We start from the raw sequence: 57,671 nt of genomic DNA on the forward strand, positions 1-57,671 counted from the left end.
TGCAGCAAGACTGAAGCTAATTGCTATACCAGCTAATCTCTTCACTAATTTCATCGGTTTATTACCTCCTCGTTCTTTCTATATCATTCGTATTATAAAGGAAGGTGTCCTCCAGAGTTCTCTTCACCGTCTGCACCTTTATTACGGAAGATTTCCGATAGCACCATTAATCCTACAATTACAACAATTAATATTGTAGAAAGAGCATTAATTTCAGGCGATACTCCACGCTTAACCATACTATAAATGTATAATGGCAATGTTGTTGATCCTGGTCCTGATACGAAGAAACTAATTACAAAATCATCAATCGATAATGTGAATGTTAATAATGCGGCTGAAATAACTCCTGGTGCAATTGCTGGAAACGTTACATAACGAAACGTTTGCCACGGCGTTGCTCCTAAATCGTTTGCAGCCTCTTCTAAATCACGTCCCATACCAGAAAGACGTGCCGCTAAAATAACAACAACAAATGAAATACTGAATGTAATGTGTGCAATAATAATTGTTGTTTTTCCAAGTTCCATACCTAATTGACTAAATAGGATAAGTAAAGATAATCCCATTAAAATATCAGGAATTAAAATTGGTAAATATACAAGACCGTTAATGGCCCCTTCAAAACGATATTTGTAACGGTGTAATGCAATAGCAAAAATCACACCAAGAACTGTCGTCACAATTGTCGTTATAAGAGCAATCGTAATACTATTTACAAACGCATCAATAACATCTTGTTTTTGAAATAAATCTGTATACCAATGGAGTGTAAAACCCTCCCATTCCGCATTAATGCGAGAATCGTTGAAGGAATATACCATTAAAACCATCATTGGAAAATACAAAAACAATAAGATTAACCAAGAATAAGAAACTAAAAACTTCTTCATTTTTGCCTATTCCCCTCCGTTTCCATCATATTTATATACTTTCGTTGCACGATAATATAAGTAAATTAACAGAACAGAGAATAGAACAACAATCATAGATAACGCGGAACCAAACGGCCAGTCACGTGAACCTAAGAATTGGTTTTGAATTACGTTTCCGATTAATGCTACTTTCGATCCACCCATAACGTCTGATACAACAAACATTCCGATAGAAGAAACGAATACTAAAATAGAACCAGTAGTAATCCCTGACATCGTCATCGGTACTGTTACATTCCAAAATGCCTTTACTGGTGTTGCGCCTAAATCATAAGCTGCCTCTAGCTTACGCTTATCAAGCTGCTCAATTGCTGCATACACTGGTAAAATCATAAATGGTAATAAAGAATATACCATTCCGAGTATTACAGAAGGTGTATTATATAACAGATTTAAAGGTTCACTAATAATACCTAATTTCAATAGCAATGTGTTTACAAGACCTTGTGAACGTAAAATAACAATCCATGCGTATGAACGAACAAGAAAGTTAATCCAGAACGGAATCGTTGCCAATAATAGAAGGATAGAACGATATTTACGATCAACAATTGTAATTGTATAGGCGAATGGATAACCGATTAATAAACATAGTACTGTCGTAATAACCGCTATTTTCACTGTTTCCCATAACGTCCCCATATATAATGGATCAAACACACGCGCTATGTTATCTAATGTAAATTTCATTTCCACTGTCCCGTATGCTCCGCGCTGCATGAAGGCAAATGCTAATACGAACAGAAGTGGAATTAGGAAGAAGAGTAACAGCCATACGACTGTAGGTAATGCGAGTAATTTCCCTTTCTTCAATTTAAGGTCACCTCGTCCTCTTGCTCCCAGCCTACATATACATTATCTCCAATGCTCCACTGCGTTGCTTCTTCAGCAGTTTGGTATGCCATTAGTAATTCCGCTGTTTTCTCCTCACGTACATATAGCTTTTCCATATTTCCAACAAATTCAATATCTTCAATATGCCCAAGGTGGTATTCTTTTAAAATTGGCTCTTCAACCGAACGAACTTTTACATTTTCAGGGCGAACTGCTACGTAGTTTTCCCCATTTTTCACGATATTATTTTCACCGATGAACGTCGCAACAAACAATGTTTTCGGTTGATTGTAAATTTCTTTAGGCGTGCCGACTTGTTCGATATGCCCTTTATTCATAACGACAATGCGATCACTCATACTCATTGCTTCTTCTTGATCGTGCGTTACATATATGAACGTAATTCCTAAATTACGTTGTAAGTTTTTCAATTCACGTTGCAAATCTTTTCTTAACTTAAAGTCAAGCGCTCCAAGTGGCTCATCTAATAGTAATACACGTGGGTTGTTTACAATTGCTCTTGCAATTGCTACACGCTGCTGCTGTCCACCAGAAAGCTTTGAAGGTTTACGATTACGAAACTCAAGTAACTGCGTTAAACGCATTGCCTCTTCAGCACGTTCTTTCTGCTCTGCTGCTGGTACTTTTTGCATTTTCATACCGAAACAAATATTTTTTTCCACATTCATATGCGGGAATAGTGCATAATGTTGGAATACTAAGTTCATATGACGCTTATATGGCGGCAAATCGTTAATTCTTTCATCATCTAATAAAAGATTCCCTTTAGTTGGTGTTTCAAAACCTGCGATCATACGCAGTAACGTCGTTTTCCCGCAACCACTCGGTCCTAAAATTGTTAAAAATTCCCCTTCTTTAATATCTAAAGAAAGAGGTGGGATAATCACTTGATTTCCAAAATGTTTTTCTACTGCTTCAACTTTAATAATCTTTTTCATTTTCCCGTCCTATCTACCTTAAATTTTAATTTTTATATTCATGAATAAATATTTATGTTCTATAGACTATTTTTTGTTTCGATCCAAACAAAAATGGTTGTTTAGCAGCGTTCTCTTCTATTCTTTATGTAGTATGTTTGATTCATTTTCGCATGATACATATGTCGAACAGAAAAACCCCTTCAGTTGCGAAGGGGTTTTTATCATACGGCTACGCCTACTGATAAACACCATCATCATTTTAACAACTTTCGTATGAATTTTAAAGCACTTTTTGTAGAAGAGTAACGAATTTTCATGTCGAATGCTGTAGATTGGGACAAAATGCTTTTATAATGGGAAAAAGTCCGAAAACTTTGTTCACCATGATAGCTGCCCAACCCACTACTTCCAACGCCTCCAAAAGGTAAATATGGCGTTGCAAGGTGATATACGACATCATTTATACATCCTCCGCCATATGAAATATTACTCGTTACTTTCTCTTGCACTTTTCTATCTTCAGAAAATACATATAGAGCTAATGGCTTTGGATGTTGCTGAATCGTTTCAATTACCTCTTCTATTTTGTCATATTCTATAATTGGTAAAATCGGTCCAAAAATTTCATCTTCCATAACAGCACTTTCCCATGTAACACTCGTTAACACTGTCGGCTCAATTTGCAATGTTTCTTTCTTATAATTCCCGCCAATCACAGGTTTACCATCTTGCAAAAATGTACATAAACGTTCAAAATGACGCTCACTCACAATTCGCACATAATTGTCATTTTGCAAAGCATCTTTTCCATATTGCTCTGCGATTTCATGTCGCAATGCCTCGATTAACTGCTCTTTCACTGAAGAATGAACGTACATATAATCAGGCGCTACACACGTCTGCCCAGCATTCAAAAACTTGCCCCAAACGATTCGTCTTGCGGTTACATCTATTTTTGCATCTTTATGTACAATACATGGACTTTTCCCGCCAAGTTCTAACGTAAGAGGCGTTAATTTTTTCGCTGCTGCTTCCATCACAACTTTTCCAACACCAACACTACCTGTAAAGAAAATATAGTCAAACGGTTCCTTTAAAAGTGCAGTGCTTTCCTCAACACCGCCTTCTACTACCGATACAAGCTCTTCTGGAAATAATTCACCTAACATTCTCGTAAGTACTTTTGAAACGTTTGGCGTTAACTCTGACGGCTTTAAAACGACTGTATTGCCAGCTGCCAATGCTCCTACGAGTGGTGCAATTGCTAATTGAAACGGATAGTTCCACGGTGCAATAATAAGCGTCACACCATACGGTTCTGGCACTACTTTCCCCTTCGATCCAAAATGAGTAAGAGCTGTGCGAACACGCTTTGGTTTACTCCAAGATGAAATATGCTTCATTTGAAAAGAAATCTCTTTTAGTACATATCCAATTTCTGTTGTAAATGATTCGTGAACTGATTTATTCAAATCTAATTTCAACGCTTGAAAAATCTCATCCTCAAAACGCTGAATTCCTTCATAAAGCTTCTTCAAATTATTCTTTCTCATTTCTACACTTCTCGTATGCCCTTTATAAAAATATTCCTTTTGTTTATTTACAATAGAGGAAATACTCATTCACTCACCTTCTCCCACTATGTTTATCCAATTCTTTCATTATTTATATAGACTTCATATGTAACAAATTTCTATTCTTAAAGTTACATTATATATAACTTTTCCCTTTATATAAAATTCATTGCTCACAAAAAACTACCGAAAGAAAATCTCTCGGTAGTTTTACTGTATTAACGGTATAAACGAACAGCACCTGCAGAGTTATCATCAGCTTGTCCTACTACTTCAAACTTCAGACCAAGCTTCGGTAAAATACGTCCTGCATCTGGAATTTGCTCATTAATATACTTTTTAGAGTCATCAAACTTCGGTACTCCTGGTAATCCATCGTATACGAATGTTCCACGCGTTGGAGATACAACTTTCCAAGCTGGCGTTTTGTCGAATGAGAACGCCGAATCAGCAATTTGGAATCGCGTACTGCTTTTAAATGTTGGTTTGCCATTTAAAGTTCCTGCAATTGCTTCTGGATGAGAGTCAACTACACCAAGGAAACCATGTCCTGGATGTATGCCAACCCAGTTATCTGTGTAAGCTGAATCCGCATACCATACAACCATACCAGTGTTATATACTGGACCGCGAGCAAATTTCAATGCGTTATCTGAACCCGCATAGTTTCTCCACTCTACATAGTAGTTATGCTTTTTCTTATCCATTCCGTTAGATGCAACGAAACCGTCCAATTTGAATTGTGGTGTACCTTCTGCATCATCAGAGAATGCAACATTTCCATCTACAGTTAGTGACGCATTATCAAGTGTAAATCCATTTAACGCCAATCCACCGTCTGTAATATATTCAAATACTAGTTTCACTTTCTTACCTTTGAACTGACTTAAATCATATGATTTATCAACCCATTTTCCATTTGTCGTAGCTGCATTTCCACTATTTGCTTTCTCACCAATTCTTTCAATCAACGTTTTTTGTCCATCTTCTGTTACAGCGTGTACTTCAAGGAAATCGTACTCTGCTTCGATTTCATACAATGACTTATAATCGAATTTTGCAGTCGTTGCTTTCGTTAAATCGAATAGTGGCGTTTCCATCGTTGTATGAAGGTCATCACCTTTTGTGCTGTAGTAATACTGTTTACCAAATGCAGGCTGAATTCCTTTTACCTCTTTATCTGGTAAGTTAACACGAATCAGACCTGGACGATCTGACTTCGTAACACTTTGGTCTAAGTATGTTGCTAGACCGATACCTTTATTTAATTTCTCGTAATCTACCTCTACGATATTTGCCCAGTTACCACCTATTGTTTTTTGGAAAAATTCTTTATTTTGTGGTGATAAACTCGTTGGCGTTGTTCCTGCGATTTTACCAGCCCAACTTCCGCCACTCATAATAGACCAAGCTTCAACCGGCTCACCATTACCGCTATATTGTGTATCATACTCATCTGGAAGACCTAAATCATGGCCGTATTCATGTGCAAATACACCAACTGCGCCATCTTCTGGTTCAATTGTGTAGTCGAATGCTGCCATCTTTCCGCCCCAATATGGAACTTTCGCTTGTGTACCTTCGATTGGGAATGGATTTGGTCCAACTGTCCAGCGATGTGACCAAATTGCATCATCACCTAATTTACCGCCGCCAGCTTCTTGTCCAACGCCCGCATGAATAATCATTAAGTGATCAATTAAACCGTCCGGTTGATTTTTATTTCCATCAGCATTTACATCGTATTGATCAAACTGATCAAACTGTGATAAATCAAGTCCGCTATCTACAGCTGCTTTTAATGCATCTTTTACTAGATCACGTGGTCCTTTTGGTCCTTTATTATCATGACCTGTACCAGCATCAGCACCGTAATCAGCTGCTTTACCAGGAACCGTTAACCATTTTGTAACTGTTCCATCCACTGTGTAACTACCACCTGATTGCTCTTCATAATATTGTTTAAACGTTTCAATTTTACTTCCATCATCTAGTGTAAACGGCTCGTTACCGAATAACATTTTTTCATAGTGTTCTTTATTAAAGTCGTTGGAATACATGTAACCAGGCTCTTTATCAATATTGTTATGTTTGAAATCAGCGTACTCTACAAGCAAAACAAGTACTTTATCTTTACGAACTTCACCGTTATATTCTTTTTGTTTAGCAGGTGAAGTTGGCACTTTCCCATTTAAGCCGCCTCTAACTGGACTTGTTCCTGCTGCAGTCCCGTTTGCTGGTTGCTCTGATTTTTCTTTCGTATCTGTTTTTGCATCTTTCACTTTCTTTAAAAAGTCAGATGCTTCTTTCGTAAGTGGGTCCCCATTTGTCTCTTCTTTTCCAGGATTTTCTCCCTTTTTCTTCTCTACATACTTCTCAACAGCTTTCTTTGTTTCTGTCTCTGAAGCAGATGAATCAATTACCCCACGTTTTTTTAGCGCATTTGCTAATCTCTCTTCTGGGATTAAGTGATCATCAACTGGACTTGTGGCTGTCTTGTTCTCCGGCGTTTCAGCATATGTAGGCTGACTTCCAGCACCAAGTGACAAGCCTAGAACAGCTGTCAAAGCAATTGATGATAACACTTTAAACGGTTTCTTTTTCATCCCTTATTTCCTCCCCTAATATAAAATATGTATTACATATTTTATATTATTAAAAATTCAATATATTTTCAATATTTAGTTATATTATGTAATTTTTTTAATATATTTGTAAAAATTTCATAGTTAGTATACGAATATATCACAATTCAACAATGTTTTCAGAAAATATTGAAAATATTTGTCAGAAACTTTATAATCGCCATAGAGGGAATTTAATGGGGATTTTATCTTTGTTTCATCTACAAAATATTTGATAATTCAATATATAAAATACAAAATTCGATTGTATTATCATATATTCTGTAGCAGCAATTATGACCAATAATTAGGGAGGAATTACATTTGTACAAAGATAAGGCTGACTCACTAGATCAAGAATGGATTGATTTAATACTTGAAGCTCTAGATGCTGGCATTGCCCTGCAAGATATTGAACACTTTTTTCAACGTATGAAGCATACGAGCCAGGCTCAATAGCCTCGTTCTTTTTAACGAAGTTTATGTTATAATAATCACATCATAAGACGACTACATATTGATAGAAAGGTGCGCAAATATGATAGGAGAACGTATAAAACGCCTTCGTTTACAAAAAGGCATTTCATTAACAGAACTCGCCGAAAAAGCTGGTGTCGCTAAATCTTACATTAGTTCTATAGAACGAAATTTACAAAAAAACCCTTCTATTCAGTTTCTTGAAAAAATTGCAGCTGTTCTACAAATTCCAGTTGATACTTTACTTCACGATGAAACAACAACGGAAAGTCATCTAGACTCCGAATGGACCCAACTTGTTAAAGATGCGATGAGCTCTGGTGTCTCAAAAGAACAGTTTCGTGAATTTCTCGAATTTACACAATGGAAGAAAAATCAACAATAATACATATAAAAGAGTGCTTAAAACGGGCACTTCTTTTTTTTCTTTATAAAAAAAAGCGGGGAATCCCCGCTTTTTTTATTTATTATTTTTCTTCGCCATCTGTTTGGTTAGCATTGAATGTCCATTCTAAGTTCAATGAATCGCCTTGGAATTTGTTTTGATCTTTACCATCATCTTCGAATACAAATTGTACCCATAGATAGTCTTCTGTTCCAGCTTCTAATCCACCTTTTTCTCCCCACTCAGGAGCAAAGATATCTTTAGCTACAAGATCAGGATCAGCATTTTGTAAATCTGCTAAAGTTGTTTCATATACAGGCTCACTTTGCTTATCCCAGTTCCAAAGGAATTTCACTTTAATGTGCTTACCAAAATCTTCACCAGCATTATCGTTTTTTGCATCTGTAATACTATACTTTGTCGCTAATTTAACGTCTTTAATTGCTAAAGTACCGCTGTTCTTTAATAAGAACTCTTTCTTAACAGAATCCCCTGGTTTTAAATCTTTAATATCTACAAGCGTTTTAGGGTTTAATGTAAGATCTAACGTCCCAGCTGCAAATGTATTATTTGACACTTCTTTATCACTAAAGAATGCAAATGTTCCTCCACCAATTAAAGATAACCCCAATGCTGCTGATGCAACTCCCATACCTAATTTCTTTTTCAGACTCACAATCAATTCCCCCTAGCTGTTTTTTGTATTTTCATCTCTTATTTCAAAATAAGAGGTGTAACTAAAACTATATTAGCTTAGCTAATATTTGTTCTTTTTTTAAAACCTTAAGTTCATTATAACGAACAAAACTATATAAGTACAATATATTTTTTGATTATTTTTATTTCTCAACATTTTTCCCTTTTTTTCAGAAAAGTATTGAGAAATACAGTGAAACTTTAATCAGTGTTTTTCTGTCCATCACCACTGATTATTAACCTTCACCAAATGGTGGGGTGCCAACTAACTTCCTCACATTCGTTAAATTTTTAGGTGAAGACCTTATACCCACGAATAGTGAAATAAGAATAACAAAGCAAATAGGTGAGTCGTAGGACTCACCTATTTGTCTTATAATTGTATTTATTCCTTCCGAAATGCTGCTGTATTTTACTTACTATTCCTATTTCTTCTATTCTTCATGTTTCTTACTTTCTTCTTGCTTTTTTGCTTCTTCCTGTTTCTTACTCTCTTCTAGCTTTTTTGCTTCTTCTTGTTTCTTACTCTCTTCTTGCTTTTTTGCTTCTTCTTGTTTCTTACTCTCTTCTTGCTTTTTCGCCTCTTCTTGCTTCTTACTCTCTTCTAGCTTTTTCGCTTCTTCTTGTTTCTTACTCTCTTCTAACTTTTTCGCCTCTTCTTGTTTCTTGCTCTCTTCTAATTTCTTTTGCTTCTCATCCTCACTCACTTGCTTTGCTGTTTCATCCACTAATAATTTCTCAAAAGCTTGAATTTGTTTATCAATCACCTGTAATTTAACCTCTTTATCAACATACTCACAGTTTTCTTTAACTATATGAAAACCAGCATTCACATACGAGAATACTTGCTTATTAGATTCACTTTCATTTTCCTTTAACTCTTCTTTCGCTTTGTTATAAGGATTTTCTATTGATTCATATACTTTTTGTAACAATTCTCTCTCAGCAGCTATTTTCTCACGCCCTTGCTTCCATGTAACAAGCGCCTGCTCTAACTCTTGAGTAGAAGTAAAAGTTAATTTCGATTTCATCTCTTCATACTCATGCAAAATAACTTCCTTATGTTGCTTAGCCTGCTTTGTTAACTGATCAACTGTTTTTGGAAAAATACTTGCTGTAGAAATAGTAGCCTGCACTTTCGTCTCATGAATGAAAGCTGCCTCTGTATAAGTCATCATCTGAGAACCTAAATAAAAAGTAATAGAGCACAAACATGGCAATATAAGCATCTTTTTGAATTTGCGAGGTGTCTTCAGCATTTTAATCTCTCCTATCGAACAACTTGTTCTTTATCAAGAACTATAACTTTATTATAATAAAGTGAATTACAAAATGATATAAAAATTATGTTTCTTTTTACATTTCTCTTTTAACACAAAAAGAGACTACCACTTTTGATAGTCTCTTTTTGTTGTCATTATTATTTCGTTTCACCATCGCCTTGCTGTGCATCAAACGTCCAAGTTAATTGTAACTTATCGCCTTGGAATTCATTTTGATCTTTTTTATTATCAACAAATTCAAATTTCACTTTGAATTTATCAGATTTACCTGCAGAAATACCTTTTTCATCCCAGAACCAAGCAGCTAAATCATTATTTACTGCTGTAAGTGTATCGCCCTTCAATTTATCTAATGTAGTTTCTTTCACAATCGTCTCATGCTTATCTACATTTTTTAAGAATGTTACTTTAATATGTTGACCAAAATCTTCTTTATTATCTTTCTTCGTATCTTCTACACTATAGTCTGTTTTTAATAGAACCTTTTTAATATCTAAAGAGCCTTTATTTTCTAGTTTAAATTCTTTTTCAATTGTATCACCAGGTTTTAAATTCGATACATTAACAACTGTTGATGGATTTAATGATAAATCAAGCGTACCAGCCGCAAATGTATTATTTGACACTTCTTTATCGCTAAAGAATGCAAATGTTCCTCCACCAACTAATGCTGCGCCTAGTACTGCTGATGCGATACCCATCCCTAATTTTTTCTTTAAAGTCATGTCCAAATCCCCCATAATATATATATTTGTTAATTTCCTAGTAGGAAATTATAACTAAGATAACTAGACGGATTGTTCTACTTTTTTATCTTTCTTTTCTCCGTCGATACTACGAATAGCGCCAAAAATAGAAATCGCGGAATATCCAAGTAAAAAGACTCCTGGAATAATAAGAAGTAATGCTGCTCCCGCTTTTGAACTCGCATAATTCAGTCCATAACCAACGTATGGAACTGTAATATCTGCATACTTTCCGATTACATTTTCTGCAAGTACTGGTGCTAAATCTGGTCCGTTGTTGTTATCCCCTTTTGTTTCATACATTACTTTTCCATTTGTATCTTTCACACCGATAATACGGTGAGTGACAATTTTGTCATCTTTCTCTTTAAACGTAATAACATCACCTTTTTTATATTTAGAACCATCTTTCGTTGGCTCTATCGCAATGATTGACCCTGTTAAAAATGTTGGTTCCATCGATCCTGAAAGAACGCTCTTAAATTGATATCCCATCACTGTTGGATCCCCGCCACTCGCTTTTGAAGAAATAACTACAAAAGCTAAACAAACCATTACCGCAAATAAAACAAATGAGATAACGTTGCTAATCACCTTCCAAATTAATTTCATCGTCTCTCTCCCTCTCCATTGTTTTATATTATTTGAAGTATGAAATATCCACTTTAGTTCTTTAACAAGAACACAACTAAATGATATAACGAACGATAGAGGAATGCAATAAGAAAATTTACAATTATTAGTTATTTGTAATGGGTATATGAACACAAAAAAGACCGTGACAAAATCTCATCACAGTCTCCTTACTAGCCATTTATTTTTCTTCTGATTTCATTCCCTTGTTATTTCGGCGCAGCACTACATATAAAATCGCTCCAAATAATACAATCGCACCTATTCCAACACTTATCACTTTCACATTGGATTCCTTTACTTCAGGTGCAACTGTATCTTTTTTAGGCATCGCAAACGTAACATCTTCTTTTGAAAGAACATTTATAGTCGCAATCGTTTGATTATTTTTTATAATATCTACCGCACCAACTACTTCACCGCGATGAATTCCTTTTTGGTACAAAGCTTCTTTATCCACTGAATTAACCCGAAAAGCCGTTTTTACATTTTTTCCCTCATCTTTCTTTAGCATAAGCTCGGCACTTTTTTCTAATTCAGAATCAACATCTTTATTTAAATACGTTGTCTTTTGGTGCCAACTATGTTTATCGAGTACCATTTGCTTCGTAAATTGCCCAAAAGAATATTCCGCCATCTGCTTCAAATCTTCATAAATTTCAGGTCTTTGAGAAGCCATTACTACATTTATAATACGATTCCCATCCTTCTCATTTAATAAAACGAGCGTATTGCGCGCTTCATTCGTAAATCCAGTCTTACCACCAACGCTATATGGATTTTCAAAATAAGTAGACTTATTAAAAATAGACACTGTTTGCGTAGATGTCGTAACCGTCGTTCTTTTCGTATTCATCGCTTGTAAAATTTCAGGATACTTTTGCACACCTCTCGTAATCATGGCCATATCATATGGCGTCGTATAATGATTGGGATCATGCAATCCATTCGGCGTTACAAAATGGCTATCTTTAGCCCCTAATTGCTTCGCCTTTTCATTCATCATATTAGCGAAATTTTCAACATTTCCTCCAATACGCTCCGCAATCGCATACGACACATCATTCGCACTCAGCACCATTAAAATCATAAGTGCGGTATTTCTATTAATAGTCTCACCAGGTTGAAACTCAATTTGATAATTACTCTTCTCTTGATCTAATGCTAATTGTGAAAACGTGAATTGATCCTCTGGCTTCGTATGCTCCATCAGTAAAATCGCCGTTAACACTTTCGTCATACTAGCAGGAAACGCACGATGATGTGCATTTTTGTCGTACAACACATCTCCGGTTTTCGCATCAATCGTAGTCGCAAACTGACTAAAAACATTCGGCCCTTCCGCAGGTGGCGGTGCCGCTTGCTCCGGATTTACTCCAATATTTGTCTCAGCATATAACGTCATAGGCGTCAAAAAAAATAAACAAATAACCATAACAAAAACCGAAATTTTCTTAAAATTTACCATATGACTCTCCCTTTTCACTTTACTTTCGCATTCTATACAATAACTCTACCAATCTATATGTAATTTGTATTAAATTGGAAGAATATTCACTATTTTTTACTATATCACACTTCTACGATAAGGAACATAAATATACAACAAAAAATAAGAAGGAATTACTCTTTCTTATCCTTCTCATCAATCAACGAATCTATTAACTTTTGCCCAGCTTCCTCGGCTGTAATCTCATCCGTCATACCCATAAACGACCAACCTTTAGAATCGACCCACTCAACAAACTCTTGCAAAAACTCATCATGCGTCACATCCACATCAAGAATCGAACCATCAATTGAAATCGTTCTATTTTTAGATACACGTATCTTGAACGTTTTTCTTACCATTACAATTATTCTCCCTCTACTCCTGAATATTTATAAATATCTTGTACTTCTTTTATACATGATTTCTTGAAAATTGTAAAAAGGATATATTGGCCAATTCGAATACTGGAAACGAAAATCTCTTATTATATAACATTCATTTGGTCATAAATTACCGAATACATCCATATAAAAAAACAAACCAACTTACATTCTATCACACCAAACACACTTGACTTTAGTACAATTAAGTGGAATATATTAGAAAACACCTTAAAATGAGGAGGAACTCCATGGCGCGTTGTACGTATTGTAAAACGAAGTGGAAAGTAAAAGATATATGGTCAATACTCATGACATTTGAAAAAGATTGTCCGTATTGCTTCGGACGGCAATATCTATCAAAGAAAACATTGAGCGCTATGCCAGAATTTATAAGCTTACCTTTACACTTCTTATTCCCTTTTCTTGTTGATTTAAGTGATAAAAGTCCTTTGGATTGGTATCGGAAATTATAATATAACCGGTTTATTCAAAATCCACTTTCAATTCAATGATCTTCTTATATATGCCTTAATACACTACTAGCGTGATTCCAAATACTTTACCTTTAAAAGATTGCTATAAAAATATTGTAAAATTTCAGTTAATTATATATAATTGCTTTAGCATAATGATTAAAGATGCTGTTACATAAGCATTTATTGAAGATCCCGTAGCTCAGCAGGGAGAGCGCCACCTTGACAGGGTGGAGGTCGTGAGTTCGAACCTCTCCGGGGTCATAAAAAAGAGATACCACATCAACCTATTAGGTGATATGGTATCTCTTTTTATCCAAGTCACTTCTTATAAAAACTAAAAATCTTTCCAGTTAATCACTTCCCGCCAAACATCTTCTCCAAAGACTTCGCATTAGCAAATAACAATTCTTGTAGGTTGTCATCAGCAACGATTTTGTAGTCTCCATCTTTGTCTTTCTTTAAGTTCAATGTAACTTCGCGAGTTGCCATTATTGCGTCTTTATCTGATAAGTGTTTGATGATCGCTGATGTCATCGTTTTTTCTATTGCCTTTTCAGATTGCTCTTTGTCTTCACTAAAGGCACTAGCAAAAGCCATTGGCATAACTTCTCCCATTGCTTTTGTTACGGCAACGGATAGATCAACAGATGTAACTTTTACTTTAACTTCTGCTTTGTCATCCTTTTTTGATACTTCTTCTAGCTTTTCAAATTTAAAGCTTTTCGTAATTGCGCTCAGCATTGCTTTTCCGTCTGCATCATCTGTTTTTTCATTTAGTTTACTAAACTCTTTGTCACTTTCAACAAATGTGCGAGCTTTTTCTAAATCACCTTTTTGTATCGCTGTTAAAAATTCTTCAGTAGTATCTTTCGGATTTGCGCATCCCGCTAAAACACCAACTGTTAATCCTACTACCATCATTAACAGCAATAATTTCTTTATCTTTTTCACGTTCATTCTCCTCTTATCTTTTCTAGTAAGTCATCACTATACAATAGTATGAAACTGACATTACAAACATTTTTTAGTATAGCATTTATATGATTTGTTTTCTATTCTTTCCCAAAAGACAAAGAGCCTTGTAGCATTTCTACAAGGCTCTTCTATCAATCCGTATCCGTAGCACAAAGTAACCACATTTTATGCTCCTTACTATCTAACACCATCCAAGTAGCATCCCATGCAATATCATAGAACCAATCTGTCCACGGACAATCACTTTCAAACACTCTAATATCTTCATATCGATCTTGGAACATGTATTGACATACATTAATCGCTAATTGCTTTGCGATAACTGGTCGCTCTCGAAATTCCTCATATGCTCCACCCCACAAAATGTGAGCGGCGATGCTACCATCAAGCATGACTGCCTGATGTTCTTTAAAATAAAATTTATATTTTTCTGATGTATGTATTTTTAACCCTTCTAAGTTATTAATTATATCTAAAGAGTTGAAGATTCTTCTGAAAAAGTGCTCGTGTCCATCTTCTCCATGCGGTATTTCTTTGAAAAAATTTTCGTTATGTACTTTAAAACAGCTTATAATCGCTCCGCCATGTAGGTTTTGTTCTTTGAATGTATGTATAAGTTGCTCAATAGATGAGTCATTCGTTTCTATTTTTTCAAAAGTTCCTGCTTTCCATCTCATAACGCTCACTACTCTCTATTTTAAATTTGTTTCTTCATTATTATAGTACTTGCTTTAACATCAGCATTGCTATTCTATATTCATCACTATAAGGTTCCGTTATGATTAAAGGCGAATGAACATTTTTTTCTTCTTCAATCATTGTGAATACTTCAGTTTTTTCTTGTAATATGTTGGATTCACTATCTTTAGTAGGTTGTTTGCTTGTTTCAATTTTCTTTGTCACTTCGCCAAGCTTTTGCCCAACTGCTTCTATTTTAATAGGTTCATCCGTAACGTAATATTCCTGATTCTCCCATACTAACATAGGTGGCACTTGTTCTCGTTTGTTACATATTATATAAGTAATACTAGCTATAAGTAGTAGACCTATTACTATAAAGAAAATAGCTTTTTTATTCAGATACTATTCTTCTTATCTATCATTTCATTGGATTGTATAATATAAGCTATAGATAGCAAATGGATTTTATGGTAATTTTTAGTTTTATTTTCAAAAAGAAAAACCTTACAACAGTAAGGTTCCGTTTTTAAATTCTATAATGTTTTATTAATTAAAACGACCATTACGATAATCGCTATAAACATAACAACTAAACAGCCGATCATTTTATAAAATCCTCGTTTCGTTAACGTTCCGCCCTGAACGTCTTTACGAATAAATAAGAATACCGCTAAAAATAATACAAGCCCCATGCCAAAAGCATACATCATTTGCATATATTAATCTTCCTTTCTCTCTTCCATCTTAATATCTTTTCGATAAAACAACAAACGATATAAAAACTGTACTCATCGTAAGTGCCATAAGTATATTCAATAATTCAGTAGCAGATAGTGTAATTACTTTTAAATTTAAACCGATAGAGAAAAGAAGGTAATACGCTGTTAATGCAAAAAATGTCACAAACATTCCTTTGTAACGAATGAGTTTCATTCGCTCATCTTTTTCTTTAAATTGCGGGTGCAAGTAGCTTAGGCAGAAACACATAATCATCATTGCAAGCACGGTATAAGTTGGAATTGGCGGTGCTGAATGGGTCATTATACCTGCTAGTATCATAAATCCACTCATAATTAAAAAGATAATTCCCATAATGAAAAAGTACTTTTGTGAATAATTCATCCTTTCTCCTCCTCTTCTTTTCCTTCATAAATGAATACATGTTCTATCGTTGTCTGAAATGTTTTCGCTATTTCAAATGCTAATGGAAGTGATGGATCATATTTCCCTTTTTCAATTGAGATAATGGTTTGTCTGGAAACCCCAAGTTTCTCAGCCAATTTTTCTTGAGATAGTCCAAATTTTTTTCGGTATTCGACCATTTTATTTTCCAAGGAAATTTCTCCCTCCTTCCTTATATCGAGTATATATGTAAAGGAAACTTCACGTCAAGGTTCCTTTACATCCATTCATATTATTTTGCATTCTATTTATATAGAAGAAACTTTTTCAAATTCAGCACGTCTATTTTGTAATGAAACATGGAACAATGTATATAGCCGTTACTATATCTCCTCTCCGTTTTTATGAAAATTTAATATCTCCATATTTGTTTTATCCTTTTAAAATATTTCATTCTTCTCCTTATTGGGTGAAATACGCTATTGTTTTTACGTTGTTTTTCGCCATATTTATAGAAACTAACGGTTTATGAAGCATTTTTTATGTATAACCACTTTTTTTGTAGAAATCCTTCATTTTCCTTTCAATATTTAACACTATCGATATAAAGTTTATGGTAAATTCATAATTTTTTATTTTTTATACTATATTCCGTTATATTGTTGTATAATATCAATGAAAGCGCTTATTATTTCAATATACATAATTCGAACTAAACTTTATCGAAACATTCTAATAGTTATACTTATATTTAAATGCAACAATTATAGTTATTAATGTAGGTATACCAAATATATCCACCCCATTTTTCTGTAAAATTACTTTATAACATGAAAGATTAACTTGGGTGATAAGTTATTGTGAATGTTTTTTTACAAAACAGATAAGTAATAGTGTTTGGTATTATGTAAATTATTGTAATAACATAAGAGTAAAGAAAACCATTTACATTAATTATTAATTCATCAATTATTGAAAAAGAGCAAAATGCACCTTTTGTATAGGAAAAGGATTATATGCATTGGGAGGTTTAAACAAATGACGAGGAAGAATACAACGACAAACCCTTGGGCCAAGTTCCATGGTCCGAACCTTGGTTATGTTATTGAACAGTATGATCTTTACGTAACTGGAGCAGGTTCTGTTGATCCGGAATTACAAGAGCTTTTTGAAATTTTTGGAGCTCCTTCGTTTCAAGATGATGTCGTAACAGGGGACAACACAGCAACACATTTTTCTCCTCAAAACACAGGGAACATTGAAAAGATTCTTAAAGTCGTTCAACTTGTTGAACAGATTCGTTCTTTCGGGCATACGTTGGCTCACATCAATCCGATGGAAGATGCTGCAAATGGGCAATCTCTTATCGAGAAAACAATGAACGAACTGAGCGATGCTGATTTGAAAGCGATTCCAGCTAAAACAGTATGGCAAGATGCACCAGAGGGTATTCACACTGCACTTGATGTAATTCATAGATTAAAAGACGTTTATACAAAATCTTTAGCTTATGAATTCTCACATATACAAGATAGTGAAGAACGCGCGTGGTTGCATCAAATGGTGGAATCAAATTCATTGCGTCAACCATTATCAAATAAAAAACGAACTGCTCTTTTAAAACGTTTAACTGCTGTTGAAGGTTTCGAGCAATTCTTGCATAAAACATTCGTTGGTCAAAAACGTTTCTCAATAGAGGGCGTTGATATGCTTGTACCTGTACTAGATGAAATTGTTTCAGAAGGTGCTAAAGGCGGCGTTGAAGATGTCATGATTGGTATGGCTCACCGTGGTCGTCTAAGCGTACTCGCTCACGTACTAGAAAAGCCATATAGTCACATGTTTGCTGAGTTCAAACATGCAAAAATAGAAGGTGTAAAGGCAAATGCTGGCTGGACTGGCGACGTGAAATACCATTTAGGTAGAGAACAAGTCGTTGGTAATGAAGAAGTTAGCACTCGTGTTACATTAGCAAATAACCCGAGTCATCTTGAGTTCGTTAACCCTGTTGTTGAAGGTTTCGCACGTGCAGCTCAAGAGAATCGTAAAAAATCTGGTCTTCCAGAACAAGATACTACAAAATCATTCGTAATTTTAGTTCATGGTGATGCTGCATTCCCTGGTCAAGGTGTTGTGTCTGAAACATTGAACTTAAGTAGATTGAATGCATACCAAACTGGCGGAACTATTCATGTTATCGCAAATAATGCAGTCGGCTTTACGACCGATAGCTATGATTCTCGTTCTACTAAATATTCAAGTGACCTTGCAAAAGGTTTCGATATTCCGATTGTTCACGTAAACGCTGATGATCCGGAAGCTTGTCTTGCTGCTGCAAACCTTGCGATCCAATATCGTACGCTGTTCAAAAAGGACTTCTTAATCGATTTAATCGGTTACCGCCGATATGGTCATAACGAAATGGATGATCCAGCAGTTACGCAACCACAAGTGTACAAAAAAATTAAAAATCACCCAACTGTAAGAGCAATTTATGCAGATCAATTACAATCTGCTGGCGTTCTGAATGCAGATGAGGTTGAAACAATTACTCAGTTTATACAAGAGGAATTAAAGGCTGAATATGCACAAGTGCCACCAGCTGATACGAGTGCTGCAACAATTCACGTTAAAGTTCCAGAGGTTGTTGCAAAAGGAATTCAACCGATTGACACTGGTGTTTCAATTGACTCACTTCGTGCAATTAATGAAGGACTATTATCTTGGCCTGAAGGCTTTAACGTATATCCAAAAGTGAAGAAAATTCTTGAGCGCCGTAAAGATGCTCTTGAAGAGAACGGTAAAATTGAATGGGCACTTGCTGAATCGTTAGCATTCGCTTCTATTTTGCAAGAAGGTACGCCAATTCGTTTAACTGGTCAAGATTCACAGCGTGGTACATTCGCGCATCGTCATATCGTATTACACGATACTGATACAAACGAAACATATTCACCATTACACCGTTTACCGAACATTAACGCATCATTCTCTGTTCATAACAGTCCGTTATCAGAAGCTGCTGTTGTTGGTTACGAATATGGTTATAACGTATTTGCTCCAGAAACTCTTGTGATGTGGGAAGCTCAATACGGTGACTTCTCAAATACTGCGCAAGCATTATTTGATCAATATGTTTCAGCAGGAAGAGCGAAATGGGGTCAAAAATCAGGTCTAGTTCTTCTATTACCACACGGTTATGAAGGTCAAGGACCGGAGCATTCTAGTGCACGTCCAGAGCGTTTCTTACAATTAGCTGCGGAGAACAACTGGACAGTTGCAAACTTAACAAGCGCGGCACAATACTTCCATATCTTGCGCCGTCAAGCATCTATCTTAGGAACAGAGGCTGTTCGACCATTAGTAATTATGACGCCGAAAAGCTTATTACGTCACCCACTTACACTTTCTACAGGTAGTGAGTTAAGTGAAGGACGTTTCCAACCTGCTTTAGAACAAGGAAACCTTGGTGCGAAACCAAACAAAGTAAAACGTCTTGTTTTAAGTACAGGTAAAATGGCAATTGACTTAGCAGCAGAAATCGAAAGTGGTAAGCATGAGTACAGCCTAGATGAAGTTCATATGGTTCGTATCGAGCAGTTGTACCCATTCCCTGCTGAAAAAGTTCAATCTATTATTAAACGCTTTAAAAACTTAGAAGAAATCATTTGGGTTCAAGAAGAACCTCGTAATATGGGCGCATGGCATTACATGGCTCCAATTCTGTTCGAACTAGCTGGGGATAAAGTGAAAACAGGTTACATTGGACGCCCGGATCGTTCTAGCCCATCTGGTGGCGATCCATTCGCTCACAAAGCTGAGCAAGAATTAATCGTTGCACACGCTTTAGATGTGAAGTACAACTTCCGCCAAGATAAACAAGAAATTGAAGTTTTCAGCAACTGAAAGTAACAATGAGTTTTTCAGGCTCAGCTGTGGCAGATAGTCTGCCACAGCCGGGCTAACAAATGGAGATTACCGAAGATTAAAGAAGACAAAACACACCGTTAGGCAAATAAGGGGAGGACATTTAAAATGATCGAAATTAAAGTACCTGAGCTTGCAGAATCTATTTCAGAAGGAACTATTTCACAATGGCTTATCAACGTAGGCGACAAAGTTGAGAAAGGTGGCAGCGTTGTTGAGCTTGAGACTGACAAAGTCAATGTAGAAATCATTGCAGAGGATTCAGGTATTGTATCGAAGTTACTAGGCGAACCTGGAGATACAGTTGAAGTTGGCGCTACTATCGCAATTTTAGATGCAAACGGCGCAGCAGTTGCAGTAAGTACACCTGCTCCATTGGCTGAGCAACCAAAACAAGAAACTACTGAAGCACCGAAAGCAGCAGCTCCAAGTGCTGAACAAAATAAAGCGTTGCAAGGTTTACCAAATACAAATCGTCCTATCGCATCACCAGCTGCTCGCAAAATGGCTCGTGAATTAGGAATCGACTTAAACGACGTACGTAGCACAGATCCACTTGGACGTGTGAGACCACATGACGTACAAGCTCATGCTGCAGCGCCAAAAGAAGCACCAGCTGCTCCAAAACAAAGTCCGGCTCCAGTTGCAAAAACTGAATTTGAAAAACCAGTTGAGCGTGTGAAAATGTCCCGCCGCCGTCAAACAATTGCAAAACGTCTTGTAGAAGTTCAACAAACATCTGCAATGTTAACTACATTTAACGAAGTTGATATGAGTGCAATCATGGAATTACGTAAAGAACGCAAAGATGCTTTCGAGAAAAAACATGATGTACGTCTTGGCTTTATGTCATTCTTCACAAAAGCAGTTGTTGCAGCATTAAAACAATTCCCATTATTAAATGCTGAAATTCAAGGCGATGAGCTTATCATTAAAAAATTCTATGATATCGGTATTGCAGTAGCAGCTCCAGATGGATTAGTTGTTCCAGTTGTACGCGATGCTAACCAATTGAACTTCGCTGAAATTGAAAGCGAGATTCGTAATTTAGGTCTGAAAGCACGTGATAATAAACTTTCATTAAAAGAGCTACAAGGTGGTACGTTTACGATTACAAACGGTGGTGTATTCGGTTCTCTAATGTCTACACCAATCCTAAATAGCCCACAAGTAGGTATTCTAGGGATGCATAAAATCCAAGTACGTCCAGTTGCAATTGATGCAGAGCGTATGGAAAACCGCCCAATGATGTACCTTGCACTATCTTACGATCACCGTATTGTTGATGGTAAAGAAGCAGTTAGCTTCCTTGTTGCTGTTAAAGATATGCTTGAAGATCCAAAATCATTATTATTAGAAGGTTGATAGATTATTAATCTATTAAAGGCTGTAGAATGAATCATTCTACAGCTTTTTTTATTATATTCATACGGGACAAATCACACTACATAGACTAATAATGTATGCCTAAAGCGTAAGGGGGATAAACATGAATAACCTTCCAGTTCATGCAAAACTTAAAGCAAATAAGGATACTTTCTTCCTCCCCGATTCAAACGGGGGTGTTTACTTTCGAAATAACTCCAGTTCATTCCGTATGGATGGTGATGGAATTTATGACTGGATTGAGAAATTAATGCCTATGTTTAACGGTAATCATTCTTTGACAGAAATAACCGATGGTCTCCCTCTCCCCTATCAAAATCGTGTGTTTGAAATTGGAGAGATTTTATATGAAAATGGTTTCGTTCGTGATGTAAGCCAAGATGCTCCCCACGAATTAAACAGTGCATTACTCGACAGATATGCTTCGCAAATTGAATTTTTAGAAGCTGATTCCCATTCAGGCGCTTTAAAATTCGAAACGTACCGCGCAGCAAATGTGCTTATAATTGGTTCTGGCGATATGCTTACTTCCCTAGTTTCTTCTTTATTAGAATCTGGTTTACCTACATTTCATTATCTTGTTACAGATCGTGCTGAAACAAACTACGATCGAATTCATGAATTAAGCGAACGTGCATATGCAAATGATGACAATGTACTTATTCAAGAAATAGATAGTACAATTGATCGCCCTTTGCATGAAGTATTCGAGCCTTTCGACTGGATTTTATACGTTTCCCAAAATGGAGATATTGAAAGTTTAAGAGCAATCCATACTATTTGTAGAGAGTTTAGGAAAAATTTCATACCAGCTATTTGCTTATCAAGAATTGGTTTAGCTGGACCCGTCGTAACCGCAGACCGTGAAGAATGTTGGGAATCAGCTTGGCATCGTCTACACGAAACTACTTTACAAAGTGAAAATCCACCTGAACCTTTCTCACCAATTGCATCTGCAATGTTAGCAAATGTTATCGTTTTTGAGTTATTTAAACATGTCGCTGAAGGTTCACACAGGCAGCATAATCCTCAATTCTTTTTATTAAACTTGGAAACACTTGAAGGAAAGTGGCACCCTTTCATGAAACATCTTCTCGCAACCGATGAAATCTTTACAATTGACACAGTGCAAAATCTTCAAGAAAACCTTACCCATCGTTCCGGACAATATACTTCAACTGAACTTTTTCGTTTTTTTGATACGTTAACTTCTAAAGAAGCTGGCATATTCCACATGTGGGATGAACAAAATTTACACCAGTTGCCGTTATCACAGTGCTATATTCAAGTTGCAAATCCATTATCAGATGGACCTACCTCTCCCCTTCCTACTATAACTTGCGGTGGATTAACTCATAATGAAGCACGCCGCGAAGCTGGTTTAACAGGAGTTGAAACATATGTAGCTGAAATGATTCATCGTCTTATCCCCGAACATACTGATATCGGTATTGGTGCTGGGGAAACGATGACAGAAGGTGTATACCGAGCACTACAAAAACATTTAAATAATAAGTTATGTGAACGCCAATCACATATGCTAGAAGAGATTACAGAGCTTGATTTAACCGAAATTCATGATAAACATTGTAGGTTTTATTACGATGCTCTCTCTACAATTCATGAAATACCTAAAGTAGGAATGAGTGAGGAGTTACTTGGTTTTCCTGTCGTTTGGATCGGTATAAATGATAGATGGTATGGTGCGGCAAATATTAATATAACACTCGCGTTAAGAAATGCCCTGCAACAAGCACTCCTTCATATTCAAAATGAAGAGGTTCCTTATAAAGCTAATATGTTACCGGAATCATCCATTGTTTTATATAGTACGGATTCTGTTAGAGTAGCAATACAAGAAGAGGAAGAAATTCCAGGCGTACAGTCTTTACAAGTTGCTTTGCAAAATTTAACGGAAAACAACTTGTATCCATTTGTTTTTGATTTAGCTATTGAGTCATTTTTAAGAGACAACTTAGACGGTGTATATGGGGTATTAATTGCAAAGGAGGATGACCAATGACTCAAAACATACTACTTATAGGAGATGGCCTACTCACAGACTATGTACATGAGCAATTGGGTAAGCAATATTCACTCATCCGCCAGCATACAATTACAGAAATTCTCCCTGAAAACATTCATCTTGCTCTCGTCTTACATGACGGATCTCCTTCTTCCGTACATCATGATGCTGAGCTTATCTTTCGCTCAAATCATATCCCGTGGCTTCGTGCGTTTACTTCGTTTGGTGAAGGTATTATCGGTCCTTACGTGAAGCCTCTTACAGCTGGATGTTCCCACTGCGCTGATGGACGCCGGTTTATAGCTGGCTTTGATCAAAAAGAAATGTGGGAACTACAACGGAAATATGCATTAAAAGCAGAGAACGTGACGAGGCGTGATGTACGCGCCACCCAAAATGGAATGTTACAAATGTGCCAGCTCATTCATGCTGAAACAGAGAAGATATTAGCTAACAAACATTCTTCTATAGACAATGAACTCATTTTACTGGACTTACAAACGTTACAATGTACCCGGCATTCGTTTCTTCCAGACCCTCTCTGTCCGGTATGCAGCAATTTGTCTGACGATACAGCAGATGCAGCGCAAATTTCTTTACAACCAAGTTTGAAAACGAGTACTGAAACGTATCGCTGTCGTTCCATTCATCAGCTAAACACATTTTTAACGAGAGACTATTTAGATTACCGGACTGGTATTTTAAACGGCAAAATGCAACATTCTTTATTACCGTTTTCTGATGTTATTATAAACATGCCATTAATGTTCGGAAATGAAGGTGTCGCGGGCCGAACTCATTCATTCGCACTTAGTGAAGCAACCGCTATTTTAGAAGGATTAGAACGATATTGCGGTATGTCGCCTCGTGGGAAAAAGTCAAATGTGCATGGTAGTTTTCATGAACTAGAGCATATTGCACTGAATCCCCTCACACTCGGCGTACATACAACTGAACACTACAATCGTGATACTTTTCCATTTAAGCCGTTTGATCCTGATTATGAGCAAAACTGGGTATGGGGATACTCTTTATCACAAAGCCAGCCACTTTTAGTTCCAGAATCAATTGCTTATTATAGCCTTGGTCAACGAGATGCATTCGTGTATGAAACATCAAATGGATGTGCAATTGGTGGTAGTTTAGAAGAAGCAATTTTTCACGGCATTTTAGAAATTGTAGAGCGTGACGCCTTTTTGATCACTTGGTATGCCGAATTACCTCTTCCCCGCCTTGATCTTAGTTCAGCAAATGATACGGAATTACAACTAATGATCCAGCGGTTACACACGATTACCGGATATGAATTACATGCTTTTAACGCGACGATGGAACACGGCATCCCGAGCCTATGGGTCATTGCAAAAAATACGCGTGAAAATGGAATGAACGTTGTTTGTGCAGGAGGCTCTCATTTAGACCCAATCCGAGCTCTAAAGAGTGCAATTCACGAAATAGCGGGCATGTTACTTATAACAGACGAAGAGCTCGATCAAAAAAGAGAGTATTACGAAAACTGCTTACACGACCCTTACCTCGTTAATAAAATGGAAGATCATAGTATGTTGTACGGATTGAAAGAAGCGGAAGAACGTCTTCACTTCCTTTTACGTGAAGATGCTCCGGTGCAAACATTCCAAGAAATGAAGGTATTACAATCATTTGATATGGATTTAACATCTGATCTTCACCAGCTTTTAAACAGGTTACATCAATCTGGACTTGAAGTAATTGTTGTAGATCAAACAGTCCCCCTTATAGAAAAGAACAGCTTACATTGTGTAAAAGTAATAATTCCAGGCATGTTACCGATGACGTTCGGTCACCATCTCACTCGGGTTACAGGACTAGATAGAGTGTATACCGTACCGATGACACTTGGATATAGGGCTGAGCCTTTAACGAATGAAAGTTTAAATCCACATCCGCATCCGTTTCCATAATTCATAGCGAGGGGGAAATTTGATGCAACTAGATACTTTTTTACATCATCTCCATTTTTCTATTAGTGAAATTATGTCGTCCGATAAAGAGATTGATTGGGAAGACGCACCACTTCCTTATAAATTATATCGAAATTTGCCATTCATCCCTCTCTCTTTAGAAATACCATTAACTTTGCGGAATCCTTCTACTAAACCTAACTTAGAGGAAATCGGTCATTATCTTTGGTACTCATTTGGTTTAACACAATTCTGTCAGCCTACTACTAACCTAGAAAATAATAAAACAACAACTCTATTTCGAAGATTCATCCCATCTGGGGGTGCTTTATATCCAAATGAATTATATATGTATTTAAAAATTGATCATTATCCAGACGGCATTTACCATTACGACGCCGCGCACCAACGTCTTATCTTACTTCGTGAAGGAAATTTTGATTCTTATCTTACAGAAGCACTCGGCAATCGTTGCAACATACATTCTTGTTTTGGCGCTGCATTCGTATCCACTATGTTTTGGAAAAACTTCTTTAAATACAATAACTTTTCGTATCGTCTGCAAGGGTTAGATAGTGGTGTTCTAATCGGTCAATTGCTTGAATGCGCAAAACAATTCGGTTATACAAATGGTGTATATTTTCAGTTTCTAGACCGGGCAATGAATCATTTACTTGGACTGTCAGAAGGTGAAGAAAGTGTGTATGCTGTTATTCCTTTAAGTACAGAACCAAGTGCAGATTGGTTTCACGACGATCATCGTGAAAATAAAACAGTTACTTCTCATAACTTACTGCAGCAACTCCCACCATTAGCACATGAGCATTTCATTCGTTCAACACATGTAGATGAATATCCGATGATAAAAAAAATAAACGCGGCATCTATGATCGAATCCACCGAATACTTTCAAACGTTAACACAAGAAGACCGACAACAATACAGTCCACACGCTGTACAGCTACCTAAAGTAGAACGTTTATCATATGATTTCTTACATCTTTGTAAAAAACGATATTCACCTGATGCTGACTTTACTTTAACAAAATTGGATACTCTTTCACTTGCTACTTTACTACAAGAAGCGAGCCTCGCATTCCCTTATTACAACGATCTTGATGGCAAGTATGTAAATGAAAACGTACGAGTCTCACTATATGGATGTTTTTATAACGTAAAAGACATAGAAAACGGAGCTTACGCTTATAACAGTAGGACACATTCCATACAGCCACTTCGGCACGGAGACCTTCGTTATTCTCTGCAGTCCAGTATGACGATGGATAACGTAAACCTTTTTCAAGTACCACTTTGTCTACATGTAATCGGAAATAAAGATTACTATAAAAATAAATTAGGCTATAGAGGATACCGCATTCACCAAATGGAAACTGGTATACTCGTTCATAAACTTGTTTTAGCTGCGACCGCTATGGGAATGGGGGGGCATCCTTTACTTAGTTTTGATACAAATTCATGCGATCAATTGTACGGGATTGATGCCGGAAATGAAACTTCACTCATTCAAATTCCGGTTGGGGCGTATCGAGCGCGGAATTGGCTAAAAGGGTCCTTGCATAATTAGAAGCACGCCGGTAGACGGCGTGCTTTTTTTAGAGGTGTTAAATTATAAAAAGCGAAATGAGTATATATTCTTACATAAAAGGAGCGTTTAAATTGGGCATTTTACAACGTTTAATCAAACAAGCGAAAAATCCTCGCGGGACAATTGGTTCCTCTATGCTTTGCATTATGAATGCTGCGCATACGAAGCTAACAAATTGGGGATTACAAAAAATACATATACGTGAAGATGCAGTTATTTTAGATATCGGTTGCGGAGGTGGGAAAACAATACATAGCCTTTCAAGACTAACTCCCCATGGAAAAATATACGGCATTGACTATTCAGAACAGGCTGTTGAAAACTCAAAGAAAGCAAATATGAAGGATGTCAAAGCAGCGAAAGTAATTATTCATCAAGCAAGCGTCTCCTCTATTCCATATCATCCGGACTTCTTTGATCTCATTACCGCTTTTCAAACCCACTACTTTTGGCCTGATGTTGGGAATGATATGAAAGAAGTATTTCGCGTCTTAAAACCGAATGGATCCTTTTTATTAGTGGCTGAAACTTTCAAAATTCAATATCATATGGATAAATTTAAGACGACCGAAGAATTAGTAAACCTCTTTTATAAGACGGGATTTACAAGCGTGAAATGGTACGAAGAAAGAGGGTGCCTTTGCGTAATAGGAAATAAGTAAAAAAGCAGACCCTTCAGGGTCTGCTTTTTTACTAGATTAATTTAAAAATACTCTTAATTTGTCTTGCAAATAACCAATTTTTCGTACCGTAGTTATCATTCAGACTATCTAAACTGATAGATTGTCCGTTAGCAAACTTTAATTCTAACGTTGTATTTTTGTCATTTGTTTTTAAGTTACTATTTGTAATATCATCATACTTTAATTTCTCAATCTCAATATACTCTTCCTTCTCTTCTCCGATAACGACGTGATCTTGGAAGAAGAAGAATACTTCTACTTTCTTACCGAAACAAAATACGTTTTTCGTATAAATTAATGTCGCGTTATCAAGTCCGACACATACTTCTTTCATCTCTTCAACAACGTTTCCTAAGTCTTCTTCGTTTCTTGCATTTGATTCAGCAATCCATTCTTCGATTGTATTCATGTTAATTGCCATACTGTGCCCCCTGGTTCGTTCATTGCTTTATTAAAAAATAAATACTATATGACAATATAAGCGATACGTACTATGTTTTCAAGAGCGAACGGCATATTCAAAATAAAGTTAAATTTCAAAGTAATATATCAGGGGCACCTATTTCATTATATTTTAAACGTCTGAACGAGGCATTCTTCACCATCAATTAGCTGTTTTCGTTCATCAAATTCAATGTTTAGCTCTATATATACTTTCTTCCAAAAGGAAACAGCTGGTACATTTTTTATAAGTTCAATAACGAAATATTTGCCCCGTTTCTCTTTTAGTAAGTTTTCAATAACTTGTTTACCGATTCCTTTTCCCTTGTATTGATTTAATATGAAAATATCATTAATGCCAAAGTCGTTTTCTTTCTTCAAAAATGGACGTTCCAATAGTAATAAAAATCCTACAATACTATTATCAACTTTTATAAAATACGGAGTGATTCCATCATTTTCCCAAAACATATGCAAATCTTCGTATTCAAAAAAACCATCCGCTCCAATAGTTATAGTAGTAGTGAACTTAGAGAGGTCATGAAGATATAGTGAATATAAATTACGTAAAATCATTTTTTCTGATTCTTGAACTTTTTGAAGTGCCACAACCATTTTTTAAGATCCCCTTCCTTATATGTAACCCTTTCCCCCATCTTTATTATTCGATTAAAAAGATTACTCCCCTTTAACGAAAAAATAGCACTTAAAAAAGTGCTATTCCGCTCTCCTTGCCGCTTGTTGAATTGGATCCCAAACGCTGTTATATGGTGGTGCGTAACTTAAATCAACATCTTCTAAATCGTGAATGCTCATTTTATTGAAAAGTGCCATCGCAATAACATCAATACGTTTATCTACGCCCTCTTCTCCAATTACTTGTCCACCTAATAATTGTTTCGTATCGGCGTGATATAGTAATTTCAAGTGAAGTGGTGAAGCACTCGGGTAATAGCCCGCCATATTTGTTGAATCTACTTTGACCGTCTTATACGAGATGTTTAGCCCTTTCGCTTCTTTTTCATTTAAGCCTGTTCTTGCGAGCGTCAGGTTCATAAATTTAATAATGCCTGTACCTAACGTACCTTTGAATGCTCTTCGTTTACCAACCATATTAAGTCCGGCAAGTCGCCCTTGTTTATTCGCAGTCGTTCCGAGCGGGATATGATCATGAATTTCCTTTATAACATGGTAATGTGTTGCACAATCACCAGCAGCATATACGTCTTGCACATTCGTTTGCATATATGCATTTACCTCAATTGCCCTTTTATGATTTGTACGTATATTTGTTCCTTCAAGAAAATCGGTATTTGGCTTCACTCCAACAGATACTAAAATAAGATCTGTTTTATACGTACCTTTATCCGTCTCCAGTTGTTCTACTCTTGCTTTTCCTTTAAACGCTTTTACATTCTCATTTGTTAAAATTTCAATATTATGTTTGTCTGCTTCTTTATGTATATATTCCGCCATATCGGCATCATAAATTGTGCCAATGTGATCGTTTCGCTCAACCATTCTTACTTTCTTACCAAGTTCGACGAATGTTTCTGCCATCTCTAGACCAATCGCACCACCGCCAATAATCGTTACGTGCTCAACGCTATTTGTTTGTAGTGTGTCTACTATACGCTCAGCATCCGGAATTGTTTTTAAAAGATGAACACCTTGTAAATCTTTACCTTCCCAATCCGGCATAACAGGGCGTACACCAGTCGCAATTAATAAACGGTCATATGAAAATTCAAATACATCTTTCGTCTTCGTATGTACTGCATATACAATTTTCTTTTCAGTATCTACTTTCGTTACTTCATGACGCACTTTCGCATCAATTCCATATTTATCACGAAACGTCTTTACATCGCGTGCAATTAACTTTTCAGTAGAGGCGATAACACCACTAATCACATACGGTAATCCGCACTGAGCGTATGAATAGATTTCACCTTTTTCTAACGTTACAACATTTGCAGTTTCATCGTTTCTAACAATTTGCATTGCTGCACTCATACCTGCTGCATCTCCGCCAATAATGACATAGTTCACTTTACCACTCCTTCTTTTTTACATACTCTTTACGATTTCCATATTTTATAGAAATAACACCTACTTCCATTGTAAAGAAAGAATATTTCATCTACAAATTTGGCGCACAAAACTATGCGTGAATAGGTAACCGTCGTGCCTTATAGCCAACATGTTTAATATGCTATAACAGTTATAATTGAAAGTAGGTGAAATACACATGTGCGCAGGCCTTCTCGCCCAGCTTCCAGAGGAACCGCAAGAACCGAAAGCCGCCATGTCGCTTGACCAAGAATTTTCCATTAACGCAACACTTTATAGTGCTCGCGCTTGGCTATCTAATGATGAGACTTTCGCACAAACTATTTGGAAAGGCTCTCGCTTCGCTTCAGCATCACACGCTGGCAAGTCCATCTTACCAATCGGTACTGTTAAAATTTTGAACTTATCTGATGATACAATAACAGTTACTGCATCATCAGAATCAGATGATGCCCTCAAAATAGTCGTACCGCCTCGTTCTGAAGGTGTTTTAACATCTAGTGCATTATCTGATGTGCAAGCAAGTACCTCAGGAGGAGCAAGTAAAGTCACATTCCTCTTTCACATCTTTTTCTCAAGGGATCCTGGTCCAGCTAAAAAACCATAGAAAAGGTACAGTAATATACACTGTACCTTTTTCATGCACTCTATTCTCTTGATTTGATCAGTTCAACATTATAAGATTCAATATTAGTTAACACTCCTGTAAAATACGGATTTTCTCTGTACCAAGACTGTTTTGAAAAATACGCTTGCATATCTTTTGTTTGAAACATATGTCCATGCCTTGCGTATATTTCATTTCTAGCAATTTTCAACTGTTCTTTCGATAAATATGTTAAGTCCGCACTCGTTAATTTTCGAATATCACTATCAGGGAAGATGAAACCATTATATACATAATAAGTCATAGGCGGCGGAGTAACATTGTAAACAACTGTTTTTTCTACACTTTTCTTTTGAAATGGAAGATTATAAGCCGAAAGTGCCGTTACCGTTTCTACCTTTGTCGTTTCCCTTCCGTTTTCTCCATTTCGTTCTAAATAAATCGCCACACTTCCATCAGTCGCTATCGGTCCCCACGTAATTTCTTCTCCGGTCAATGCTGTAACTGGCTTTTGATTCACATATAATGTTGCACCAGGCGCATTCGTTTGAACTGTAATATATTGCCCTTGCAGTGTTAAATCTATCGTTACATTATTTTGACTTTGTTTCATAAGTACAACCTTTTCCTCACGTGATAGTTTTACATAGTCATTTTTATATTCCGCTTGAAATACTTGAGTTCCTGGAAGAAACGGTCCATATTGCTTCTCAAACTTTTTATCATTTGTCTTATCAATTTCTTTCCCGTTCATTTTTAAAAATGTGCCTTTTTCATTTGAAAGCAAAGTCGTATAATACGTCTTCGCTTTCAATATATACCGATCAAATATAAAGAAATACTTCCCGTCTTTCGTTAAAGAAAAATCTGCTCTTTCAATTCCGTCCCCTTGTTTTTCACCTTGCCTCAAATATTCTTTCAATTCATTCACGTAAGATGGATTTTCTTTTATATATGAAAATAGAGGCGTTAAACTCTCTCTCGTTACAATAACGGCTGGATCATCTGCCGTGATGATCTCGGCTAATTTCTCCCCGTCCCTCTCTTGTAAAACAGTAATCATCCGGTCTACTTGTGCCGCCTGCTTATAATACGACGATCCATACAAATACAATCCAACAATCGCTATAACAAGTAGTGCTAAAAGTGTAATGCCGACTTTTGTACCGCCACTCATTTTCTTCTTTACTACAGGGTTCCCCCTCTTCGTCCCGCAATTTTGACAAAATTGCACACCGTCTTCAAAATGAATCCCACACTTTGTGCATACATTCATCCGTTCAACCACCTTTTCGTTAGAAGCCAGTTAATCCCTGTGTAAAGGTTTGAATTATCGTGTTAATGTAAGACCAAAACACAATAAACGTTGCAATTCCAATTAAAACATTTGCGATAAGAAGTGTGTAAACAGGATCTAATCCACCGCTATCTAGTTTTAATATAGCTACAATTATACTAATCCCTATATATGTTGTAGCTATCCATAGTAATATTGGTAAGAAAAAGATTAATAAGAAACTAAAAAGAAAAGAAAGGACTAATATAGAAATAGCCGGAGTCGCTATCGTCCCCCATATACCGAATGCTTCAAGAAAAGAAAAAGATGATTTCATCATCTTACCACTTACAAAAATAATAAATCCGACAAATAAAGTTAAAATTAATAAAAAGAAAAAGACCATTACAGACTCCCCAAAGAAAGTAGGAGTAGTTATATCTGGCACTAATGTCCTCGTAACAGTCGCCGCTGTGCTCATCATTCTATAAAAAATACATGCTCCTAAAAAGCAAATAAGAACAAGACTTACAATTCCATTTCGCACTTCAACATTTCCACTCTTCATAATGGCCGATGGTGATTTAAAAGCATTTTTAAAGAACTGAAAATAGCCACTTGCAAATCTCTTGGCTTGTTCTACCGTTTCATTCGGACGAGTTTCCTTTACTTGTGCCGCGCGCGCTTGTTGCTGCCCTTCTTCCTGCCCACCACTCGCTACCACTTCTTCCGTTAACGAATGTCCACAATTCCCGCAAAACTTTGCTTCCGCTGCATTCTCTGTATTACATGCCGGACATTTCATTCTCTCATCCCTCCTTAAGCATATACCTGATAGGGTGTTACAAATTCAATATATGACTTTGTACATAAAACATGACTACAAGAAAAAGAATATGAAATCCTTCTTTTAAACGAAACTATGTATGCTAGTAATATAGAAAAATAATGTTATTATGAAACAGAGCAAATAAAGTGAAACTTTAAAAAGATTGGATGAAGATAGTGGAATTTGTAAACTCGATTTTTCAAACACTCCTTACAAGTGTGATCCAATTATTTTCTTTAATTGGTGTCATCATTGTAATTGGATTTATATTAGGTTATTTAGAATCTCTCACACGAACGTATTGGTCGAGAGCTTTTGGTAGGAAAGGCTTTCTTTTAACTGCATGGATTGGTGTTCCTATTCATGAACTTGGACATGCAATTATGTGTGTATTATTTCGTCATAAAATTGTAGCAACGCAGTTCTTCCCGACAGATACAAGCCAGGGGGCTTTAGGTTACGTACAACATCAATACAATCAAAAAAGTATATATCAACGAATCGGTAATTTCTTTATCGGCATCGGTCCTATTATTTCTGGTATTACGGCCTTAATACTTTTAATGCGCTATTTCGTACCAGAGTCATATTCTTTATTTAATACGACTCTCGAAACAACGATTGCATCGACTTCTATTAACTTAGACATGATCCAAAACATGTTTTTATCAACATTCTTTTTATTAAAAAGTCTATTTACAATGGGCAATTTATTGACTCCTTCATTTTGGTTATTTTTATTTATCGCCATTTGTATTTCTGCACATATCGCTTTAAGTAAGCCAGACATTAAAGGATCAATAGACGGCATCATCGTCATGTTTATCGTATTATTTTTATTCAATATAATAGCGGGACTGTTTCAGTACGATAGTAACCAACTAATCGGCAAAGTTATGAAATATAATATGTATCTCATCGCGTTTTCTAGTGTGGCACTACTTTTCTCTTGTATTTCTACACTTATGAGTTTTGTGTTTTATAAAATAAGAGGAAGACGTTCGTTTTGAACGTCCTCTTTTATCTTTAGAAAATTATTTATCAGATTTAATAAGTTATTGAATCGGAATAGATGGTCCAATCACTTTTTTTTCTTTACCTGAATACGGTACAAGTGAATATTTTCCCACCGCTACATTAATTCCATCAAATCTACTAATAGAAATGCCGCCATCTTTATTCGATACAAATGCCTCTTTAAATGTATATGCTTCTCCAGATTCTGATTCGATTTTAAAATAAATATCTTCATTTTCACTTTGTGTCACATCATAATAAATCGTTGTGGAAATTGGCGTTGAAACTACTTTTTTAACAGTTACTTTATTGCCATCGTATAAAGCAATTGTTTCATTTAATTCAAACGTCTTCTTCTCTTTCATCAACTGAGATTGCAATACTTCAATATCAAATATCCATGGTTGCTCAATTACAGTATCCCTGTTGAATGTATCATACGTAATTTCGATTTGAAGTGCGTCAGTTTGTGGCATTTCACTTAACTCGATACCACCGTAGATTGTAAACATAGAATCATTTACTTCAATTGATTGTGCATCCTTTGTATTAGAAAAGTCACGCCCATTTATTCGTACCTGTGGAATTAAATATGTTTGATAATCAAATTTCACACCCTTCGCTGGCTCAAATGTTGAACTGATGAATAATTTATTGTCATCCACTAGTACCTCATTTAAAGTCAGTTTACCGTATTTATTTTCAGCAGTTTTCCCAATAGCGGTTTTATAGGGAGAATAGTCAAGTGGTTGCTGTTTATCAATATATTTTTCAATCAATCCCGCAATAAATGGCATATTTGCTAAAGATATTTGTCCGAGTGGCACTGCAATACTGAAAATTAGCATGCAAGCTGCTGCGACTCCGAACCATTTTTTTGTTTTTTTATTTTTGTGCAGCTTATTTTTCACACGTTTTTCCCACTGCTTTTCCTCTAGTTTGGTTAAGGGAGTCTCCTCAAACTCTGTGATGTCCAACTGAATATCATTTAACTCTTTATAAATAGACATGCCCTCACGCTCCATTTTTAAAAATAAAAATCTGTTTGAGCTTTTTTCGTCCGCGTGACAGTTTGTTATGGATCCATGATTCTTTCACGTTAAGATTGGAAGCAATTTCACGAGACGGTACACCTTCTAAATAATACTTTTCAAAAATGTTCCGCTCCGTCGCTGACAGCTCACTAAGCAATTCCTGTACATCTAAGAAATCATTTGATTTTCTTTGTTCTTGATACAGATGGTCATTAATCTCCGTACAGACAGTTTGTTGCTGATTTCTCGCATTTTTCCGCTGATAATCAATTGCTCGATATTTAGCAATGGCTGCTATCCATTGTTTAAACGTATTTTTACTTGGATCAAATGAATCGATATGAAACCAAATAGCTAATAATACATCATCTAGACATTCTTCATAATCTTGCTGATTACTATATACATATCGTTTAATAATAGCGCTGAGTAAACCTCCATATGTTTGGATAATGAACGTAATGCTCTTTTCATTACGTTGTTGAATTTGTTGCACAACATTTTCTTCTGTTATCTTCAAGCGTAGACCTCCTTGTACTGCTAATTGGTACCTACTTTCTAATACGAATGAAAATCAATTACTCTATCACTGCTTTTAATATTGCAAACATAATCTCACCATTCCATGCCATATACCTCGCTCACGATAAGAAGAGCTAGTTCATTTAGAACTAGCTCTTCTTATCACTTCTCCCTCTTATAATTACAATGCTCCACCGGAACACGAGCATGCCCTTCTTCATCGGTACACCATGACTGTGATTGGAATGCAAGAAAGATACCGATCCATTCTTCTTCCTTTTCAAAGTGAATGAGTATTCCACCATCTTGCCATATACCGTCATCACCTTGCCATTTCTCTACATTCCCTTGATTCATATGAATATCGTGTATACCGTTTCCAGGTGTAAAGTGGAAATACGAATCCGGAACCTTTTCTTCTGGTCCCCACCTTTCACCAAACGCGTAAATAATCGCTTTTTCCTCTATTGCTCGCTTTATATAGCGCTCTATCTTTTCATTTAAATCATTATCAACTCCTGCTTTTTCAGCAGGTAAAGGAATCATTTGCTTCGAATCAAATAAATTACCTCTTACATAATCTAAAGCCACTTTCGGCTCATTGTTTTTCACTTCCGTAAAACCGAACGGTAATGTCGGTAAAATATGAATCGCCTCTGATCGAATATTGTTACTCGCAAAATATAAAACTTCCGACGGATAGCTTTGCGATTTCACGTTAATTGCAATACGATAATTAACTCCTGCTTCGCCTTGTAAATGAACTTGATAATGAGGTGTTTTCCCTTTTCCAATCTTAGATTGTACAACTGTACCTTTTAACACACCGTAGTTTTTTAAGGGCATCTCTTTCATCTCCTATTCATTTAGTAGAAGCTTTTCATACTTAAGGCATTATCCATATAAAAAGAAAATCCTCCTTTGCCAGGAGGATTTTTTATTTTTTCAACATATACCAAAAAATCACCTCTACCACTACAAGCAACACCGCACCAGAAATCATTAACGTCGTTTTCTTTAATAGTTCGTTTTCACGATACGGAATATTACATAAATAAGCACCAAGTGTAATACGTGATGGACAAGCGATTGTCGCTACTGATGATGCGGTATTTTGAAGTGTTGTGACGTATTGCCACGGGAGCGCTACGTTTTGCGCTGTTTGCATTTGGAGTTTAATAAACATCGCATTTGATCCTGCGTTACTACCGGTTAAAAAGCCGCCGATACCGCCGATGAACGGAGCAACGAAAACGAAAAACGTACCGAATGTTTCACCAGCCGTTTTTGCAAGTAATGAATGCATGCCAGATGCCCCCATTAGCTCTGAAATTGCGATAAACATTGTCGTTGTAATCGCAAATGGAATCCATTGTTTTATCGTTTGCGAGATTGACTGTTTAATAATATTTGATGGAATGCGGAAGAAAATAATTGTAAATAAACAAGTCATAGCGAGCCAAAATCCTGGCGAATATAGTAGCTCTAGTTTGTAAGAATATGATTTCAAATCGAGAACTGCATATGACCTGAGCAGATCGTGTAATGCTGGAACGAGGCGAGAAAGTAAAATACAAACAGTTAAGAATATATAAGGGCTAATAATTTTTATAATAGATACTTCCCTCTCCATTGCCGCCGCATGTTCTGTTATAAGATTCCGCTCACTTTTCCCTTTTAATTTAATGATAAGAAATCCAAATGTAATTGTAACGATAGAACTTAATATACCTGCTAGTTCAACACTTACGTATGCGTTAGAAAGATAGATTCCGAGAGAAAATAATAGAAAGAATCCTACTCCTTCCTTCCACTTTTCAATCACGGCCTGCCAGCCGCCAACAACGTGTAAAGAAAGAATGACGAAATAAGCAAACATTGGAATACTTAATAGCGCTGTATTTGTGCCAAGTGTTGTGAGTGGCATATTTATAAGCTGTGAACCGATAATCGTACCAGTTGCCATTGCCCCCCATGAACTAGCTAGTAAACCGATAAATGAGAGCAGTACAGCTTGAAACGGTTTATAGCCTAATGAAAGAAAAATAGGTGCTGCAACCATGAAACCAATTCCGAATCCACTCACTGATTCAATAAGTGGGCAAATGCCAAAACACATAAGAAGCATTTGTAATAAACGATCATGCGTAACTTCTTCTAGAAAACGTGCTACTTGATCGATGTACCCCATTTTGTTCATGAGGTGAAATAAAAAAATACCGAAAAACAAAACGTACCCAACAATAAAACAAATTAACCAACCTTTAATCGTTGCGTGCACAGTTTCACTTATCCCTAATTGAAACGTTGGCGAGAGTAAAACGATTCCAACAGACACAACGTAAGCAATTAAAGAGGACCTTAATGACGTTTGTTTAAATAAAAACAAACAAATGAAAATCATCATAATTGGGATAAGTGCCAACAATATGGCCATGTTATCATCTCTTTTCATTAAAAATACAATTTCTAACTATTATATAACAGATGTTATAATTTTCAATTATTTTTATAACAGATTTAAAAAAGGAGCCAAACGGCTCCTTTTTTGAATAACTAATATTTTATCTTTTATCCTGAAAAACAGTCTGCTGCCCCAGCATCTTTTCTAAAACAGCAAACACAAGATAAGCACATATTACTTGCAATACAATATTTCCAAATTTCATTAATTCAAATGAATAAATCCATCGAAATAATTCGTTTAATAATACAATCGAAACGATACTAAATAGTTCTATACTAATTGAAAATATACATACTTCTAAAATAGATTGCTCTTGTATTCGATTTAAGTTGGAAAAGATGAATAAATATCCTAGAAATAGAGCCAATAATTCTATTTTTGTCATGCTAATTAGCCAAGCGTATAGTGGTACAGTTAAAAGAAGATATAATAGTTTACGTCTTAGCATGCCTTCTCCCCCTCTAAGTTAGAAGTAATCTTTTGTATATTTTAACATTTTTTACATGAAACAAACAGAAGAGACTTACGCCTCTTCTGTTTGTTTGACTGCATCTATTAACTCACATATTTCCTCTTGCTTTTCATTTTCTAAAAGCTCAATTACTTTACTTCCAACGACAACACCGTCGCATATTGTAATCATTTCTTCTATTTGCTCTCGTGTTGAAATACCGAATCCTGCCACTACTGGTAAGTGGACGTGTGATTTTACTTTTTCTAAGTAACTATGAATCTCAACTTTAAAGTTTTGACGTACTCCCGTTACGCCCGCTACTGTAACGGCGTAGACGAACCCTTCTGATTCACTCGTAATTTTTTCGATTCGCTCAATTGGGCTCGTTACAGTAACGAGTGGAATTAAAGCTATATTCGCCTCGCGTAGAAGCGGTGCAATGATGTCTTGTTCTTCATACGGTAAGTCCGGAACGATAATGCCGTCCACACCTGCTTCAAGACAGCTCTCGATGAAACGTTCTTTTCCGAATGCGAGTACTGGATTTAAATATGTCATGAGTACAAATGGAATTTTTACTTCTTTCCTTACTTCTACTAACGCTTGAAAAATACCTTTTAATGTTACACCGCTATCTAGCGCTCGTTTCCCTGCTCTTTGAATCGTTGGGCCGTCTGCGACTGGATCTGAAAACGGGATACCAATTTCAACAATGCTTGCTCCTGCTTCATCTAGAAAACGAATTCTTTCTTTTAGTTTTTCAAGGCCACCATCTCCGCCCATTACGTACGGAATAAATGCTTTTTTGCCATTTTCAAACGCTGCTTTAATTTTTTCTACTCCCATTTTTTACACCTCTTCCATATAACGTTTTATACTCTCTACATCTTTATCACCGCGGCCGGATAAACAAATGACAAGTCCTTCGTCTTTCTTCATTTGTGGCGCTAGCTTTAAAGCGTATGCAACAGCATGTGAACTCTCTAATGCCGGGATAATACCTTCTTTTTTCGTTAATAATTGAAATGCTTCTAACGCTTCTTCATCTGTAATGGAATGATAAGAAACGCGGCCAATGTCTTTTAGTAAACTATGTTCTGGTCCAACACCTGGGTAATCCAGTCCTGCCGAAATAGAGTGCGCTTCTTGAATTTGTCCTTCTTCATTTTGCAGAAGATACATCATCGATCCGTGTAAAACACCGACGCTTCCTTTCGTTAAAGTCGCTGCATGTTTTTCTGTATGAACGCCTTTTCCAGCGGCTTCTACGCCGTAAAGAGCTACTTCTTCATCGTGTACGAACGGGTAAAACATTCCCATTGCATTACTACCACCGCCAATACAAGCAACGACTGCTTCTGGTAGTTTTCCTTCTAACGCTTCATATTGTTTCTTCGTTTCTTTCCCAATTACACTTTGAAAATCACGAACAATTTGCGGGAATGGGTGTGGTCCAAGAACAGATCCCATAATGTAGTGCGTATCATGCACATGTGAAACCCAGTAACGAAGCGCCTCGTTCACCGCATCTTTTAACGTGCCGCTACCTGCTGCAACGCTTTCTACTTTCGCTCCGAGTAATTCCATTCGGAACACGTTTAATTTTTGTCGTCTCACATCTTCTTCTCCCATGAAGATGACGCATTCTAGTCCAAGAAGGGCACATACAGTAGCTGTTGCAACTCCGTGTTGTCCTGCTCCTGTTTCAGCGACAACTTTTTTCTTACCCATTCGTACCGCGAGAAGTGCCTGACCGATTGTATTGTTAATTTTGTGCGCTCCTGTATGGTTCAAATCTTCACGTTTCAAATAGATTTTTGCCCCGCCGCAATACTTCGTCATATTTTCAGCGAAATAAAGCGGTGTTTCTCTTCCAACGTACGTTTGTAAATAATGATTTAATTCCTTTTGAAACGCTTCATCTTGCATCGCTTCTTTATACGCTTCTTCTAGCTCTAGTACGGATTGCATTAACGTTTCTGGAACGTATCGCCCCCCATATATACCGTAATGACCTTTTTCATCTGGATATGCGTAGTTCATTTGGAACACTCCTTCGCTTTTATAATAAATTGTTTTATTTTTTCTATATCTTTCTTTCCTTCTGTCTCTACTCCGCTGCTTACATCGACCATATATGGCTGAACGGTTCGAATTGCTTCTTCTATATTAAGGATGTTTAATCCGCCAGCTAATATTGTTTTCTCTCGCAACTCGTTTGGCATATGTGCGAGTAACTCCCATGAGAATGTCTTTCCGTTTCCTCCGTGGAACTTTTCTTTCGGGCTATCAAATAACAGATAATTTGTTTCGTATTTTTTCGCACGTTCAATATCTTTATCTAAAGCTACTCCTACCGCTTTTATAGACGGAATATTCAATCTTATGATTTGATGATTGTCTTCATCCCCATGTAGTTGTACATGTGTTAACCCACACTCATCTGCAATTTTCTGGATCACTTCGACTGATTCATTTACGAAAACACCTACCTTGAAAACGTGGGCTGGAATTTTCTCAATAATTTCTTTCGCTTGCCCTGGAGTGATTTTCCGTTTACTTTCTGCAAAAACAAATCCGATTGCATCTGCTCCGTATTCACACGCTCTTTTTGCTGTTTCCATATCAGTGATGCCGCAAATCTTCACTTTCATATGCTCACCTTACAGTCTTCAAAAAAGGTACTGATAGAAGATGATGTCATAAGCGCTTCTCCAACTAATACACCTTTGGCTCCAGCTCTTTTAACACGAATAATATCTTCTTTTGAATGAATGCCACTTTCACTAATCCAAAGTAATTTCTCCTCATTCAATCTTTTTCCAAGCTTTTCAGTTTGGCTTAAATCTACTTCGAACGTTTTTAAATTACGATTATTAATGCCAATAACGTGCGGATTTAATTGAATCGCAGTTTCTAATTCCTGTTCATCATGAACTTCAACAATCGCTTCCAATCCTTTTTCTAACACGTAGCTATACAACTCTTTTAACTTCTCTTTCGTTAACGCTGCTACGATTAGTAAAATAATATCTGCTCCCGCTTCATACGCTCTATCGATTTGAATCTTATCGATTATGAAATCTTTACATAAAAGCGGAATGTTACTTTCTTCTCTTGCTGTTTGTAAATCGTGAAACGATCCTTTAAAAAATTGACCATCTGTTAAAACAGATACTGCTCCTGCCCCGCATTCTTCATATGTTCCCACTTGTTTTCGTACGTCAACGTGCAAATTGATATCTCCTTTTGATGGTGATGCTCGCTTTACTTCTGCAATGACAGTAAACTGCTGTAACGCTTCTACAAGTGAATGTGTCTTTCTTTTTGTTTTTACTGGTGTATATATTTCATATAACTCCGCAACTTCCTTTTTCTTCTGTTCTACAATTTTATCTAAAATCGTCCCCACTTTAGTTCACCCTTTCTAATTTTTCGTTGCTTGCTGCAATTAATAAGTTTAATTTGGTTAATGCTTTTCCAGAGTCAATGCTATGTGCCGCGAGTTTAATTCCTTCTTCAATCGTTTCCGTTTTTCCATTTGCGAAAAGAGCTAGACCTGCATTTAATAAAACTGTATCACGATAAGCACTCTTTTCTCCGCTCAATACGCCGACTGTAATCTTTGCATTTTCTTTTGAATTCCCCCCTCTAATTTCTTCATTTTTCACTCTTGAAAAACCATACTTTTCTGGATCAATACTCATTTCTACTATTTCATTATCTTTTAAAAGGACTACGTGATTTTCCCCTTGTAATGACGCTTCATCTAAAAAACCACTTCCATTTACGACAAGCGCTTGTTTCCGGCCTAACTTTTGTAATACTTGTGCAACTGGTAATAACATATCTCGTTTATAAATACCGACAAATTGTGTTTCTAAATTCACTGGATTTGTTAAAGGACCAATTAAATTAAAAATCGTCGGCACGTTTAACTCTTTTCTTATTTTCATAATGCGCCTTAGTGCTGGATGCATCGCTGGTGCAAATAAGAATGCAATGCCTACATGCTCTAGTAAATAATCAATTTCGTTTGGCGTACTACTAATATTTACACCTAGTTCTTCTAATAAGTCTGCACTTCCTGTTTTACTAGAAACAGCACGATTACCATGTTTTGCAACCTTTACACCTGCTCCTGCCAGTACGAATGCTGATGTTGTGCTAATATTAAACGTTTGAGCACCGTCACCACCCGTCCCGCAATTGTCCATTGCTCCTTGTATATGGTTCGAAAACGGCAATGCCTTTTCGCGAAGAGCTCGAACGAGACCGTATATTTCTTCTGCAGTTTCACCTTTCGCTTTCAGTAAAACTAAGAAAGCTGCAATTTCACTTTCTAATATGTTTTCACTTAATAAAAGTAGTCCTGCTTTATACATTTCCTCTTCTGTTAAATGTTGACCCTCCACTAATTTACGAAGATAGTTATTCATACTCTTTCCTCCTCCTTCACTTCTGTTAAAAAGGCACGTATTAACTTTCCGCCTTCTTCTGTTGCGATTGATTCCGGATGAAACTGTAATCCAAAGAGCGGATAATAATTGTGACGGACTGCCATTATTTCTCCGTCGTCCATCGCTGTCGCTAATATGTCAAAACACTCTGGCAAGCTCGTTTGCTCTGCAACAAGGGAATGATAGCGCATCGCCGTTAGCGGCTGTGTAACGTATGAAAAGATTGACGTTCCGTTATGTTTCACACGCGATGTTTTTCCGTGTTTAATACGTTCTGCTCTAACAATGTCTCCTCCAAATGCAGATATAATCGCTTGGTGGCCAAGACAAATCCCTAATATGGGAACGTTCTTATAAAAATGACGGATGACGTCGATACAAATGCCAGCATCCTCTGGTTTTCCTGGTCCTGGTGAAAGTACAATTCCTCTTGGATTCATCTCTTCTAACTGTTCTATCGTTATTTCATTATTTCTTACAACTACACTTTCTTCTTCATGTTCGCCTAACAGTTGGTACAAGTTATATGTGAACGAATCGTAATTATCGATAAGTACAATCATTTCATTACCTCCAAAAGCGCTCTCGCTTTATTTAATGTTTCTTCATATTCAGCTACTGGATCTGAATCGTAAACGACTCCTGCTCCTGCCTGAACGTATGCTTTTTCATCCTTTACGACCATCGTTCGAATGGCGAGCGCCATATCAAGATTTCCTGAAAAACTAACGTATCCAACTGCACCGGCGTATACATTTCTTTTTTCATTCTCTAGCTCATTTATAATTTCCATCGCTCTAATTTTCGGAGCCCCAGAAACCGTCCCTGCCGGTAAGCAATACGCTAACGCATCAAATCCGCTCATTTGTTTTCGCAATGTTCCGTAAACTTCAGATACAATGTGCATAACGTGAGAGTATTTCTCTACTTTCATATATTTATCTATCGTAACCGAGCCGATTTCGCTCACTCTACCAATATCATTTCGCCCTAGGTCCACAAGCATCATATGCTCCGCCCGCTCTTTCTCATTTCCTAACAGTTCTTTTTCGATTTCCTCATCTTCCTGCTTCGTTTTCCCTCTCGGCCTCGTACCAGCAATTGGATTTGTCATTACCTTATCGTCTCTTACTGATAGTAAACTTTCTGGTGAAGAACCGAGAACGACGTAATCTTGAAAATCGATATAAAACATATATGGTGATGGATTCGCAATTCGAAGTTTCCGGTATAATGCAAATGGATCACCAATACATTCACTTTGTAAACGCTGTGACAGTACGACTTGGAATATGTCTCCCGCTCTTATATGTTCTTTCGCCATTTCTACCATCTCACAAAACTCTTTTTCCGTTATAGAAGAAGTGAATGATAATGTGGATTGTATTGCATTTACTTCAGCTTCTTCTCCTTGTAGCACTTCCTCTTTGTATACTCGTAGCCTTTCGTATACTTCCTCATAATCTGCTGAATCATCTTCCCTGCATACATATACAAGCGACAACTTTTGGCGTAAATGATCGTAAACGATAAACTCACGATATAGTAAAAGGTGTACTTCCGGAATATTTAATGGGTCGTGTAAATCCGCTCCAATGTTTTCATACTGCCGAATGACATCATATCCAATATATCCAACTGCTCCTCCGCAAAATGGAAATGGACTGTCTACTTGTGATGGTGCGATTACTTCTTCTAACACTTGTAGTACGTTACCTTGTAACTTTTCTGTTTGCCCATATATCGTTCGTTCTACTTCCGTACCAACGCTTTTCACTTCTCCATAAGGATTACACCCTAAGTAAGAATAACGTCCTTTATCTTGATGAAGCTGTGAACTTTCTAATAAAAATTTCTTCTTCCCTTTCATACGTCTATATAAAGAAATTGGCGTAATGCTATCTCCTTCTTCTTCAGTGATTACTAAAAATGTCTTTCTCTCTCTTTTTTGTTTTATAAATTCTTCTTTCGTCATCATGTCCTTCACCTCACTCTGAAAAATAAAAAAGTCCCCTACATATCGAAAATATGTAGAGGACGATAAATATACCGCGGTACCACCTCGTGTTGGATGCAAAAGCATCCCGCTTTGTTCAGGTACAAAATTTATACCTTATCCTTGTAACGGCGGAACCCGGGTTGCCTACTGAAAACAATTGTTCAGCATACCTCTCGTAAGCCCATTCCGTATATGGCACCGCACCGGGCTCCCACCTGTCCCCGGCTCTCTGTAACGTCTCCAATATACGTACTCTTCTTACTTAAACGATTTAATTTATTTAATTTTTTATACACAAAAAGGGAGTACTCATCCTATAGAAAGGACGGGTACTCCCGTGGTGCCACCTTAATTCGTTACGAATGTAACGCACTTTGCCGTATCAAAAAATAATACGTGTCTCTTATATCGATGAGATCATGTCGCCAAAGCCTACTTCTTTCGTTTCGGTTTGGAAGCTCCGAAGCCCATTCCACATCAATCCCATACTGATTCGCACCAACCATCAGCTCTCTGACATGTTCATCATGTGTACTCTTCTTCATCAACGCTTGCATTTTTTTAAGTTGCACTCATTATATTCCTCGCGTTTCTAAAAAGTCAATGCTTTTTCTAAAAAAAATATTTTTTCTTCATCCAATATTATATTGACAAAACAACCCGTTTTTATGTAAATATAATAAATACTCTATTAAAATTACGGTTTTTTGTCAGAAAATCATATATTACAAAAGCGAAACATTGTCAAAAAACGCTTACATTTCAGAAAATTCATATTTCTGAATGGATTTTTCTGAATAATCATGATAGATTATAAATATGCATAACGCATCAAAAGACATGACAAAAGGAAGGGGAACTACATGAGTACGCAGATGTTAACTTTAACTTCTATCTCTATTTACATGCTCGGGATGTTAGTAATCGGCTATTTCGCCTACAAACGAACGTCCAACTTAACAGATTATATGCTTGGCGGGCGTACACTAGGCCCCGCAGTAACAGCATTAAGTGCTGGAGCATCAGATATGAGCGGTTGGCTTTTAATGGGCTTACCCGGTGCAATGTTTAGCGTTGGATTAAGTAGTAGTTGGATTGCAATCGGCCTAACATTAGGCGCATACGCAAACTGGCTATATGTCGCTCCTCGCTTACGTACCTACTCTGAAATTGCAAACAACTCTATTACTATTCCAGAATTTTTGGAACACCGTTTCCACGACAAATCTCACATGCTACGCTTAGTATCCGGACTTGTTATTATGATTTTCTTTACTTTTTATGTAGCTTCAGGATTAGTTTCAGGCGCTGTATTATTTGAAAATTCATTTGGTATGAACTATCATGTTGGATTATTCATTGTAGCAGGCGTTGTTGTAGCTTACACATTATTTGGTGGTTTCTTAGCAGTAAGTTGGACAGACTTCGTGCAAGGAATCATTATGGTTGTTGCTCTTATTCTTGTTCCTATCGTAACAATTATGAATGCAAACGGACTTGGACCTGCATTTGATACAATTCGATCTGTAGATCCAACACGTTTAGATATTTTTAAAGGTGCCTCCACTTTAGGAATTGTTTCCTTATTCGCATGGGGCCTTGGTTATGTTGGACAACCTCATATTATCGTGCGCTTTATGGCAATTTCTTCTGTAAAAGAACTTAAAAGCGCACGAAGAATTGGTATGAGCTGGATGATTTTCTCTGTTGTCGGAGCTATGTTTACTGGTCTTATCGGTATTGCCTACTATTCACAACAAGATTTGACATTATCTAACCCAGAGACAATTTTCCTTGAGCTTGGAAAAATTTTATTCCATCCACTTATTACTGGATTTTTATTAGCAGCGATTTTAGCTGCAATTATGAGTACAATCTCATCTCAGCTTCTCGTTACTTCAAGTGCTGTAACAGAAGACTTATATCATACATTCTTTAAACGTTCTGCTTCTGATAAAGAGCTTGTATTTGTCGGTCGTATGGCTGTTCTTGGTATCGCCTTAGTTGGGTGCGCATTAGCGTTTAAACAAAATGATACGATTTTAGCTCTTGTTGGATACGCTTGGGCTGGATTTGGTTCTTCATTCGGACCAGCTATTTTATTAAGTCTATATTGGAAACGTATGACGAAATGGGGCGCGCTTGCTGGTATGATTTCTGGTGCCGCGACTGTTATTATATGGACTCAATTTAAATTCTTAACAAACTTCTTATATGAAATGATTCCTGGTTTCACAATTAGTTTACTTGCAATCATAATCGTTAGTTTACTAACACAACCTTCAAAAGAAGTTGAAGAGCAATTTGAGGATTTCGAAAAACAACATAGTCATAGTCTATAAAAAAGCTTTGCTGTTATCATAACAGCAGAGCTTTTTTTATTACAGTTCGACAATCTTCTTCTCAAATTTAACAAATTCTTTATGTTTCGTTAAATTTAACATAACACTACTCCTTTATAGTATTAGTATCAGCACTTATACAGAAAGGGGACTCCAACATGTTAGCAGCTTTCCAGCAACAACACATAAGAAAATTTTCACCTATTACAAATGCTTCTGCTTCTCGTTTAAACATTCAACCTAATCCACCCAAAATTTCAATTGCTCCTTCTGTTATTTCAGTTATCGGTGTTCATATGGAAAAAAATAAGTTGAAAATAAAAACTGGGCAAAGTACTGAGTTATCAGCTTCCGTTTTACCAATGCAAGCGACGAATCAGGAGCTTATTTGGACAAATATGAATTCTGATGTCATCACAATATATCCAAAAGGTGATACGGTAACGATTACTGGAAAAAGTGCAGGAAGAGCAGTCGTAATTGTTACAACTGCTGAAGGAAAATTTCGTGACCTATGCGTCATTCATGTACAACCTTATATGACAAATCCAAAGTAAAAGAGTGGCTTCATAGCCACTCTTTTACTTCATTTCAATGTGCGGATTTTTACTTTTCACAAGATTAATAAATTGTTCTTTATTTTTAGGAGAAATAATCTCTGTTTCATATGACCCGTAAACAATTTCTAATCGATCGAATGATAACGCATAAGCCGCTATTGGATTTTTTGTATTGGAAATTCGTTTTATGTCTCGTATAAATATACGCTTTTTAACGGGACCTGATGTAATCATAACTATTTCTTCCTTAACGATATATTTTGTTGAAAACCAACTCCAACTAAACAGTATAGCTAATGGAATTGTAAAAAATAAGAGAAAGTATTCTCTCCCTGCAAATATTGGAGCAAAACAGGCGCCTAAAACAATGAAAAAGATTGGATATAACCATGTATCTTTTTTTGATGGAAATCCCATTACGCTCTCCCCTCTCTTGATTTAAGTCAATGAATTCCCCTCCTTCTCTTATTAAAATAAAAGTAATATTGAAATAGGAGGACGACATATGAATGAACGAAAGTTTGCCTTATTTGCTGGTACTTCTCTACTTGTTATGGCATTCATTGCATTTTTTTCTTACGGTTTTGTTCACGGAAATCTCGTTGTACAAGGAGATACGAACGCGACATTTCATAATATCCAAACTTCAAATTCACTTTTCAAAGCAGAAATCTTCGGTTGGATTATCATTTTTATCACTGATATTGTCGCCGCATGGGCTCTTTATTTCTTTCTAAAACCTATCCATGCTAACCTCTCATTACTAACTGCCTGTCTTCGTCTTATGTATACAGCTACACTTGGGATTGCTATATTCAATTTAATATTTGTATTACTTCTTTCAAAAAGTACAGTTGCTAATTCAGAAGCATATACAATGTTATTTCTAGAAGCTTTTGAATACATTTGGTCTGTAGGATTAATCATTTTCGGCTTACATCTTTTCGTTTTAGGATATGTAACTTTTCTATTTAAACAAATACCGAAATTTATTAGTATACTACTGTTCATCGCCGCTATCGGTTATATCGTCATTCACGCCATGAATACAATGTTTTCACAATATGATGCGATGCTTTCCATTCTTAACGTTGTCTTTCAACCACCGATGATTGCAGGCGAACTAGGATTTAGTATATGGCTATTGCTTAGAGGTGGAAAAAACTCTACTGTTTGAGTCGTTTCTTAATTCTGCTTAATGATTCCGGCGTAATACCTAGATAACTTGCCAGTTGATATTGAGGAACACGCTCGATTAAATGAGTTCGTTTTTGTAATAATGATCTGTAGCGTTCTTCTGGTGTCGATGCAATAAATAACGTAAGCTCTTCTTGTACTTCACCAAAATTGTATTCAATCATTTGGCGCGTCATTTCTTCTAACTGTGAATATTTCTTATACATGTCCTTTTCACTATACAGGTCGCCAACTACTACCATGCAGTCTTCTAAACACGTTAACGTATGCGGGGATGATTTATCTTGTTTATGATGATTGAAATTTGCAATTGCTTGTTCTTCTGTATAAAAATTTGATGTAACTTCTTTCCCTGCTACATCTATACAATATTGTCTAACACATCCTTTTAATACAAAATAACATTTTGACGGAACATCTCCTTGCCTTAAGAGCACTGTTCCTTTTTTATATTCTTCAATTTGTAATTCACTAAGGATCATCCGTTGCTGTTCTTCACTTAATGTTGTAAATCTCTTCATATACTTCTTTAATATCTCTTCCATTTCTCTCCCCCTTCTTCATCTAAATTTCTATAAAGTGAAACTATAATCAGTGGGGGGTTACGGGCAGTAAAACTCCCCACCAACTTCTTTGCTCCAGCCGAATTTTGAGGTGGGAGTTTTACTGCCCTCAAATAGCGGAATAAAATAAAAAGAGAAGTATCCTAACTTCTCTTTTCTCCGCTAACATTATAATTCCTGTGTATACACTGGCTCGTTCACCACATTTTTTGCTGTTCGTTTTTGTTGCTGTAATAAGAAAACAGATACACCAAACAATACGAGCATGCTGCCGATAATTTGCATTGCATTTAATTTTTCTCCAAGTAAAAAGAACGCAAGTACAGATGCCCCAACAGGTTCTCCTAAAATACTCATGGAAATTGTTGTTGCATTTACGTAGTTTAATAGCCAGTTATTAATGACATGCGACACTGTCGGCACAATCGCAAGTAAAAGAAAAATAGTCCAGTCCCACTTCGTATAACCTGTAAAAGGTACTTGCAGCACTATATTATAAATCCCCATAAAAATACCTGCGAATGCAAAAACTGTAAAGCTATAAATCCAGTGTGATACTTTCTTTACTGTCGTTTGTCCGATAAATAAATAACCGACAACCGCTATTACACTGAAAAAGGATAATATATCTCCATAAATTGCTTGTTTACTTAAACCTAAATCTCCCCAACCAATACACATTACACCTAATATAGCGATACCCATCGTTGCAATGGCTGAGTAGGTTGTTCTTTCTTTAAATAGAAAAAAACCTCCAACTAAAGACACGATTGGTTGAAGTGCTAAAATAATTGTCGAGCTAGCAACTGTTGTATGCTTTAAAGACTCAAACCATAAAAGAAAATGTAGCGCTAAAAAGAATCCAGATCCAATTAAAAATCCCCAATCTTTTATTTGAATCTTCTGGAACTCTTCTCGTTTCTTCCAAACGATAGGCAGCATAATAAGTACAATAATCCATAAACGATACATACTTAAGATGGAAGATGGTGCTGAGGACATCTTTACAAAAACTGCTGCGAATGAAATAGCTATAATGGAAATGGCTAACGGTAGTGCAATTGATCTTTCTTGTTTCAAATTCTGTCTCCCCTCTCACCTGTCAAAAATCCCACTTCATTATATCCGTTTTCTTTCCTAACTTAAATACTAATTTTTTAGATTCTTCGTACCATTATGGTAAAATAGAAATTAAGGCACCTATTAGTGAATCGTTCTTTCATTTTCACTATAAGCGTCGCCCTTACAATCATTACAGTAAATTTTTATTTAGGGGGATCTACATGAATCAAACAATAGGGAGAATTGAAGAAATTTCATTTTATAGCGCATCACTTCAAGAAGATGTTACGCTTTTAGTTTACTTACCAGTAAATTACACGCCACTGCACAAACATACAGTTGTAATTGCACAAGATGGTAGAGATTATTTTCAGCTCGGTAAAGCACACCGTGTAATTGAAAACCTTCGTGAAACTGAAGAAATTGACCGCACAATTATTGTCGGTATTCCATATAAAAACGTACACGATCGTAAGGAAAAATATTTCCCAGGCGATGTAAAGAATGCTGCTTACATTCGTTTCCTTGCTCACGAGCTTGCTCCATATATCGATGAAAATTATCCAACGTATCAAATGGGTAAAGGACGCGTTTTAATTGGAGATTCTCTTGGCGGTACAGTTTCCTTTATGACTGCACTTATGTATCCGCATACATTCGGTAAAGTCGTTATGCAATCACCATTTGTTGACGAAACAGTGATGAACTTAGCAAAAGAATTCAAAGATCCACAGGCTTTAGAACTTTATCACGTCATTGGTACAGAAGAAACAGCTGTAAAGCGCACTGATGGACAAGTATCTGATTTCGTAGAACCGAACCGTGAGCTCAATACTCTTCTTACAGATAGAAATTTCATCACGCATTACGAAGAGTTTGAAGGTAATCATACTTGGAAGTATTGGCAGGCTGACTTACCGAAAGCCTTCTCTCATATTCTATCAATGAAATAATAGAGAGCAGTGTTCAGAATAATTTGATATAATAGATAAAGAGATTTATTTTTCTCAAAATCTAACTAGACTTACAAAGGGAGGAATTGGAACATGAAATTAGGCATTGTAATTTTTCCATCAAAAATGATTCAAGATAAAGCGAACGGATTGCGTAAACGTTATGATCCACATTACGCATTAGTTCCGCCACATATTACATTGAAAACACCCTTTGAGACGCAAGATGAACAATTAGAATCGATTGTGAATGAGTTACATACAATCGCAAACAAAACGAACCCTTTCACCCTTCATGTTGGAAAAGTTGGTTCATTCGCACCTGTTAATAATGTTCTTTATTTTAAAGTAGAAAAAACACCTGAACTTACTTTCTTAAATGAAGAAATGCATAATGGATTCTTTACACAAGAGCGCGAGTACTCTTTCGTACCTCATTTAACAATCGGTCAAGACTTATCAGATGCAGAGCACGCTGATGTATTAGGTCGATTACGTATGAAAGATTTCTATTATGAGCAACCAATCGATCGTTTCCACCTTCTATACCAATTAGAAAATGGAACGTGGACTGTACATGAAACATTCCACCTCGGAAAGGAGAACAACTAATTTGCACGCACAAATCGTACAAACGGACGAACAACTAAGTGATGCATTCTCTGTACGTAAGCAAGTATTTGTAAATGAACAACAGGTTTCTGCAGAAGAAGAGTATGATGAGTTTGAAGAAATTTCAACACACGTTGTTATATATGATAATGATGTTCCAGTTGGTGCTGGTCGCTTCCGCATCGTTGATGGAATAGGAAAAATGGAGCGCATTTGCGTACTAGCTTCCCATCGTAAAAAAGGCATTGGTAAAATCATTATGGATGCACTTGAAGCCTATGCGAAGGAAGAGTCTCTACCGAAATTGAAACTTCATGCCCAAACACATGCTGAAGATTTCTATAAAAAACTTGGATACGTAACGAGTTCTGATGTATTTATGGAAGCAAATATTCCTCACATCGTTATGATAAAAGCATTGTAATTTGAAAACAGGAGGTAGCCCCTCCTGTTTTTTACATTGCTATTTTCTTTTTCTTCCGCTAAAGTTAAATGTTGATGCTATAGTTTTGAAGGTGAATATATGACACAAGAAAAATTTTCACAAAAATCGTTAACACACGCTGACATTCCGCAAGCGACGTATCATATTCCGAAAACATCTACCCATTTAATTATGGAAGAAGATGCAGATGCGGCGTATTTCCGCGCTTTAGAACAGCAAGGTGTTTATTTAAATGAAAAACAGTTAGAAGCAGTGCAAACGACAGAAGGACCTGTCCTTACACTAGCTGGTGCTGGAAGTGGTAAAACATCTGTTTTGACAACTCGCGTTGGTTATTTAGTTAATGTAAAACATGTTCATCCACGAAATATTTTGCTGCTGACGTTTACACAAAAAGCAGCTGAAGAAATTCGAAGCCGTGTAGCGAATTTACCTGGTATGAATCATGCCGCAAGTAGCTATGTCGTTGCTGGTACATTCCACTCTGTCTTTTTAAAATTGCTTCGTAGTCAAGGATATAATCAGCAAATTTTAGCAAATGAAAAACATAAACAAATTATGATAAAGAAAATTTTGAAAGAATTACGCTTAAAAGACGCTTATGATGCCGAAACGATACTCGCTATGATTTCACTTGAGAAAAACAAATTGAATCGTCCGAAAGATGTAAAAGCGAAAACACCGGTTGAACAAGAGTTCAAAGAAGTATACGAACGTTTCGAAGAGGTAAAACAACGGTACAATTATATCGATTTTGACGACATCTTATTAGAAATGTATTATCTGTTAGAAAATAACGCTCCCCTGCTTACTCAATTACAAGAGCGTTTTCATTACATTGAAGTAGATGAGTTTCAAGATACGTCGTATGCACAATATGAAATTGTAAAATTGTTAGCCACGCCAAGAAATAATTTATTTATCGCAGGTGATGACGATCAAGCGATTTACGGCTGGCGAGGGGCAAGTCACCAAATTATTTTATCTTTTCCAAAGGAATTTGATAATACAACGATTATCGCACTTAATACGAATTATCGATCTAATCCATTTATCGTCGGACTTGGAAATGAAGTTATTAAGCTCAATCAAGAACGTTTTGATAAAGAGCTATATTCTGTTCGTAACGATGGCATGCAGCCGTTTTATGCAAGACCTGCGACAACTCTTGATGAAGCAAATCAAATTTTGCAACTCATTCAGGAAAAAGTAGATAGTGGTGAACGAAATTATAAAGATTTTTGTTTATTATATCGTACACATTCTGTAAGCCGTTCTTTACTTGATCAGCTTACAATTCATAAGATTCCATTTATTAAACATGGAGCGAGCCAATCGTTCTACGAGCATTCTTTAATTAGGCCCGTATTAGATCACTTACGACTCGTGCTAGAACCGTTCCGCCTCGAATCACTTTCAAATATATTACCAACAATGTATATTGGCCGTGATGAGTGCATTTCATTTATTGAACGTGAACAATGGAAATATGGTGAGGGCCGTTTCCCTTCTCTTCTTCATTTTCTATTACTAAATCCAAGCTTAAAACCTTTTCAAGTTAAAAAAGTAAATGAGCGTATCGATTTTATTAAGTTTATAAAAGAACTAGAACCGAAAAAAGCATTGAAAGAAATTATTCATGGTAAAGGAAAATATTTAGAGTACTTACAAAGTAATGATCGTTCTTCCTTTACGATGCATAAAGACATACAAGAAGAAATGTTAGAAGAATTAATGGAATCAGCAACTCGCTTTACGGATATTCCAGCTTATTTACAATTTATTAATGAGGCAATTCAAGGTCAAAAAGAAATGGAAGCATTAAAAACAATGCCGCAAAAAGATGCCGTGTCGCTTATGTCGATTCATAACGCAAAAGGCCTTGAGTTTCCATGCGTCTTTTTACTCGGAGCAAGCGATGGTATATTGCCGCATACTTCTTCTTTAAAAGATGCCAATGACCGTGTGACGGAGACTTCTGAAGCATTAGAAGAAGAACGACGATTACTCTATGTCGCAATTACGCGTGCTAAAGAAGAACTTTACATTTCCTCCCCGCAATTTTTCAGAGGAAAAAAACTAGATATATCTCGTTTTTTATATACTGCGCGAAAAGATTTATCTGAAAAGACACCCATTAAATAAGGGTGTCTTTTTGCATATCACGTTATGTACATCCCCTCTATATAAATTCCCTGTTTCTATCCTGAGAATTAACGTAATATCGACCATATCCCGTTCATATTGTAATAGTGTATGTCAGAACTCACGATAAGGAGTGAACATAATGAGCTGCAATTGCAACGAAGATCATCATCACCATGATTTTGATTTCAACTGTGTATCTAATGTCGTTCGTTTTATACATGAATTACAAGAATGTGCAACCACTACATGTGGATCTGGTTGCGAAGTTCCATTTTTAGGAGCACATAACACTGCATCAGTAGCGAATACACGTCCTTTTATTTTATACACAAAAACCGGAGAGCCTTTTGAAGCATTTGCACCATCAGGAAGTCTTACTAGCTGTAGAACTCCAATTTTCCGCGTTGAAAGCATTGATGATGATGATTGTGCTGTGTTACGTGCATTAGCTGTAGTATTAGGTGATGGTTCCTCTGTACCACCTGGTGACGATCCAATTTGTACGTTTTTAAATGTACCAAATGCAAGGTTAATATCGACCCCTGCTTGTCTGACAGTTGATTTAAGTTGTTTCTGTGCTATTCAATGCTTACGTGATGTTACGATTTAAAACTAAATAACGATTTAAGCATGGATTGGGTGGCAGAATTTTCTGCCACCCAATCCATGCTTAAAAGGTATTATTATGTATTTTTTATAAAATTGGGAACTTGTCTAGAGCAAATAACTTGTCCCCTACATTAACTGAAAGTAGAAACAGATAAAGGAGTGAAAAACATGTTCTCTTCTGATTGCGAATTTACTAAAATTGATTGCGAAGCGAAACCAGCTAGTACACTACCTGCCTTCGGTTTTGCGTTCAACGCTTCTGCACCTCAATTTGCTTCATTATTCACACCACTACTATTACCTAGCGTAAGTCCAAATCCAAATATTACTGTTCCTGTAATAAATAATACAGTAAGTGTCGGAGACGGTATTCGAATTCAAGTAGCTGGTATTTATCAAATCAGTTATACATTAACAATTAGTCTTGATAACGTTCCTACTGCACCAGAAGCTGGTCGTTTCTTCTTATCATTAGGTACACCAGCTAACATTATTCCTGGATCAGGTACAGCGGTTCGCTCTAACGTTATTGGTACTGGTGAAGTAGACGTATCCAGTGGTGTTATTCTTATTAACTTAAACCCTGGTGACTTAATTCAAATTGTACCAGTTGAACTGCTTGGAACTGTAGACATCCGTGCTGCAGCATTAACAGTTGCACAAATTAGCTAGTAAAAAGCGGTATTTCTTAATTGAAATACCGCTTTTTATATTTATAATAAAAAACACTCACCGTAACATGAGTGTTTCATTCTTCATATTGTTTTATTGTATTCTTCTTTTTCCCACAGTTGCATCCCTTTTTTTTCACAAACCCTTGTTGCTGTAATTGCTCTTGATATGCCTGATGTTGTGCTTGTTGCTGTTGCTGTATGTTATACCACTGCTGTAGGTCATATAAATTTTGCCTTGAATTATTGCTCACAGCAAACATCTCCTCTACTGTCAATTCTGTCTATTTACTATATGAACAACTCCTTATTTCCGTTCCCTCATCCTCTTAAACTCCGCTTTTACTAGCAGCATGAAGATTTATCCCGATTGGTGAGGGCTGATAATTAGCGGGGGATGCCCCCCACTGATTAAAGTTTCACTTTATTATTCTCCCATAAAATATCCTGTAATTGTTTCAATGATCGCTGCTGCACCTGCAATGGCTAATAATGCTAGCACAGGCTCTGCAACAATTGGAATCCATTTATATAAAACTAATAAAAAAGCACTAACCCACACACCTGTACACCAATAGCAGCTTAATAATTCTCCAATCCACTTTCTTAATCCTTTCCCTTTCACCTTTGTAAAAGTCGATACACTTCCATCAGGCTCTGTAATCTCTAGCTCATCAATAAACGGTCTTCGCAAAAAAGCTGTAATTTTATCATAAACAATAAGACGAGTTAACCTAAAAGCAGCTAGCGCAAAAATAAAAAATAAAAGCCAGCTTGTAAATAACATAATTCCACCTTCCCTATCCTCTTTAGCCTATTTAAAAAAAAAGGTCTTAAGATTGTGACCAAATCTCCCCCACTCCAATATCTTATTAATGTAAATACAAACAAGAAGATAAGGAGTGACATTAATGAGTTGTAACGAAAATAAACACCATAGCTCTTCTCACTGCGTAGTTGACGTCGTAAAATTCATCAATGAATTACAAGATTGCTCTAGTTCAACATGTGGTTCTGGTTGTGAAATTCCATTTTTAGGAGCACACAATACTGCAGCAGTAGCAAATACACGCCCTTTTATTTTATACACAAAAGCTGGAACGCCATTTGAAGCATTTGCACCATCTTCAAGCCTTACTAGCTGCCAATCTCCAATTTTTCGTGTAGAAAGCGTAGATGACGATAGCTGTGCTGTCCTACGTGTGTTAACTGTAGTATTAGGTGATGGTTCTCCTGTACCACCTAACGACGATCCAATTTGTACGTTTTTAGCTGTACCAAATGCAAGATTAATATCGACATCTACTTGCATTACTGTTGATTTAAGCTGCTTCTGTGCTATTCAGTGCTTACGCGACGTTTCTATAGTTAAGTAAACTAAAAAACTATTGGGGTGGTAGAAGCTTTCTACCACCTTTACATATTTAAAAGCCGGCCATATCAATCGTTTTGATGTCTTCTATAGATAACCGAACATCTCTCATACTATTTGGTGGCATAAT

Annotated in this window: 62 protein-coding genes, 1 tRNA gene and 2 other annotated features (2 of these 65 only partly in view); of the genes, 22 read left to right on the forward strand and 41 right to left on the reverse strand. The window is 36.4% G+C overall.

The genetic code is table 11. The annotated features are described in order from the left end of the window. The 6 genes from potD to inhA1 form a co-directional block, all read right to left on the reverse strand. Nucleotides 1-54, reverse strand: partial view of a spermidine/putrescine ABC transporter substrate-binding protein PotD gene (gene potD, locus QCI75_RS20455; protein WP_144507635.1) — the 5' end (the start) only. 996 nt of this gene lie to the left of the window's left edge; only the first 54 of its 1,050 coding nucleotides appear in the window; the start codon lies at nt 52-54; its stop codon lies off the left edge, out of view. Between the two features lie 38 nt (nt 55-92). Further along, nucleotides 93-893 carry a spermidine/putrescine ABC transporter permease PotC gene (gene potC / locus QCI75_RS20460; protein ID WP_002149696.1) on the reverse strand — a complete coding sequence of 267 codons (801 nt, stop codon included), beginning with the start codon at nt 891-893 and terminating at the stop codon, nt 93-95. A 6-nt stretch (nt 894-899) separates the two neighbouring features. Continuing rightward, entirely contained in the window at nt 900-1,748 is an 849-nt protein-coding gene (potB, locus tag QCI75_RS20465; RefSeq protein ID WP_002126118.1) for a spermidine/putrescine ABC transporter permease PotB, read from the reverse strand. Next, nucleotides 1,745-2,728 carry a spermidine/putrescine ABC transporter ATP-binding protein PotA gene (gene potA / locus QCI75_RS20470; RefSeq protein WP_144507633.1) on the reverse strand — a complete coding sequence of 328 codons (984 nt, stop codon included), beginning with the start codon at nt 2,726-2,728 and terminating at the stop codon, nt 1,745-1,747. Before potA ends, potB begins: the two co-directional genes overlap by 4 nt. A gap of 236 nt (nt 2,729-2,964) precedes the next feature. Next, nucleotides 2,965-4,332, reverse strand: a complete 1,368-nt coding sequence (locus QCI75_RS20475; RefSeq protein WP_144507631.1) for an aldehyde dehydrogenase — start codon at nt 4,330-4,332, stop codon at nt 2,965-2,967. A 170-nt stretch (nt 4,333-4,502) separates the two neighbouring features. Beyond that, nucleotides 4,503-6,890 (reverse strand): M6 family metalloprotease immune inhibitor InhA1, encoded by a 2,388-nt coding sequence (gene inhA1 / locus QCI75_RS20480; protein WP_144507629.1) that lies wholly within the window; start codon nt 6,888-6,890, stop codon nt 4,503-4,505. Between the two features lie 342 nt (nt 6,891-7,232). On the opposite strand from inhA1, the gene QCI75_RS20485 reads away from it, so the two are divergent. Further along, nucleotides 7,233-7,367, forward strand: a complete 135-nt coding sequence (locus QCI75_RS20485; RefSeq protein ID WP_002011474.1) for an anti-repressor SinI family protein — start codon at nt 7,233-7,235, stop codon at nt 7,365-7,367. Between the two features lie 79 nt (nt 7,368-7,446). Beyond that, nucleotides 7,447-7,770, forward strand: coding sequence for a helix-turn-helix domain-containing protein (locus QCI75_RS20490; protein ID WP_002011473.1), 324 nt, complete (start codon nt 7,447-7,449; stop codon nt 7,768-7,770). Nucleotides 7,771-7,852: 82 nt separating this feature from the next. Here QCI75_RS20490 and calY read toward each other — a convergent pair whose 3' ends face one another. The 6 genes from calY to QCI75_RS20520 form a co-directional block, all read right to left on the reverse strand. After that, on the reverse strand, nt 7,853-8,446 hold the full coding sequence (calY, locus tag QCI75_RS20495; protein ID WP_144507627.1) for a biofilm matrix protein CalY: 594 nt from the start codon (nt 8,444-8,446) through the stop codon (nt 7,853-7,855). A gap of 454 nt (nt 8,447-8,900) precedes the next feature. Continuing rightward, nucleotides 8,901-9,725 (reverse strand): DUF4047 domain-containing protein, encoded by an 825-nt coding sequence (locus QCI75_RS20500; protein WP_353761081.1) that lies wholly within the window; start codon nt 9,723-9,725, stop codon nt 8,901-8,903. 161 nt (nt 9,726-9,886) lie between these two features. Continuing rightward, nucleotides 9,887-10,474 carry a CalY family protein gene (locus tag QCI75_RS20505; RefSeq protein WP_097830129.1) on the reverse strand — a complete coding sequence of 196 codons (588 nt, stop codon included), beginning with the start codon at nt 10,472-10,474 and terminating at the stop codon, nt 9,887-9,889. Nucleotides 10,475-10,537: 63 nt separating this feature from the next. Further along, complete coding sequence (gene sipW / locus QCI75_RS20510; RefSeq protein WP_144507623.1) at nt 10,538-11,107, reverse strand: signal peptidase I SipW; 570 nt, start codon at nt 11,105-11,107, stop codon at nt 10,538-10,540. A 202-nt stretch (nt 11,108-11,309) separates the two neighbouring features. Next, nucleotides 11,310-12,596 (reverse strand): D-alanyl-D-alanine carboxypeptidase family protein, encoded by a 1,287-nt coding sequence (locus tag QCI75_RS20515; RefSeq protein WP_353761082.1) that lies wholly within the window; start codon nt 12,594-12,596, stop codon nt 11,310-11,312. Between the two features lie 155 nt (nt 12,597-12,751). Continuing rightward, a complete protein-coding gene (locus QCI75_RS20520) occupies nt 12,752-12,979 on the reverse strand; it encodes a hypothetical protein (RefSeq protein ID WP_353761083.1) in 228 nt (75 codons plus the stop codon). Nucleotides 12,980-13,251: 272 nt separating this feature from the next. Here QCI75_RS20520 and QCI75_RS20525 point away from each other — a divergent pair, with 272 nt between their 5' ends. Next, entirely contained in the window at nt 13,252-13,476 is a 225-nt protein-coding gene (locus QCI75_RS20525; RefSeq protein WP_353761084.1) for a hypothetical protein, read from the forward strand. Nucleotides 13,477-13,667: 191 nt separating this feature from the next. Then, nucleotides 13,668-13,740, forward strand: a tRNA-Val gene (locus tag QCI75_RS20530). A gap of 93 nt (nt 13,741-13,833) precedes the next feature. On the opposite strand, the gene QCI75_RS20535 is transcribed toward QCI75_RS20530, so the two are convergent. From QCI75_RS20535 to QCI75_RS20560, 6 genes are all read right to left on the reverse strand, one after another. Beyond that, the gene (locus tag QCI75_RS20535) at nt 13,834-14,430 is read right to left on the reverse strand and encodes a hypothetical protein (protein WP_144507617.1); all 597 of its coding nucleotides are present in this window, start codon (nt 14,428-14,430) and stop codon (nt 13,834-13,836) included. 155 nt (nt 14,431-14,585) lie between these two features. Further along, nucleotides 14,586-15,131, reverse strand: a complete 546-nt coding sequence (locus tag QCI75_RS20540; RefSeq protein WP_353761085.1) for a hypothetical protein — start codon at nt 15,129-15,131, stop codon at nt 14,586-14,588. A gap of 40 nt (nt 15,132-15,171) precedes the next feature. Then, nucleotides 15,172-15,534 carry a hypothetical protein gene (locus QCI75_RS20545; RefSeq protein ID WP_353761560.1) on the reverse strand — a complete coding sequence of 121 codons (363 nt, stop codon included), beginning with the start codon at nt 15,532-15,534 and terminating at the stop codon, nt 15,172-15,174. A gap of 134 nt (nt 15,535-15,668) precedes the next feature. After that, nucleotides 15,669-15,851 (reverse strand): DUF3976 domain-containing protein, encoded by a 183-nt coding sequence (locus QCI75_RS20550; protein ID WP_144508428.1) that lies wholly within the window; start codon nt 15,849-15,851, stop codon nt 15,669-15,671. Between the two features lie 28 nt (nt 15,852-15,879). Next, entirely contained in the window at nt 15,880-16,257 is a 378-nt protein-coding gene (locus QCI75_RS20555; RefSeq protein ID WP_144508429.1) for a permease, read from the reverse strand. Next, entirely contained in the window at nt 16,254-16,469 is a 216-nt protein-coding gene (locus QCI75_RS20560) for a helix-turn-helix transcriptional regulator (protein ID WP_002011455.1), read from the reverse strand. Before QCI75_RS20560 ends, QCI75_RS20555 begins: the two co-directional genes overlap by 4 nt. 826 nt (nt 16,470-17,295) lie before the next feature. Between QCI75_RS20560 and odhA the strand changes: the two genes are divergently transcribed. The 6 genes from odhA (at nt 17,296) to QCI75_RS20590 (ending at nt 27,807) form a co-directional block, all read left to right on the forward strand. Next, on the forward strand, nt 17,296-20,163 hold the full coding sequence (gene odhA / locus QCI75_RS20565) for a 2-oxoglutarate dehydrogenase E1 component (protein ID WP_144508430.1): 2,868 nt from the start codon (nt 17,296-17,298) through the stop codon (nt 20,161-20,163). A gap of 129 nt (nt 20,164-20,292) precedes the next feature. After that, nucleotides 20,293-21,549 carry a 2-oxoglutarate dehydrogenase complex dihydrolipoyllysine-residue succinyltransferase gene (odhB, locus tag QCI75_RS20570; RefSeq protein ID WP_144508431.1) on the forward strand — a complete coding sequence of 419 codons (1,257 nt, stop codon included), beginning with the start codon at nt 20,293-20,295 and terminating at the stop codon, nt 21,547-21,549. Between the two features lie 124 nt (nt 21,550-21,673). Further along, on the forward strand, nt 21,674-23,593 hold the full coding sequence (locus QCI75_RS20575) for a putative thiazole-containing bacteriocin maturation protein (RefSeq protein WP_144508432.1): 1,920 nt from the start codon (nt 21,674-21,676) through the stop codon (nt 23,591-23,593). Further along, complete coding sequence (locus tag QCI75_RS20580) at nt 23,590-25,539, forward strand: TOMM precursor leader peptide-binding protein (protein WP_353761086.1); 1,950 nt, start codon at nt 23,590-23,592, stop codon at nt 25,537-25,539. The genes QCI75_RS20575 and QCI75_RS20580 overlap by 4 nt, the downstream gene beginning before the upstream one ends. 22 nt (nt 25,540-25,561) lie before the next feature. Then, nucleotides 25,562-27,124 carry a SagB family peptide dehydrogenase gene (locus tag QCI75_RS20585; RefSeq protein ID WP_353761087.1) on the forward strand — a complete coding sequence of 521 codons (1,563 nt, stop codon included), beginning with the start codon at nt 25,562-25,564 and terminating at the stop codon, nt 27,122-27,124. 92 nt (nt 27,125-27,216) lie between these two features. Next, a complete protein-coding gene (locus QCI75_RS20590; RefSeq protein ID WP_144509091.1) occupies nt 27,217-27,807 on the forward strand; it encodes a class I SAM-dependent methyltransferase in 591 nt (196 codons plus the stop codon). 31 nt (nt 27,808-27,838) lie between these two features. On the opposite strand, the gene QCI75_RS20595 is transcribed toward QCI75_RS20590, so the two are convergent. From QCI75_RS20595 to QCI75_RS20605, 3 genes are all read right to left on the reverse strand, one after another. Next, nucleotides 27,839-28,249, reverse strand: coding sequence for a DUF3908 family protein (locus QCI75_RS20595; RefSeq protein WP_353761088.1), 411 nt, complete (start codon nt 28,247-28,249; stop codon nt 27,839-27,841). A gap of 146 nt (nt 28,250-28,395) precedes the next feature. Then, nucleotides 28,396-28,884 (reverse strand): GNAT family N-acetyltransferase, encoded by a 489-nt coding sequence (locus QCI75_RS20600; RefSeq protein WP_144507161.1) that lies wholly within the window; start codon nt 28,882-28,884, stop codon nt 28,396-28,398. Between the two features lie 102 nt (nt 28,885-28,986). After that, the gene (locus QCI75_RS20605; RefSeq protein WP_353761090.1) at nt 28,987-30,321 is read right to left on the reverse strand and encodes an FAD-dependent oxidoreductase; all 1,335 of its coding nucleotides are present in this window, start codon (nt 30,319-30,321) and stop codon (nt 28,987-28,989) included. A 199-nt stretch (nt 30,322-30,520) separates the two neighbouring features. Here QCI75_RS20605 and QCI75_RS20610 point away from each other — a divergent pair, with 199 nt between their 5' ends. After that, entirely contained in the window at nt 30,521-30,949 is a 429-nt protein-coding gene (locus tag QCI75_RS20610) for a hypothetical protein (protein ID WP_144507163.1), read from the forward strand. A 40-nt stretch (nt 30,950-30,989) separates the two neighbouring features. Here the strand turns inward: QCI75_RS20610 and QCI75_RS20615 are convergent, their stop codons facing one another. Continuing rightward, a complete protein-coding gene (locus QCI75_RS20615; RefSeq protein ID WP_353761091.1) occupies nt 30,990-32,225 on the reverse strand; it encodes a TcaA 3rd/4th domain-containing protein in 1,236 nt (411 codons plus the stop codon). Nucleotides 32,226-32,244: 19 nt separating this feature from the next. Then, nucleotides 32,245-33,030 carry a zinc ribbon domain-containing protein gene (locus tag QCI75_RS20620; RefSeq protein ID WP_144507165.1) on the reverse strand — a complete coding sequence of 262 codons (786 nt, stop codon included), beginning with the start codon at nt 33,028-33,030 and terminating at the stop codon, nt 32,245-32,247. A gap of 200 nt (nt 33,031-33,230) precedes the next feature. Here QCI75_RS20620 and QCI75_RS20625 point away from each other — a divergent pair, with 200 nt between their 5' ends. Further along, complete coding sequence (locus QCI75_RS20625; protein WP_144507166.1) at nt 33,231-34,064, forward strand: hypothetical protein; 834 nt, start codon at nt 33,231-33,233, stop codon at nt 34,062-34,064. Between the two features lie 45 nt (nt 34,065-34,109). On the opposite strand, the gene QCI75_RS20630 is transcribed toward QCI75_RS20625, so the two are convergent. The 12 genes from QCI75_RS20630 to trpE all read right to left on the reverse strand — a co-directional run bounded on the left by QCI75_RS20630 (nt 34,110) and on the right by trpE (nt 44,986). Continuing rightward, complete coding sequence (locus tag QCI75_RS20630; RefSeq protein ID WP_353761092.1) at nt 34,110-35,081, reverse strand: DUF4179 domain-containing protein; 972 nt, start codon at nt 35,079-35,081, stop codon at nt 34,110-34,112. A gap of 4 nt (nt 35,082-35,085) precedes the next feature. Beyond that, on the reverse strand, nt 35,086-35,625 hold the full coding sequence (locus tag QCI75_RS20635; RefSeq protein ID WP_144507168.1) for a sigma-70 family RNA polymerase sigma factor: 540 nt from the start codon (nt 35,623-35,625) through the stop codon (nt 35,086-35,088). Nucleotides 35,626-35,789: 164 nt separating this feature from the next. Next, a complete protein-coding gene (locus tag QCI75_RS20640; protein ID WP_144507169.1) occupies nt 35,790-36,473 on the reverse strand; it encodes a DUF2278 family protein in 684 nt (227 codons plus the stop codon). 91 nt (nt 36,474-36,564) lie between these two features. Then, complete coding sequence (locus QCI75_RS20645; protein ID WP_144507170.1) at nt 36,565-38,064, reverse strand: L-lactate permease; 1,500 nt, start codon at nt 38,062-38,064, stop codon at nt 36,565-36,567. Nucleotides 38,065-38,191: 127 nt separating this feature from the next. Further along, nucleotides 38,192-38,542: a DUF4029 domain-containing protein gene (locus QCI75_RS20650; protein ID WP_144507171.1), complete on the reverse strand. Its 351-nt coding sequence runs from the start codon at nt 38,540-38,542 to the stop codon at nt 38,192-38,194. A 75-nt stretch (nt 38,543-38,617) separates the two neighbouring features. After that, nucleotides 38,618-39,394 (reverse strand): tryptophan synthase subunit alpha, encoded by a 777-nt coding sequence (trpA, locus tag QCI75_RS20655; RefSeq protein WP_144507172.1) that lies wholly within the window; start codon nt 39,392-39,394, stop codon nt 38,618-38,620. A gap of 3 nt (nt 39,395-39,397) precedes the next feature. Further along, nucleotides 39,398-40,591, reverse strand: coding sequence for a tryptophan synthase subunit beta (gene trpB, locus QCI75_RS20660; protein ID WP_144507173.1), 1,194 nt, complete (start codon nt 40,589-40,591; stop codon nt 39,398-39,400). Beyond that, the gene (locus tag QCI75_RS20665; protein ID WP_144507174.1) at nt 40,588-41,202 is read right to left on the reverse strand and encodes a phosphoribosylanthranilate isomerase; all 615 of its coding nucleotides are present in this window, start codon (nt 41,200-41,202) and stop codon (nt 40,588-40,590) included. The genes trpB and QCI75_RS20665 overlap by 4 nt, the downstream gene beginning before the upstream one ends. After that, the gene (gene trpC / locus QCI75_RS20670) at nt 41,199-41,960 is read right to left on the reverse strand and encodes an indole-3-glycerol phosphate synthase TrpC (protein WP_144507175.1); all 762 of its coding nucleotides are present in this window, start codon (nt 41,958-41,960) and stop codon (nt 41,199-41,201) included. The genes QCI75_RS20665 and trpC overlap by 4 nt, the downstream gene beginning before the upstream one ends. Before the next feature lies 1 nt (nt 41,961). After that, complete coding sequence (trpD, locus tag QCI75_RS20675; protein ID WP_144507176.1) at nt 41,962-42,987, reverse strand: anthranilate phosphoribosyltransferase; 1,026 nt, start codon at nt 42,985-42,987, stop codon at nt 41,962-41,964. Beyond that, nucleotides 42,984-43,571 (reverse strand): aminodeoxychorismate/anthranilate synthase component II, encoded by a 588-nt coding sequence (locus QCI75_RS20680; RefSeq protein WP_144507177.1) that lies wholly within the window; start codon nt 43,569-43,571, stop codon nt 42,984-42,986. The genes trpD and QCI75_RS20680 overlap by 4 nt, the downstream gene beginning before the upstream one ends. Then, nucleotides 43,568-44,986 carry an anthranilate synthase component I gene (trpE, locus tag QCI75_RS20685; RefSeq protein ID WP_144507178.1) on the reverse strand — a complete coding sequence of 473 codons (1,419 nt, stop codon included), beginning with the start codon at nt 44,984-44,986 and terminating at the stop codon, nt 43,568-43,570. Before trpE ends, QCI75_RS20680 begins: the two co-directional genes overlap by 4 nt. Before the next feature lie 52 nt (nt 44,987-45,038). Continuing rightward, nucleotides 45,039-45,283 (reverse strand) — a binding site (T-box leader). 42 nt (nt 45,284-45,325) lie between these two features. Continuing rightward, nucleotides 45,326-45,564 (reverse strand) — a binding site (T-box leader). A gap of 306 nt (nt 45,565-45,870) precedes the next feature. Here trpE and putP point away from each other — a divergent pair. Both putP and QCI75_RS20695 read left to right on the forward strand, forming a co-directional pair. Further along, entirely contained in the window at nt 45,871-47,349 is a 1,479-nt protein-coding gene (gene putP / locus QCI75_RS20690; protein WP_002158851.1) for a sodium/proline symporter PutP, read from the forward strand. A gap of 158 nt (nt 47,350-47,507) precedes the next feature. Beyond that, entirely contained in the window at nt 47,508-47,906 is a 399-nt protein-coding gene (locus QCI75_RS20695) for an Ig-like domain-containing protein (protein ID WP_144507179.1), read from the forward strand. A gap of 24 nt (nt 47,907-47,930) precedes the next feature. On the opposite strand, the gene QCI75_RS20700 is transcribed toward QCI75_RS20695, so the two are convergent. Beyond that, nucleotides 47,931-48,326, reverse strand: a complete 396-nt coding sequence (locus QCI75_RS20700; RefSeq protein ID WP_144507180.1) for a PH domain-containing protein — start codon at nt 48,324-48,326, stop codon at nt 47,931-47,933. An 88-nt stretch (nt 48,327-48,414) separates the two neighbouring features. Between QCI75_RS20700 and QCI75_RS20705 the strand changes: the two genes are divergently transcribed. Then, nucleotides 48,415-49,086 carry a DUF4386 domain-containing protein gene (locus tag QCI75_RS20705; protein ID WP_353761093.1) on the forward strand — a complete coding sequence of 224 codons (672 nt, stop codon included), beginning with the start codon at nt 48,415-48,417 and terminating at the stop codon, nt 49,084-49,086. On the opposite strand, the gene QCI75_RS20710 is transcribed toward QCI75_RS20705, so the two are convergent. Both QCI75_RS20710 and QCI75_RS20715 read right to left on the reverse strand, forming a co-directional pair. After that, nucleotides 49,076-49,651, reverse strand: coding sequence for a Crp/Fnr family transcriptional regulator (locus tag QCI75_RS20710; protein ID WP_353761094.1), 576 nt, complete (start codon nt 49,649-49,651; stop codon nt 49,076-49,078). The genes QCI75_RS20705 and QCI75_RS20710 overlap by 11 nt on opposite strands. A 186-nt stretch (nt 49,652-49,837) precedes the next feature. Continuing rightward, a complete protein-coding gene (locus QCI75_RS20715) occupies nt 49,838-50,749 on the reverse strand; it encodes a DMT family transporter (protein WP_353761095.1) in 912 nt (303 codons plus the stop codon). 203 nt (nt 50,750-50,952) lie between these two features. Here QCI75_RS20715 and QCI75_RS20720 point away from each other — a divergent pair, with 203 nt between their 5' ends. From QCI75_RS20720 to exsF, 6 genes are all read left to right on the forward strand, one after another. After that, nucleotides 50,953-51,684 (forward strand): alpha/beta hydrolase, encoded by a 732-nt coding sequence (locus QCI75_RS20720; RefSeq protein ID WP_353761096.1) that lies wholly within the window; start codon nt 50,953-50,955, stop codon nt 51,682-51,684. A 93-nt stretch (nt 51,685-51,777) separates the two neighbouring features. Further along, entirely contained in the window at nt 51,778-52,296 is a 519-nt protein-coding gene (locus QCI75_RS20725; RefSeq protein ID WP_002011397.1) for a YjcG family protein, read from the forward strand. A 1-nt stretch (nt 52,297) separates the two neighbouring features. Next, nucleotides 52,298-52,720 (forward strand): GNAT family N-acetyltransferase, encoded by a 423-nt coding sequence (locus QCI75_RS20730; protein WP_144504182.1) that lies wholly within the window; start codon nt 52,298-52,300, stop codon nt 52,718-52,720. 99 nt (nt 52,721-52,819) lie between these two features. Beyond that, on the forward strand, nt 52,820-54,886 hold the full coding sequence (locus tag QCI75_RS20735) for an ATP-dependent helicase (protein WP_144504180.1): 2,067 nt from the start codon (nt 52,820-52,822) through the stop codon (nt 54,884-54,886). A 142-nt stretch (nt 54,887-55,028) separates the two neighbouring features. Continuing rightward, on the forward strand, nt 55,029-55,499 hold the full coding sequence (gene cotY / locus QCI75_RS20740) for a spore coat protein CotY (protein ID WP_144504178.1): 471 nt from the start codon (nt 55,029-55,031) through the stop codon (nt 55,497-55,499). A 167-nt stretch (nt 55,500-55,666) separates the two neighbouring features. Then, nucleotides 55,667-56,170: an exosporium protein ExsF gene (gene exsF / locus QCI75_RS20745; RefSeq protein ID WP_078184100.1), complete on the forward strand. Its 504-nt coding sequence runs from the start codon at nt 55,667-55,669 to the stop codon at nt 56,168-56,170. A 76-nt stretch (nt 56,171-56,246) separates the two neighbouring features. Here the strand turns inward: exsF and QCI75_RS20750 are convergent, their stop codons facing one another. Continuing rightward, nucleotides 56,247-56,432, reverse strand: coding sequence for a cytochrome C oxidase subunit III (locus QCI75_RS20750; RefSeq protein ID WP_144504177.1), 186 nt, complete (start codon nt 56,430-56,432; stop codon nt 56,247-56,249). A gap of 164 nt (nt 56,433-56,596) precedes the next feature. Continuing rightward, nucleotides 56,597-56,956 (reverse strand): DUF1360 domain-containing protein, encoded by a 360-nt coding sequence (locus QCI75_RS20755; RefSeq protein ID WP_000899658.1) that lies wholly within the window; start codon nt 56,954-56,956, stop codon nt 56,597-56,599. Nucleotides 56,957-57,080: 124 nt separating this feature from the next. Between QCI75_RS20755 and exsY the strand changes: the two genes are divergently transcribed. Then, on the forward strand, nt 57,081-57,545 hold the full coding sequence (gene exsY / locus QCI75_RS20760) for an exosporium assembly protein ExsY (RefSeq protein WP_002086941.1): 465 nt from the start codon (nt 57,081-57,083) through the stop codon (nt 57,543-57,545). 48 nt (nt 57,546-57,593) lie between these two features. On the opposite strand, the gene QCI75_RS20765 is transcribed toward exsY, so the two are convergent. Further along, nucleotides 57,594-57,671, reverse strand: the 3' portion of a protein-coding gene (locus tag QCI75_RS20765; RefSeq protein WP_353761561.1) for a spore coat CotO family protein. 459 nt of this gene lie beyond the right edge of the window; the window shows 78 of its 537 coding nt (coding positions 460-537); the start codon falls outside the window, past its right edge — the gene reads right to left on this strand; it ends in the stop codon at nt 57,594-57,596.

The sequence above is a fragment of the Bacillus cereus group sp. RP43 genome, from assembly GCF_040459645.1.
Classification (GTDB): domain Bacteria; phylum Bacillota; class Bacilli; order Bacillales; family Bacillaceae_G; genus Bacillus_A; species Bacillus_A mycoides_C.

Coding starts and splice junctions, on each gene's coding strand:
- potC (WP_002149696.1), bottom strand. CDS start 893: ATGAAGAAGTTTTTAGTTTCTTATTCTTGGTTAATCTTATTGTTTTTG.
- potA (WP_144507633.1), bottom strand. CDS start 2,728: ATGAAAAAGATTATTAAAGTTGAAGCAGTAGAAAAACATTTTGGAAAT.
- QCI75_RS20475 (WP_144507631.1), bottom strand. CDS start 4,332: ATGAGTATTTCCTCTATTGTAAATAAACAAAAGGAATATTTTTATAAA.
- inhA1 (WP_144507629.1), bottom strand. CDS start 6,890: ATGAAAAAGAAACCGTTTAAAGTGTTATCATCAATTGCTTTGACAGCT.
- QCI75_RS20490 (WP_002011473.1), top strand. CDS start 7,447: ATGATAGGAGAACGTATAAAACGCCTTCGTTTACAAAAAGGCATTTCA.
- QCI75_RS20500 (WP_353761081.1), bottom strand. CDS start 9,725: ATGCTGAAGACACCTCGCAAATTCAAAAAGATGCTTATATTGCCATGT.
- QCI75_RS20505 (WP_097830129.1), bottom strand. CDS start 10,474: ATGACTTTAAAGAAAAAATTAGGGATGGGTATCGCATCAGCAGTACTA.
- sipW (WP_144507623.1), bottom strand. CDS start 11,107: ATGAAATTAATTTGGAAGGTGATTAGCAACGTTATCTCATTTGTTTTA.
- QCI75_RS20515 (WP_353761082.1), bottom strand. CDS start 12,596: ATGGTAAATTTTAAGAAAATTTCGGTTTTTGTTATGGTTATTTGTTTA.
- QCI75_RS20520 (WP_353761083.1), bottom strand. CDS start 12,979: ATGGTAAGAAAAACGTTCAAGATACGTGTATCTAAAAATAGAACGATT.
- QCI75_RS20525 (WP_353761084.1), top strand. CDS start 13,252: ATGGCGCGTTGTACGTATTGTAAAACGAAGTGGAAAGTAAAAGATATA.
- QCI75_RS20540 (WP_353761085.1), bottom strand. CDS start 15,131: ATGAGATGGAAAGCAGGAACTTTTGAAAAAATAGAAACGAATGACTCA.
- QCI75_RS20550 (WP_144508428.1), bottom strand. CDS start 15,851: ATGCAAATGATGTATGCTTTTGGCATGGGGCTTGTATTATTTTTAGCG.
- QCI75_RS20555 (WP_144508429.1), bottom strand. CDS start 16,257: ATGAATTATTCACAAAAGTACTTTTTCATTATGGGAATTATCTTTTTA.
- odhA (WP_144508430.1), top strand. CDS start 17,296: ATGACGAGGAAGAATACAACGACAAACCCTTGGGCCAAGTTCCATGGT.
- odhB (WP_144508431.1), top strand. CDS start 20,293: ATGATCGAAATTAAAGTACCTGAGCTTGCAGAATCTATTTCAGAAGGA.
- QCI75_RS20575 (WP_144508432.1), top strand. CDS start 21,674: ATGAATAACCTTCCAGTTCATGCAAAACTTAAAGCAAATAAGGATACT.
- QCI75_RS20580 (WP_353761086.1), top strand. CDS start 23,590: ATGACTCAAAACATACTACTTATAGGAGATGGCCTACTCACAGACTAT.
- QCI75_RS20585 (WP_353761087.1), top strand. CDS start 25,562: ATGCAACTAGATACTTTTTTACATCATCTCCATTTTTCTATTAGTGAA.
- QCI75_RS20595 (WP_353761088.1), bottom strand. CDS start 28,249: ATGGCAATTAACATGAATACAATCGAAGAATGGATTGCTGAATCAAAT.
- QCI75_RS20600 (WP_144507161.1), bottom strand. CDS start 28,884: ATGGTTGTGGCACTTCAAAAAGTTCAAGAATCAGAAAAAATGATTTTA.
- QCI75_RS20610 (WP_144507163.1), top strand. CDS start 30,521: ATGTGCGCAGGCCTTCTCGCCCAGCTTCCAGAGGAACCGCAAGAACCG.
- QCI75_RS20615 (WP_353761091.1), bottom strand. CDS start 32,225: ATGAATGTATGCACAAAGTGTGGGATTCATTTTGAAGACGGTGTGCAA.
- QCI75_RS20620 (WP_144507165.1), bottom strand. CDS start 33,030: ATGAAATGTCCGGCATGTAATACAGAGAATGCAGCGGAAGCAAAGTTT.
- QCI75_RS20630 (WP_353761092.1), bottom strand. CDS start 35,081: ATGTCTATTTATAAAGAGTTAAATGATATTCAGTTGGACATCACAGAG.
- QCI75_RS20640 (WP_144507169.1), bottom strand. CDS start 36,473: ATGCCCTTAAAAAACTACGGTGTGTTAAAAGGTACAGTTGTACAATCT.
- QCI75_RS20645 (WP_144507170.1), bottom strand. CDS start 38,064: ATGGCCATATTGTTGGCACTTATCCCAATTATGATGATTTTCATTTGT.
- QCI75_RS20650 (WP_144507171.1), bottom strand. CDS start 38,542: ATGCTAAGACGTAAACTATTATATCTTCTTTTAACTGTACCACTATAC.
- trpA (WP_144507172.1), bottom strand. CDS start 39,394: ATGGGAGTAGAAAAAATTAAAGCAGCGTTTGAAAATGGCAAAAAAGCA.
- trpB (WP_144507173.1), bottom strand. CDS start 40,591: ATGAACTACGCATATCCAGATGAAAAAGGTCATTACGGTATATATGGG.
- QCI75_RS20665 (WP_144507174.1), bottom strand. CDS start 41,202: ATGAAAGTGAAGATTTGCGGCATCACTGATATGGAAACAGCAAAAAGA.
- trpD (WP_144507176.1), bottom strand. CDS start 42,987: ATGAATAACTATCTTCGTAAATTAGTGGAGGGTCAACATTTAACAGAA.
- QCI75_RS20680 (WP_144507177.1), bottom strand. CDS start 43,571: ATGATTGTACTTATCGATAATTACGATTCGTTCACATATAACTTGTAC.
- trpE (WP_144507178.1), bottom strand. CDS start 44,986: ATGATGACGAAAGAAGAATTTATAAAACAAAAAAGAGAGAGAAAGACA.
- putP (WP_002158851.1), top strand. CDS start 45,871: ATGAGTACGCAGATGTTAACTTTAACTTCTATCTCTATTTACATGCTC.
- QCI75_RS20695 (WP_144507179.1), top strand. CDS start 47,508: ATGTTAGCAGCTTTCCAGCAACAACACATAAGAAAATTTTCACCTATT.
- QCI75_RS20700 (WP_144507180.1), bottom strand. CDS start 48,326: ATGGGATTTCCATCAAAAAAAGATACATGGTTATATCCAATCTTTTTC.
- QCI75_RS20705 (WP_353761093.1), top strand. CDS start 48,415: ATGAATGAACGAAAGTTTGCCTTATTTGCTGGTACTTCTCTACTTGTT.
- QCI75_RS20710 (WP_353761094.1), bottom strand. CDS start 49,651: ATGGAAGAGATATTAAAGAAGTATATGAAGAGATTTACAACATTAAGT.
- QCI75_RS20720 (WP_353761096.1), top strand. CDS start 50,953: ATGAATCAAACAATAGGGAGAATTGAAGAAATTTCATTTTATAGCGCA.
- QCI75_RS20725 (WP_002011397.1), top strand. CDS start 51,778: ATGAAATTAGGCATTGTAATTTTTCCATCAAAAATGATTCAAGATAAA.
- QCI75_RS20735 (WP_144504180.1), top strand. CDS start 52,820: ATGACACAAGAAAAATTTTCACAAAAATCGTTAACACACGCTGACATT.
- cotY (WP_144504178.1), top strand. CDS start 55,029: ATGAGCTGCAATTGCAACGAAGATCATCATCACCATGATTTTGATTTC.
- exsF (WP_078184100.1), top strand. CDS start 55,667: ATGTTCTCTTCTGATTGCGAATTTACTAAAATTGATTGCGAAGCGAAA.
- QCI75_RS20750 (WP_144504177.1), bottom strand. CDS start 56,432: ATGTTTGCTGTGAGCAATAATTCAAGGCAAAATTTATATGACCTACAG.
- QCI75_RS20755 (WP_000899658.1), bottom strand. CDS start 56,956: ATGTTATTTACAAGCTGGCTTTTATTTTTTATTTTTGCGCTAGCTGCT.
- exsY (WP_002086941.1), top strand. CDS start 57,081: ATGAGTTGTAACGAAAATAAACACCATAGCTCTTCTCACTGCGTAGTT.